We start from the raw sequence: 57,671 nt of genomic DNA on the forward strand, positions 1-57,671 counted from the left end.
GATTAAGCAGAGTGCGGTGGTCGGTCGTCAATGGACATTGTGTAAAGCTTTCGCCGGCAAATGTAACTAGACCGATATTATCGTTTGGGCGCGAATTGATAAATTCGGCAGCTACACGTTTAGCAGCTGTCAGACGATCTGGCTTAAAGTCTTCTACTGTCATCGAACCCGAAACATCAAGGGCAAGTACAATGTCAATACCTTCCGATTTGGATTTGTCGGTCGAGTGTGTGTCCTGCGGGCGGGCCAATACGATAATCATCAGAGCGATGGCTCCCAATCGAAGGATGAAAGGGATGTGACGCAGATAAACTCGTGGCGAAGGAGACATGCCTCGGAATGCTGACGTAGTAGACAGCATAAAGTTAGCTTGTACGTTCTTCAGTTTCAGTATATACCACACAATAAGTGGTATAAGCAGTAACAGCAGAAATAAATATTTCGGATTTGCGTATTCCATTCTATTCTATATCTTTTTTCTCAGTATCAGCGTTATTCTTATTTTCTGTAGAAGCTTTGTCTGCTTCTTCTTTCAGCTTTTTAGCTTGCTCGTCAAGCGGGGTAGGCTCTTCTACCTTTGTCTGATTGACAAACAAGTAAGCATTGACCATACTCAAATCGTCTTCGCTGGTGAGAGGTACATATTTTGCAAACTTAACAAAATCGGCAAGTTTCAATATCTGAGTTAACCCTTCTATTGGAGAGCGTGTATCGACCCTTCGGCGAAGAGCTTCCAGAATTTCGTCTGATGTCATTTCCGGAGCATCTACGTTGTAACGACGGTCGATATATTCACGTAGAATATCAGTCAAACGGGTGTAATATTCTTTGGTGAGACCTTGCTGCCATATTTTGCTGTCCTTCAGTTTATCGAGCTCGCTGATTGCAACAACGTGCGGTGGCAGTATAATTTCGGGCTTGAAGTAGTAGCCTTTTTTCTTCTTGCGAGTGAGTAAGGCTATGGCGACTCCGATAATAACTGCAAGTAAAACGGCAATCAACACATACGGAAGAAATGCTGAGATGAAATCGTAGATCGAATCGAAAATTGTCCAGCGCACTTCTTGTATGTCTTTTATATCAGTTACTCCCAGTTTGTCGTATTCTATAGGCAACACTCCTTGCTTTACAGCTTCGAGATACACTAACGCACTATCCGATAATGGCGGAGATGTAACATTGAGGCCAACACTGTTTGTAAACAAAGTGTCGTTGTCGACAAATACAGCCATCGAAGGAATATTGTACAATGTTGAGTCGAAAGATGTGACGATATAACCTTGTTTGATTGTCATCACTTCGGTCATTATGGTATCGGGCTTGATCATGCCCAAGACTTCAACTCCTTTTACAATCGAATCGGGATAGACTGCAAAACCGACATTAGCATCTTTCGGAGCTATAACTTCGACCTCTATCAGCGATTGTTCGCCGATAAGTATCGATGCCGGTTCTATCGTAGCTCGCACGCTGGCTTTTTTGTCTTGCCCATAAGCCGAATGACCTATGAAAACGGACAATGCCAGTATGAGTGCATATTTGATTTTTATATTTATTGATTTACTCATCGTTTCTCTAAATTCTAGCTTCGCATTTTGAACAAGGCTAATAGGGCTTTCACATAATCCTGATCGGTAGCTACCGAAACACTGTCGACACGGCTGCGGCTGAATGTATTCTTCATTTGCATTTGTCGGGCATTCCACCAGCGGACGTAAGCTTCGCGTACTTTTTTAGATGAAGTATCAATCCATTGTTCAGCTCCCGTCTCCGAATCTACAACTTTTATCAGACCTACTTGTGGTAGTCGGGTTTCCAGAGTATCATAAACCTGCAAAGCTACTAAATCGTGTTTGCGATTGGCAATGGTTAATGCATTTTTATACTCTTCGGCATCAATAAAATCGGATATCATAAACGTTGTACAACGTTTTTTGATGACATTCGTCAAGAATTGCAATGACATTCCCAAGTCTGTTTTCCGACTTTCTCCTTTGAAACTCAATAGCTCACGGATGATATATAGGATATGTTTCTTTCCTTTCTTTGGTGGAATAAACTTCTCGATACGATCTGAGAAGAAAATCACACCGATTTTGTCGTTATTCTGTATCGCCGAGAATGCTATGGTTGCAGCCATTTCGGTCACCATCTCACGCTTGATGGAATGGTGTGTACCGAAGTCGAGGCTGGCAGACACGTCGATTAGCAACATAACGGTCAACTCGCGTTCTTCTTCGAAAACCTTGATGTAAGGTTTGTTGTAGCGAGCCGTTACGTTCCAATCAATATCGCGAATGTCGTCTCCATACTGATATTCGCGTACTTCGGAGAATGCCATTCCACGACCTTTGAAGGCCGAGTGGTATTGTCCGGCGAAAATATTGAGCGACAAACCGCGAGTTTTAATCTCGATCTGGCGTACTTTTTTTAATAATTCGGTTGTATCCATTAATTTCAGTTTTCAGTAAGAGTTATCACAAATAATAATCTGTTGACTGCCGACTGATTAAGGAACTTCTACTTTGTTTAGTATTTCGCTAATTATTTCGTCAGTTGTTGTATTTGTAGCTTCGGCTTCGTAAGTCAATCCGATACGGTGACGCAATACGTCGTGACATACGGCGCGTACGTCTTCCGGAATAACATATCCGCGGCGTTTCAGGAATGCGTATGCACGAGAAGCTAGGGCTAAGCTTATTGACGCACGTGGCGATGCACCGAATCCGATAAGATCTTTCAGATTAGGTAATCCGTTTTCTTCAGGGAAACGAGTCGCAAAAACGATGTCTACAATATATTTTTCGATTTTTTCGTCCAGATAAACTTCACGTACAACCTCGCGGGCTTCAAGTATCTCGCTAGCTTTCATTACCGGGCTAACTGTACCGAAATCTCCTTTCAGATTTGAACGAAGGATCAATTTTTCTTCTTCTTTCTTAGGGTAATTGATTACTACTTTCAGCATGAAACGGTCTACCTGAGCTTCTGGTAGCGGGTATGTACCTTCTTGCTCGATAGGGTTTTGCGTAGCCATTACAAGGAATGGTTTTGGCAATTTATATGTTTGTTCGCCGATAGTAACCTGACGCTCTTGCATAGCTTCTAGCAATGCACTCTGAACTTTAGCCGGAGCACGGTTAATCTCATCGGCCAATACGAAGTTGGCAAAGATTGGTCCGCGTTTCACCATGAACTCTTCGTTCTTTTGGCTATAGATCATTGTACCAAGCACGTCGGCAGGAAGTAAGTCCGGTGTAAACTGAATACGGCTATAATCGGCTTCGATAAGTGTTGCAAGTGTTTTGATAGCTAGCGTTTTTGCTAGTCCCGGAACCCCTTCCAATAGGATGTGCCCGTCGGCAAGCAACCCGATCAATAATGACTCGACTAAGTGTTTCTGACCTACGATCACACGATCCATTCCCATTGTAAGAGCTTCAACGAAAGCACTTTTACTTTGTATTTTTTCGGTCAATTCGCGAATATCTACCTGACTCATAATTATATTTATTTCGTTTATTATTTCTTTTGTTTCTATTTTTTATCAGAGCATGACAAAAATAGAAATGTTAAATCGTAAAAGCTATAATTACGAGTTAAAAAAAATTAAGTGTTAAAGGTCTTTATTTCATTGGTTTGAAATTAGATTTTAAGAATTGAAAAATAGTTAAAATGATAGGAGTATTCGGTCGAAAAAATGTCGGTTTAGTATGAAGTTTTTTTGTTTTATCTGCATAAGAGTATTTAATCTATCGTATATGAGTATTATTCAAAAATAATATAGGCGGAATGTTTTGAATGAGAGGAATATATTCGTTATTTTATTTACTGGAAGATTTCGACTCAATCATTAATGAAAAGAAAACATAAAAAAAATCTGGATATATTTTTACTGGTTCTAGTTTCTTTATTGATACTGGGACTGGGGATTAACTGGTATCTGACTTATCGCTTGGAGAATAAGCTGAAAGAAGTTATTGCCAGACGTATTTCTGATGCGACTAATGGATTTTATGATTTTTCGTGCGAAAAATTGAGTGTCGGCTTCTTCTCAGGAGAATTGGAGTTGGATGGTGTCGTATTTGTACCAAACAGAGTGACGTATGATAAGTTATTGTCTGAGCATAATTTGCCAGATGTGTATTTCGATGTGACGGTTGGCCGTTTGTATCTGAAAGGCATTAACCTGACATGGCGCTTTAACTACAAAGAACTTGATTTTAAATTGCTGGATATAGCCGATCCGGTAGTGCATATATATTCGGCTGAAAATGCCAAAATCCGAAGATCTAAAAAGACTGTCTCGGCTGAAGGACTACATGCCGGCAAGTATTATCAGATGATTGCACCGTATGTGAATGAGCTGAATATTGAAAATGTTAAGCTTGAAAATGCTATCGTCTCATATTTTCTGAATACTGAAGATAGTAATGCAACATACGAGTTGCGGGAGATTAATTTTTATAGCTCTAAATTCAGATTGAACAAAGAGTCAGCTGAAGCGGGAAAGTTACTTTTTTGCGACGATTTTCGATTCTTTACTAATAAACAGCAAAAGCTTTTGGATGATGATAACTTCTTGCTGACGGTTGATGAAATATATCTTAATACACAAGATTCTGTTATTAAGATTAGTGGGGTTGATTTGATGCCTAAAATTGAAGATTTCAGTATTAATGAAACTACGGATAATACGTTGAAGACAAGTATTGACTCGCTGCGGTTTGATGGAGCTTTCTTCTGCCGTAAAGAAGGATTGAGTCATTTCGAAGCGGATGCATTCAAAATAATTTCCTCTAAAATTTTCTACTATAATCAGGGAAATCCCGATACTTTGGAACGAAAAGATACATTAAGCCGAAATAAAGAGTGGTCACTTTATAGCATCATTTCGCCAGTATTGAAAAGCGTTTCTATAAAAAAAATTGATATTGATCGAACTGAAATGGACTATTGGGTGCGCGGCAAAAACAATATCACAGATAAATATCATATGGGCAGTTTCGATTTCGGAGTTGTTGATTTTAGAGTAGATAATAAATCTGATGATGAAGCAAGGCTTTTGTATTCGGATATGGCTTTTATAAGCGCAGCGAGTATAGAGGGTGAGATTTTCAGTAAAAATCATAAAGTGCGTGTTGCGCGATTTGATTTTAATACACAAAAAGACCTAATAGCGATTGATAATCTGTCTATAGCTCCAATAGATACAAAGACCGGATCGGATTATATAAAAGGATATTTCCATCGATTGAATTTGCAAGAAATCGTATACGATGGTGATTTGAATGTGGATAGATTGACACTTCTTCAACCGAAATTGGAATATGTAAGAGTGCAGAATGCTGCGTCAGATAAGAATGTGTTACATCCAGTTAAGGCTAAGTCTCAGGGCTTGAATATTATTGAGTCCTTTATTGATTTTCTGAAAATCGATAAAATCAGGCTCGTAGATGGGGATGTAAGCCTACGTGATGAAAAGACTGACAATGTTTATGTGCTGAATAATTTCAATTTTGCAGTTCAGAAATTTGTTTTGAGTACCGAAGTTCAACAAAACGTATTGAAGGGTATAAAATTTGATAGAATAGGATTCGATTTCGAAGGTTTTGACAATCTGTTTGCGGATAAACATTATCGTTTGAAGATTGGAAAAGGATATTTGGATAATAACTATCTGGAGTTGTCGGAAGTAGAGCTTATTCCTCAGGATATAGCCTTTGAAAAAGCCTTGATCAATCCAATCAGATTAAACTCTCAGTTTATAGCAATGCGCGGAGATTTTGCCAAACTATTGAGCAGTGATTCGATAGATATGGAATCTTTGTATGTTAAAGATCCGGATATTGAGATAGCTAACATCTCTCATGAAAATGAAAGTTCATCTGCGGAAAAGAAAGATTCTAATCTGTTTGTAAATTATATCGGTTTGGCTAAACTGGATATTGATAATCCTAAATTTAGATACAATGATAGAATGACGGGCTCGATGGCTGATGTGTTGATGCTTGGTCTGTCTGTAGATAGCTTTACGTGGAATGTTGAGCGTGGATTGTCTGTGAAAGATATTTCTTTTGCCTCGCCAAGAGTGAAGTACGTCACTAATGGTAAGTTGAAAAATCAAAACATTGGCGATGGAATCGCTTTTCTGAGACAGCCGATTGCTATAGGACGCTTATCTGTTTCTGATCCGAATATTGAATTGTCAATTGATGAAAATAAATACATGGCTGAAATAGATGATCTAATGATGTCTGGCTTTAGTTCGAGACTGTATGGTGCCGACTCTTATTTAAAGGTAGATTCTGCTCGTATTAATCGCCCATTGATGAGTATTGATCGGGGAACTGTGGATGGTGTCAAAAAAGGCTCTAGTACTTTATCGAAGGAATCTGTATATAGTTATGTCGGGAAGTACGCTCAACGTTTGGATTTACGTAATGTATCAATAACTAGTGCTGATATTTATTATACAGATAAATCTTTAAAAGATCACGATCTGCTGAATGATCAGAAGTTGAATAACACTTCATTGTCTTTCGATCGATTTGTCTTAGATGCTGCAACTGAAAATTTCGAAGTATCGGGCATTGCTTTTCATACTGAAGATGTGAAAATTCCTATTGATAGTGGCTTTTATAGCTTGAGTGTAGGTGAGATTGATTTATCGGAAAAGGATAGCAGTCTTCGTATTGATAAAGTAGCACTAAAATCCCCGTTCTCGAAGCAAGAGTTTGCTCTTCGCCATCCATTGCATCAGGATTGGTTCGATGTAGAGGTGGGTAGCATAGCTGCTGATGGGTTGGATTTTCAAGTCGGATTGAAAGATAAAAGTCTGAATGCTGACATTCTTTCGATAGATAAAGTCCTTTTGCAGAATTTCAAGAATCAGCAAATCGAAGTCCCGCACAGGATTGTGCCATTTATATATGAAGGATTGCAGAATTTGCCTTTCGCTGTAAATATCGATAGTGTAGATATCAATGATTTTACGGTAGTGTATGAAGAGTTAGCTAAGAAAGGAGAAATACCTGGGAAGATATTCTTTTCGGGCATGAATGGACGTATATCCAATTTTACTAATCGAGAATGTAAAAAGAATGATTTTATTACTCTTCGCGCTGATGGTAGGTTTATGGCAGCGGCAGATTTTGATGCTATATGGAAAATTCCGGTTGCGCGATCGAATGATAATTTTTTGTTGGATGCGAAAGTTTACAATTACGACTTAACCGATCTCAATCAGCTGATCACGCCGCTATTTCCGATGGCTGCTGTAAATAACGGCTATATGGATAGTCTTAGCTTGTCGATCAGTGCATCAAGCATAGATGCGCGTGTAAGAATGAGTTTGCTGTATGGTGATCTGGGAGCAGATATACTGAAAGAAAAGAATGGAGTTTACAGCAAACATAAATTTTATTCGTGGCTGGCAAATGTAATTATCCGCAATAACAACCCGAGACGAGTAGGTAGACAGCCTTTGACTTCGGATCTGTATGTAGTGAGAGATCCTTATCATTCCATTTTCAATTATCTGTGGCAAATAATGCGTCCTGCATCTATCGAGGCTGTTGGTGTGTCCGAGAAACTTCAGAAGCTAAGTCAGGATAATATTTTTACGCGTATGAGAAATCGAAAGAAAAAGGATATTGTTGAGGAATAGTTTTCAGAATCTTTATCTATACTTAAAAGCGGTCATTGATAAAGTTTGGAAAATATACAAATCTAGAATTGTGTGAAATTCGTGCAGAAGTGTTACTTTTTTTAATATATAACTCCATGAGAATAGAAAAACTTTAGATGCTCTCGATAGATTACAAAGCAAAAAAAGTAATGCTCAGTCTATCTTGTTTTAATGATAATGAAAGAAGCTTAAAGAGTAAGTGTTAAAGGTTTATCTTTCGCTGGTCTGGTTTAATGATAATTCATATATTTAGACTAGTTGTAATTATCGTTTGCCTATAGTTGGAAAAGTCTTATTGCTATGAAGAAAAATTCTATTTACTTACTTATTGTATTATTGGCTTATGTCTCCTGTGTTTCTCGGTTTAAGACAGGTGTTTATACTTCGGTTGAGAAATCAGAACCTTATCAATTCGTTTTTTATGACGATTCGTTGTTTACTTACAAGAATAATTCTTATGAATATAGGCATTCATCTGGAGTATTCAAGATTGTAGGTAATAAAATTATTTTAAATAGTGAGAAAAAAGATGTGTATATGCCTTTATTGTATACGATGGTTTCACTTGATTCTGTCAATAATAAAAATTGTATAATAGTAAAGCTTAATATTTCAGAGTTTCGAAAATTTGATGATTATACATGCATCCCTATAATTAATTGTGATACGATGATTCAGTATATTGATAGTCTTAATCCTTATTTAGGTGTTATTATGCCGTATCGCGTGCCTTCTTTCGAAATAAAAGATAACGTTGTTACAATCTTTTATGAAAAGGAGTTGGATAGTATAAGGTTCGAGGTTGAGGTCTCTCCATTCGTTTTGCGAGGTAGACCAAGAGTCTATAGCAAGACAGTGCATTTCGATAAACTATTAGGAGGACAATCTTTGCTTTTTAATATTGAAATTGATGATGGCTTGTTTGGTTACGTAGTTTTTGATAATGCAGAGCTAGTATTTAAAAGGAATAAAGTTATATATAGGGATGAAAGATATCGATATCAGGAGCCATTATACCTAAGAACTAAAGAAGATGTAGACTTTTGGAAATGAAATATTATGGATTATACTTTATCTATACCTAAAAGTGATCATTGATAAAAATAGGAAAATATACAAATCTAGAATCGTGTGAAATCTGTGCACAAGTGTTACTTTTTAGCAATTGAACGAATGGTGGTTTAAATGAAAAATCGGTAGCAAGCTTACGCTTACCACCGATTCTCGATATATTTCAGATCAACCCTTGCGGGCTGGATTCTTACTCGTTGCTACCGCCTGAAAGTTTTTCTTTCAATGCTGCAAGTTCTTCAATGTCACCTAGAGTTGTTTTCTCTACGTTAGATTGAGAAATTACTTCGTCAGCTTTTTTGTTCGATTTACGAGGTTTTCTTTCCGATGCTTCTTTAGCTTCAGGTTTCTCGTCTTCGAATGTACGGCTGTGAGAAACAATGATTCTCTTAGAATCTTTGTTGAACTCGATAACTTTGAAGTCAGCTTTTTCTTCAGGTTGGATTTGCGATCCGTCTTCTTTTACTAAGTGTTTTGGAGTTGCAAAACCTTCTACACCGTAAGGAAGAGCGATAACAGCACCTTTGTCAACAGACTCGATCAAAGTTCCTTCGTGTACCGAACCTACTGTAAAGATAGTTTCGAATACATCCCAAGGATTTTCTTCTAGTTGTTTGTGACCTAGGCTTAGGCGACGGTTTTCTTTGTCGATTTCAAGAACTTGAACTTCGATATCAGCACCAATTGTAGTTACTTCGCTTGGGTGTTTGATTTTCTTAGTCCAAGAAAGGTCTGAAATGTGGATCAATCCGTCAACGCCTTCTTCGATTTCAGCAAATACACCGAAGTTAGTGAAGTTACGCACTTTTGCAGTGTGTTTGCTTCCAACTGGGTATTTTTCTTCGATGTTATCCCATGGATCTGGTTTCAATTGTTTGATACCAAGAGACATTTTGCGTTCGTCGCGATCTAGTGTAAGCACTACTGCTTCTACTTCGTCGCCAACTTTCATAAAGTCTTGTGCGCTGCGTAGGTGTTGTGCCCAGCTCATTTCTGAAACGTGGATCAAACCTTCTACGCCTGGAGCGATTTCGATGAATGCACCGTAGTCAGCCATAACAACAACTTTACCTTTCACTTTGTCGCCAACTTTAAGTTCTGCGCTAAGTGCATCCCATGGATGAGGAGTTAATTGTTTCAAGCCAAGAGCAATACGTTTTTTATCGTCGTCGAAGTCAAGGATAACAACGTTGATTTTTTCATCCAATTTAACCACTTCTTCTGGGTGTTGAACACGTCCCCAAGAAAGGTCAGTAATGTGGATAAGTCCGTCTACGCCACCAAGGTCGATAAATACACCATACGAAGTGATGTTTTTAACTGTACCTTCAAGCACTTGTCCTTTTTCCAACTTCGAAATAATTTCTTTCTTTTGTTGTTCAAGTTCAGCTTCGATAAGAGCTTTGTGCGATACAACAACGTTACGGAATTCGTGGTTGATTTTTACTACTTTGAATTCCATAGTTTTACCAACGAATACATCGTAGTCACGGATTGGTTTCACGTCGATTTGAGAACCTGGCAAGAATGCTTCGATTCCGAATACGTCAACGATCATACCACCCTTAGTGCGGCATTTGATGTAACCTTTGATGATTTCGTCTTTGTCTAGAGCTTCGTTAACACGATCCCAAGAACGTGTAGCACGTGCTTTCTTGTGAGACAAGATAAGTTGACCTTTCTTATCTTCTTGGCTTTCGATATAAACCTCTACATCGTCACCAATTTTTAGGTCTGGGTTGTAACGGAATTCGTTCATTGAAACCACTCCGTCAGATTTGTAACCGATGTTGATTACAACTTCACGTTTGTTCAATGAAGTAACTTTACCTATTACAACTTCTTTGTCGTTAACTTTGTTCAACGACTCGTCGTAAGTTTTTAGCAACTCTTCATGACTTTTGTCGCTGAAAGTTTCGCCTTTTTCGAATGCATCCCAGTCGAAATTGTCAAGTGGTTGCACGTTTTTTAGTTTGTCTGATTCAATCATTAATTAGACGATCTGGCGCCGGTCCTGATCAGTATCATTAAAAAGTTAAACATATGCTTTCATCGAAAGCGGTGCAAAGATATTCTTTTTCAGTCAATCGCACAACTATTTACGCTAAATATTGAGTCCGCTTTGAGAGAAAAAATACATATTTTGCTAAATATTTTGCTTTTTTATTTTGAGATATCAAAAATGGTTGTATCTTTGCACCGCAATCGAGCAATACGGGATGTAGCGCAGTCCGGTTAGCGCACCTGCTTTGGGAGCAGGGGGTCCCAGGTTCGAATCCTGGTATCCCGACAGAATAGAAAAGCAATCATTTGAATATCAAGTGGTTGCTTTTTCTTTGAACACCAAATAGAACACCTTTTAGAAAACACCCTATAGTATTTGCGATATATCTATTTGAGAAACCTATGTAGTTATATAAGCCTTAAACCTTATTTGCCCCTTCACTATAATCGTTCTATCTATTGTTGATCTTCTCCAGAAAAAGTATAATAGCGTCTCGCATTCTCCATAAATATGAATTAAAATCAAAATTAAAGTACGGATTCGAATTCGTATGAATATAAAATCTGGTAATAGCACAGATAGAGTTATCTTCAATTATGAACTTCGTAAATTCAGCTTTTAAATTAACTTCATTCACTCTATTATATACTTCTAATAACTCATTATCTTTTAATGTATAGACATCTAAAGCTATAAACTGTACTGTATCTGAATATATATCTATCGAATAGGTAAATCCTTCATATTTAAAATAGTAGAATTGATTATTATAATTATAGACATCTATATAGCTTTCTTCTAAAGCAGTAACATAGAATTTTAAAATATTCTTATTGAACATATTTTATATTTAAACGAAAAAAGGATATGATTTGCATACCCTTTCTTCTTATCTATACTCTATATATTGATATGTGTTATCCTTCCGAATTATAATAGAGCTTATATATACGAATAGCACCAGAACCATATTCAATCTTTATTTCAGTCACATATCCTTCATTATCCAATGTGTATGAATAGTTTGTCTTACCGATAGATTTTATAAGATTCTTGGAACGCTTCCCAAAATATCCAAATTGATATAGCGGAGAAGCGGGATCGAATGTGTCGGTATAGTAGCCTATTATATTAATTCCTAATCTATCAGGTGTATTGGTGTATTTTAAATTTAATGAACCTTCATCAACATTGAAGCTTCTGGTTAGATTGCCATTCGTATATTCAAATCTATCGTAAACTTTGTCAGAACTTCCGATCTGCGAAAGATAGCCATCTGAATATGTGTAATAATCAACATCTCCGAATCTAGTAGCTGTAATTATCCTATTTTCCTTTATTGCAAACTCAACAGTTCCCCCATCCCAATGTTCAGATGTGCTAGTGTATAGAATTTTATCATCAGTATAGCTTAGAGTAGTGTTATAAGTATAAATATAAGTTTCCTCATACTCTTCATATTTGCTTTTTATCCATTGTCCTTTATCGTTGTAATAAAGATAGATAGACTTAATCAAATGATCTTCTTCATTAAAGATATCTACTTGTTTGAGTGTTTTGGAAGGATAGCCAATGTTAGAGTTATCTTCATCATCACTGCAAGCTGTGAATAGCATTACTACTGTAAAAAGTGCCAATAAATATTTCATGATTTTTTATTTTAAAGTTGTTTGTATTCTCCTGTTTCAATATTCAATTCGTAAATTCTTTCAACTTTCGTTCCGTCATATAAAGTATAATTGAATATAAAAGTCCATAAGTTATTTTCCTTGCTTACTGTAGTAGAATCTTGTTTTGCGTTGCTCGGTATACTATCTAACGGAGATTTAACGCTCCAAATAATTTTATCTGTTTCAAGATTTTTTCGCGTTATTGTACTTTTCTCAAATAGTATATATTCATAGTAATTTATAGGGATTGCCGTTTCATGTGGAAAATTACGAGTAATATCAAATAATTTATTCCCCTTAGCATCATAGCATGCTCTTCTTCTATCTGGTGTGTTTTTATTGTCAGTAGCAGTAAGAATACTTCCGTTATACCAAGAATAAAAGGGGTCGCCAGTGTTTGAAAGCGTCTTGGCTAATCTTCCGTTATTTATGAAATAAATATCATATATATTATGGCTTTGAGAGAAGCGAACCAATTGAAAAACGAATGAATCATTAAACAAAGACCACCTCGAATCAATAATTCTATACTCGTCGATGCGTATAGTTTGAGTATTACCATATCCTAAATCAATATCTATTTCATCCTTTATCAATTCCGTATCATGCCATTGCATTAGTTGCTCTTTAGATTCTTTGTTGTAACAAGCAATCCAAAATTTATTGGCAAGTTCTCCATAAAAGATAATTTCTGCATCATTCTCAGACACATTTTTAATATCTAAGCCATTAGCTTTAACATTATACTTCTCAATCATTTCTCTTTTGTAGACTTCATGCCCTGTTGTTGTATCAACAAATTCATTGTTATCATCGCTATTGCAAGCTGTAAAGCCTAAGAACATTGCTGCTATCAAGAAAATAGCTGAAAAAAGTTTAATTTTCTTCATTGTGTAAATAAATTGTTTGTGCCTTTCAGTTCCCTATAAAGGCGATTATAAAAAAGAAGCGCAGGAACTATTGTGCCATATCCGAATTCAGAGGTTCTCGACTACCCTTCACACAAATACAGTCACAACAGAATCCCACGCCAATTTATTATTATGTACTATCACTAGTATATAAACAAACGACGTGGAAAGCCTGTTGCTAACTATCCCTGTGTGAAAAAAGAAATTGTCGAGATTTCTGAATTGGGGGATAATGCTTTTCGCTTTCCAATTAAAATGTACTTCCAATAATCAACGCTTTGACTTTCGGAATTAGCACAAATTTAACTGAAAAGCGTATAGCTTCAAAATATTATAATTGTAAGAATGTAAAGGACATTGATAATTCTTCTTTTAAATGTAGAATACAAATTGTCCTAGTAGTTTCGATTAAATACCGCTTTCGTATCATCATCGAAATAATAATCAGTCATAAATAATGTATTGGCGAACTTTTCATAATCAAAATAGCCTTCAACGAACTCTGGTAGTTCATAGCAATTATCAACATACTCGTAAGCGTAATCCTCTTCCGTATTGTATTTGCCTTGATAACAGTCATAAAACTTGCTTAATAAATAACCTAGTTCTTCATCTTCTAATGAATAGCTTGAAAAATCAAGGAATGCCATAAAAGCATCAAACTCTTTAATATCATCAGCCTGTTCAATCAGTTCAAATACGGATTCACTTATCCATGATTCGCCTATCAATCCTTTAGGAATATATTCCCAATCTTGAAACATCAGCTCTGGAGCGTCTTCATCGGAATGTAATTCATTGCAAGCTTCGTAAAACTCTTCTTTATCCGAATAGTCGCTTAAAGTCAACCATTTTCCGAATAACGAACCTTCATTGTACTTTCGGTAAGTTCCAACATAAACTTTGGCTTCTAGTAAATCATCTGCATCCATCTTATCACATATTTAGATAGTTCTTTAAAATAAGAAAACCTATCAGCAGTTATACTGACAGGCTTTCAATTAACCTTTTGTTGTTGGATAAATTATTCTTTAGAATTGAATACTATCTCACAGATTATCAATTCGGATATTGACTTGTAATTTGCTATAAGTATTTATAAATTGGATTATTTTTAATACCTCACAAATTAAAATTCCCATATGATTTCGGCTGTAGCATTGCGCCTAAAAAACAATTTTCCCAAAAATGACACAGGGGGCGTTGACTGTATAACCCCACCGTAGTGCGGATGATATTTAGTTTATAATTCTATCTGTTTATCTCTTATAAATTCATTGCACTTTTTAGCTATTGAGTTTATTAATTCTTTAGAAATGCCATTGCTAAATTGTCTAGTATGAATAACGATTCTATGACTTTCATTAATAGTATTATAGTGTACATTAAACCAATTTCCTCTTGAAATATGAATAGTTTCTCCCTGCCATTTCACTTTAAATGTATTTTCTATATCAAATTTATAATTCCTTTGATAATGTCCACAAGCAATTATAATAATCGAAAATTGATCAAAAAATGGTAGCGAAAATAGTTTCTCTCGCTCTTTAATACTTTGTATCCTTGAAACTTCTTCGTCTTTTGGTACTAAATGGCTCATTTTCGCATTTATCTGACTTAATTCTGATTGAAAGCAATATTCATGAAAATCAATATGATCCGTTTCATTTTTTAATGGTTTATTTAATAATTGGTCTACTAATAATTGATAGTAATACCACGTTGGAGCTGTTCCATGAAGTGCTTTTCCTTTATCTTTATTATGTTTTCCCAACCAAAAATTTTGTCCTTTCCATGGATATAAGGCATTATCTTCTAAAAATAGAATATCATTAATTTGTCTATTATTATCAATTATATTAGACCAGCTAGAAAGATTTTTGGTAGCCATCTGTTTTTTAGATAAATGATCTTCTGTCCCTTCTTTTCCTATAATAAGAATCTTCGAATTAGGGTTGCCTTCTCCAAAATACAACTCATTTTCTCTACAATAATCTAAAGCATTCTTTAATTCTGAATCAAAAATTATTTTTTTCATACACAACCTAATTATTTGTAATTGTTAATTTTAACATCTCCACCAATAGAACCAATATTCATCAAATAGATCATTGTAAGACAAACCATCAGTAATAGCCTTCTTTTTTATTTCACTTAATAAATAAGGTTTGAAATTATTTGCAGAACAAAGGTTTTCATCATCAGATTGATATTCATCTGCACACCTTAGAAAGATATATTTGACCAAATCATCCCTTTTATCAGAATAATATTGATCTGCAATCTATATTATTGCTTTTTCAAACATATATAATGTTCCTTTAGAGCTTAAAGCTCCAAGCATATTATCATTTCCTTGAATATTCATTATTCTAGGTTCTAAGCCATCATCATTATTTTGAAATTCATATTGCCATACAATTTCTTTTGTCGCTCTGTCCAAACTGGCCATTTTACTAGCAAAATGGCTAGCAAAGTGGATATACTTATCTGTCAAAACAAACCTCTGAACATCATTTCGAATTTCTTTATTTTTAAAATTATCTGTTAAATCAGAGAAAAATACTACTCCACTCTGGGGATCTATTTCCCAATAAAATTCCCACATAAAGCCAACTAATTTGTTATTCTGTTCATCTATTACAGTAGCTTCAGGTAAAGGAATAGCTTGAGGTAACCATTCACTACTAAAACCTGGGACATCATGTATGCGATGAATTAATTCGCCAGTAATAACATCAATAGATATAATGGTATGATGGTTTAGTGCTAACCATATTTTATTATCTGCAACACCAATTATTTTTTTTATTTTCCAGTCTGCATCTGTGTCATAATTATCATCATGGGGATTATCTCCAATTGTCGACAAATCGAATTCCCAAAGGATTTCACCAGACAAAAGGCTTCTTGAAGTTATTATATTTTGATATTCTCCAAAAATATATTTACCAAAAATATCTCTTCCAAGCCATTCATGAGTTTCAAATAAAACTTGATCTAATTCAACATTATATATTCCGTATGCCCTAGGAGATGTTTTTTTGTAAAACATTATATATGGAAATTTTATAGTACTAATACTAAAACTGTCATATAAAGACCTATCAATTTTTCCATCTTGTATAAAATATGGTTTATTAAGACTATCGAGTACCAAAATCATATTTTTAAATGATTGAACGCTTTGGGCATCTTCTATTTTAAAACAATCAAGAGGATTGTTAAGCGAAAAAACATTGTTACTTTGTATAGCATAATTAGAGATATAGTCAAAATTTTCAACATTTTCTATTTTTGATTTTAGCTTCATGTTTATTCCGTTTTAATAAAATTAAAGATAGTGTGATCCATACCTAATCTCTTATCATTAATAAAAATCTTAAAATCTTCCCAATCTTCAATATTAACACCATCTATATTTTTATATTGTTTAAATAATTCTGGATCAAATTTCATCTTCTAGTAGCATTGTATTATTTCTATAAACTTAATAATATTGTCCCTATCAACAATATTTTCAGTATTTATATTCTATCATTAGCAACATTTAGCATTCAAGAGAGTAGATAAAAATGCTATTATAATCGTATCAAAAATTTTCATAACCTTTTTGTGAAACTAAAAAATCCCCTAAGATTTATTCATCAAAGGGGATTCTACTGTAAAATTTAATTCTTTTAATCGCCTATTTTAATATTCTTTTTCAAAACGACTCTATCTGTAAACTTCCTAATCTCCTTAATCAGTTCCTCAATCTTTTTATCGTCAGGTTCTGGTAATTTGACTAAGCCTTTTGACTCCCTCCCTAAATTGACCTGTATCGGATGACATCTTCTAATGCACTCTACCATCTCCTCTAAATCAAAATCCATCAATGGCTCGGCTGTAACATAAGTTTCTATTCCTCTCATGGAAATTTCTTCCATCGCTGAAACTCTATCTTCCATTCTCGGACAATTCCGCATATACTCCGCATACCATCTATTCGTCTCTATTGTCGTACAAATAACAGAATATTCAAAAACGGGATGATCTATAAACTCTAAAAACCTTCGAGGATTTTTCGACTGAAAGAAATATTTATTACCCTCTCCAAATAGATTATTATTCGCTTCGTAACACTTATCTAGATTTCGTTTTATCCAATCAGATGAAATATTTTTAGCGAATAAATCGGTTCCACTACCAACGAATATAAATTTATCTTTAGTCAAATCCGTTTTTAACTCTTTCTTATCTAAATACGCTTCTTTTTGATTTTTATTTAAACTTTTCATATAACAATAGCTACAATCGTGGTAGCATTTTCCTTTAACTATATTCCAAGTATGAGTAACGAACTCATACATATTACCACTTGTCGGATTTAATCCCATATCCTGTATATTTCATAATTATTTAAAAATGATCTTGCTTCTGACTATCGTATAACAATCAGTTGTTTTTCCATTGATCTTTGGGGTTGTTTTATCTATCTCAAACCAATTATCTAAATCGGTTGCTTTCGCTTTCTTTATCTTATTATTGTAATCTACGATATCCAATGCATTGTAAACATCTTGTAATTTCAACTTTATATCCGAAGCAGATTTCGTCACACCAACCCTTATCCCTAGAACATCCAGAAACTTAATTATTTTTCTATCGGTTGATATATCAGCCTGTCGTTTATAAATCTCTCTTTTAATATTTGTATTATTATATTTCAACTTGCGGACTTCCTCTACTCCTAGTTTGTCATAAGCTTGTTTTATAAGAGGACGCTCTTCTTCTATAAGACTTCGTCTGTCATCTATATTGCCGAAATGAAATGGATTTAATTGCTCTTCTTTCAGTAAAACATATTCCTCAAATAAATCTTTGAATGAAATCTTTGCCTTCCTATTTTCTATTAATTTATCGCTAAGTATAGACTTCTTATAATTCTTCTCAACACCATCAAGTACATTGAAATTATGACGCTGATATTCATTTTTCAAAGTCACCCTTGCCTTATAGACCTGGTGCGTTATTTTATAATTTACAATGTCTATATTGATTAAATTCTCGTCAAACTCAAACCTATTATCCTTATCAGTGATATATAGCTCGTTTAAACCTTCTTTTTTCGATTTCAAGAAAGACTTTATCACAATATTTCTATTATCATCTGACACTCGATTCATTTCATCGACAAAATTCTTTGCCCTATCCCGAACCTTATAAGTATATTCTTTAAATTCCTCTAATGTAAGATGATTGCTATATCTGGTTTCCGAAAAGATATGATGAACATCGGTCATATATTCAGTATCTCGGATTCTACCACAAATCTGGACTATCAATGTCGATATATCTAACAGAGTATGCGACTTATTTTTATCACTCACGATATATATTCTACCTTCCTTATCGTATATATCGCATCCCTCAAATGCCATTGATGTATAAAAATTGATCTTCTTCACAGGGTCTAATGGTTGCTCTATTTTATAATCACCCAACTTAGATTGGTTGCTTTTCTTTCCTCGCCCTTGATTTTTATTTTCAGAACATACAACTTTCACATCTTCGGGGCATAAATTCAATCCTTTAATGGTAGACGCTATAAATTCAACACTATTCACGAAGAAGTGTAAATTCCCAAACATCTTGCCTTCAAGCCTATCCAATATTAATTGACAAACTCTCATTTGAGGATCATTGGTTATCTCTGGTGTTATATTAACAGGAACTGTATTATACCATTTAACCTCGACTACCTGTAAATCTTTCAATTCTTTCAACTGAAATTCTTCTTCAATTGGCGTTGCTGTCATAAAAGTAACCTCTCTGAACTTTCGGCTATATTCTAATACCTTCTTTATAGCTTCATTCCTAAAGCAATAACTGTTAAATAGAACATGGTATTCATCTACTAGCAGAAAGTAATCATCATAAACATCTACCCCTTGTTCTATTAAAAGCATTATCAATCGTTCCAGACTATCGTATGTAACTGCTATCTTTTTAATTTCGCGACTATTCACATAGTCTATTATCTCTTTCTTTCCGACACCTTCATATATACCGAATAAAACATCGGGATATTGCACTTCCTTATTTTTAATGAGATTAACGTAAGGCATTGCAATGATGGTATTTTTATTATTCTCTATGGCGATTGTAGTACCGCCACAACCTGTTCTACCCTTATCAAATAGACAATTAACAGGCAATTCGTCCATAAACTCGTTTAGATAAGTATATTTCTTATCCACATGGATGATCTCTTTCTCCATGATTATTAAATTGTTAGTAAAATAAATGATTTATCTCGATTCTTTTCAGACGGAAAAAATGTAGTTTATTCTTTATATAGGATTTTGGTGTTTCCCGATTAAAAAATCCGTCTATTTCATCTTGGGGTTAAGGCTATCTTATACGGTTTTTTATAACTTATCATTCTTTATAGAGGATTCAGCCATTTGCCGATTAAAAAATCCGTCCAAAAAGACAAAAAAGAAGAGCTGTCTCAGCTCTCAGTAGTTATTTATAATCTTAAATTTTCGGTGTATCTATATTTCTACTTTAAATTTTTTCAACTGATTATAACTTGGTAGGAAATATGGAGTAGAAATGTACTTTTAGCTGTAGTCTAGGGGATCAATATATTTCGATTTCCTTAATACAAATATACGGAGTATAGAAGAGTGAAAAAATAAAAACAGCAGAATCTTTAAAAATTGAGTAAAGGAGCACTTTTTTAAAGTATTTATAAATAAAAGCATTATATTAATGTAATAGTTATGCAATAATCGTGCAGATATGCTCCTTTTTTTAAGAAATAATTTTATAGCTTTCACTTTCAGAATAAAAAAAAGATTATAAAAATAAAAACTATACTTTTACAATACAATAACATACTTTAATGAATAAAGGCTCATGAAAATAAAAAAAATAAGGTTGAAGAATTTTAGGGGATATAAAGATTTTGAAATTGAATTTTCTTCTAGCCTAAATGTTATTATTGGCAAAAACGACATTGGTAAATCTACTATCTTGGAGGCTTTAGATATATTCTTCAACTCTGACAAAATAAAAATGGAGATTGATGATTTATGTGTGTATAGAAGCTCTGACAAGGTTGAAATAGCTGTTTCTTTCGAAGTTGATTTAGACAAAGAGTATACAATAGAAACAGTTCCAACATCACTAAAAAAAGAATTTCTATTAAATCGTAGCGGACTCCTAGAAGTAGTAAAACAATGGGACTTTTCTAGCGGTAAACTAACTGCATCAAGCCTAAAAACCTACCTTAATGCGAATTACCCTCAAGTCTATATGGAAGCACCTTTGATAAGTCTTAAAAATTCAGATCTAAAGAAGAAATTTGAAGATTTTGAAGAAAAAGTAAATCAACAAGGTATTGAAGCTAGAAAAACAGCAAATACTGAAATGAGATTAGCTATTTATGCAGTATCTCAAATTTCGGACTTCGAAGAAATTTATATTTCCATAGATAAAGAGGATGGTCGTAATATTGGAAACAACATAAGTAACGATTTTCCTTTGTATTTCCTATTTCAAGCAGATAGAGCAAATAAAGATACAGACAAAGAAGTGCAAGAGCCACTGAAGGCGATCACAAAAACGGCAATACAGGAAGTTGTAGATAAGTTAGAGGACGTAAAGAAATTAATAGAAGAAAAAGCACAAGAAATTGGTAAGGAGACAATTCATAAGTTAGCAGAAATGAATCCTGAGTTAGCTAGTGTATTGCGCCCTGATATGACCACTAAAGCTTGGGATAGTCTATTCTCTTTTTCGTTTTTAGGAGATGACAATATACCCATGAATAAAAGAGGTAGTGGCGTTAGACGCATGATTTTATTAAGCTATTTTAGAGCAGAAGCAGAAAGAAAAAACGCCCAAAATAAGAATGTAATTTATGCTATAGAAGAGCCCGAAACATCACAACATCCAAATCATCAGGAGCTTCTCATCTCTGCCTTAAAGGAAATAGCAACAAAAGAAACTCATACAGTAATTATGACAACTCACTCTCCTGAAGTTGCAAAAAAATGCAAAGAAGAGAATTTAGTATTAATTGATGCCAATGGGAAAAATAAATTTCTTGTAGAAGATAAATTTAAGCTAAAATCTATTGCTAAAACACTAGGAGTTAGTCCTTATTTGAGTAAGCTAGTTATTTGTGTAGAAGGTGTAAATGATCGAAACTTTTTATATAATATAAATCAAAATATCCCTGAATTGAAACAAATCATAGATATACGAGAAGAAAATATAAATATAATTCCAATGGAAGGACGTAATCTTGAGGATTGGATTAAGCGAGATTATTTAGAAGGTTCAAATGTACGTCAATTTCATTTATATGATAAAGACGGAGACGAAAAATATAAGAATTCAATCAATCAAGTCAATATTAAAAATAATGGTTCTTTCGGAATTTTAACTCAAATGTCAGCTATGGAAAATTATATTCATCCTGATCTATATGAAGACCAATTTGGTATAGCATTAACTCATCTTCTTAAAGATTGGAAGGAACGCAACATTCCTGATCTTATTATCGAAGAGCAAAATATTGATACTAAGAGTTGGGATATGAAACGGAGGAAAGCCGAGAGGAATGTTATAAAGACCATTGCGAATGGGAAGCTTTCAACGAAAATGACAAAAGCTTTGTTTGAGGATATGGGAATATATTCAGAAGTAGAGGGCTGGTTTCTTGAGATAAAAAGAATGTACGAAATTTAATATTTGAATTAAGATATTTTAACTATCACACAGAAGAGAATTTTCAAAATAGCAATCTCGTTTTGTTATCTATTGAAATATAGATATTTAAATATGAGTATCACTTCGCGAGAGTGCGATATTTCTAAAAAGCAAGGGGACAGATGAAAATATCGCGAAGAATATGAGTTTAGGCATTTTTTGTGTAATTCCCTATGAATCAACAAATCTCTATCTTCCGAGAAATTTCAAAAGGTCAGATTCCTTTATCCGATATAGCTTCCCTAGTCTTTCTGCATACAAATTTCCAACTTTTATATGCTTTCGTACGCCCTGTTGCGACATTTTCAATCTAAGAGCAACCTCTTTTACTGTCAAGTAAGCGTCATTCTTAGGTAAGATAGACTCTTCACGTACAATGTTTGAATGTGTATTTCCTTCTAAAACTTCCGAATTATCAGGTATTTGTGATAGGTCTTCGCCGTAAAACTCCTTCACTAAATCTTCTAGCCGTTCTTCTTTGCTTTTAGTCTCAAACTTTCGGATTATGCTTTCAACTCGTAAATCACTAATTCTGTCGTTAGCCTTTGCTAGAGGGGTAAAGTCCATTTCAAACATTTTTTCATCAAACTCCGAAACAGCTTTAAATGCCTTGTTTATATTCAGTTTTATTCTAGCCATTTGCCTTTTAATATTTTCAAAAGGCTCTCCTTTTTGTATTGATTTATTCACGCAATAGATGATAGCTTCTCGGATATACACATCATCAATGCGTATATCCTCGCTATCTTTTGTTGCATTAAAGAAATCCATTAACGCTTTTATGTTCCTATCTTCTTGTTGCTCTTCCATGTTAAAAATCAAGCACTTTCATAAACTTTATTTTCTCTGGGCTAAATTTATCAATATAAATCTGTAGGGTTTTAATTTGTGTATGCCCTGTCATACCCATGATTAACTGCAAAGGCATACCTTCTTCCACTAAGATAGAAATAAATGTTCGCCTACCTGTATGTGCACTAATCTTTTCGCGGCGTAAAATCACATTTTCCTCATGATGTCTTCTTCGTTGTTGCGAGACGGCTATTTTATCTCCAAACAGTTCGTATTTTTCGAGTAGGTCTTTTAATGACCGATTGAAAACTTGGTTTATCACGTTATCGAATTTATAATCATAGCTTTTGGCTATTTTAACAGCTCTAGCGACCAATGGGATTTCAGCTTTTTTTCGCGTTTTTTGTGTATTGACACGTAGGATGATCCCATTTCTAGTCTTGGTAAAATTTGTCTCTTTCAAGCTTATAAAGTCTGAAAAACGAAGTCCTGTAAGACATAGAAAGACGAAGTAATCACGGATCATTCTTTCGCTATCAGTTTCTAGCTCCATTTTAGCGAAATTTTCCAACTCTTCTCTGTTTATTCTAATGACATCAGTCGGCTCTAAAGAATAGCGATGGGAAAATATTAAGGAAGCTATCTTGTCGTTTTGGTAATACCCCCGAACAAACGCTGAAAAGCTTTCCAACCTTTTATTTAAAGTTTTATTGACCAAATTTCCTTCTGTCTTATACTTATACTGTGTTTCCTCGTCTATTTTAGGTCTTTCTTCGAATAAATAATCTATGAGGTCTTCAATAAAATATTCGTCAATATCATCTATCGTTAAAGTCCGTTTCTCATCGTATTCATAATCTTGCAGACAGTTTTTTAAGCTTTTGTAGTCTTTTAGTCCTGAAGGGAACTTATCTACCAATGAAGGATCATCTTTTTTCTTCTCATCCCATTTTTGATTAATAAAGTCCTCTAAGTCATTAACTAAATTGCTCTCTTTTAACTTTGTCCGCCCTAAATATTCGTTTATTGCACTTACCGATAGTTTGGCATTAGGGTTTAATGATAATATATTGACAATAGCATCATTTATAATTGCCATTGCTTGATCTATCTTTGCATTTTCAATTTCTGCATTATATTCTTGAGGTTTTTCCTTTAACCTCATATAGCGTCCTATATTCTTCTCATCTGTGCGAAATACAGGATAGCGAACAACAGAATTATTTTTTTTGAAATAAGCGACTAAAGCACCTTTGTAATATTTTCGAGTAATTAGCATGAGGTTATTTATTAGAACACCAAATAGAACACCTTTTATGGTTTCTCAAATATAATAATTAACTTTTATTTGCGAAACTAAAGGTGCTATAATTTAGTAATATATTGTTTATTAATTAATTATGTTTTTGTTTAAGAAACCTAAGTTTTGTAAATATACACATATTTAAATACTGGTATCCCGACGATTAAAAAGCACTTACAGAAATGTAGGTGCTTTTTTGTTATTAATAACTTTATGATTACGTAGTTATAATTTTATATATTTGGATAGGATTTTCTTTGATACATTTTCTATAATATATCAATAACTTTATCAATGATAAAAATGGAGTTTCTCTCTAAAAATCTATCCAATGAAAAGATTGCTTCTGTTAATTATTATTCCTCTAATATGTTCATCAGCTTTTGCTCATAAAGAAAGATGGGATGAAAATCGAGATTCTTGGTCACCTCTGATGGTTACAATCTATAATAATCAGATTACTGCTTATTTAGAATTGATAAAGCAGGGAGCAGATGTGAATTTTATCTCTGGAAATGAAAATACTGGATGGAAATTAACAGCTTTAGATATTGCTTTGAGAAAAAACAATGAAATTGCTGTAAAAGCATTGCTCAATACTAGCAAAGTTTTGACTCCTGAAAAATATATGATGACTGCTTCTTCTCAGAATAGCGCTCTAAATGTTGAGTTATTGATTAAATATGGTGCAAATCCGAACGAAACCTTAGATAATGGTTATTCAGTCTTGATGAATGCTGCAAGTTTTGGCTCTAGAGAAGTCCTTGAGGTATTATTGAAACATGGTGCAAAGACAAATCAAAAAAGGAATGTCGATGGCATAACTGCTTTGATGTTGGCTGCATTTAAGGGAGAGCCTCAAAAAGTAAAGCTTTTGTTGAAGTATGGTGCCAATAAATACGCAAAAGATGTTAATGGAAAAACTGCATTAGATTATGTCGAGCGGATAAATGTAGGTTCTGATGGCAACGACTCAGTAAAGAAAGAGTTGGGACTATTGCTAAAATGAAAAAGCACTTACATTGCTGCAAGTGCTTAAGAGGTATGTAGGTTGATTTGTCTTATTGAGCAGGATTGAATTCTGCATCTACTATGATGTTCACATTGTCGCCAACAAAATTGTCAGCAAATCCCATGCCCATACCAAAGTCTTTACGGTTGATTACACCTGTTACTTTAAATCCTGCAACTTGTTGGTTGTTCATCGGATTTGTTACTGTTCCGTTGTATGTAATCTGTAACTCAACAGCTTTGGTAACTCCAAGTAATGTCAGGTTGCCGAATAATTTAGCATTGTTATCGTCTATTTTTTCAACTTTAGTACTTGTGAAAGTCATTTCCGGAAATTTCTCAGCATCGAAAAAATCTGCTGTTTTCAAGTGGTTGTCGCGCATCTCAATTCCAGTATTGATGCTGGCAATTTTAGCTGTAACCTGAACATTCATATCCGAATAATCGGCTTTAGAATATGTAACTGTAGTTTCGAAGTCTGAGAAGAATCCTGCAACTTCCGAAACCGCAAGGTGTTTGATTGTAAATCCCATGCGAGAATGTGCAGGGTCGTTTTTCCAAGTTTGTACTTGTGCTGATAATAGTATAGGTAGTGCCATTGTAATAAGAATTAATAAATACTTTTTCATCGAGTCTTTTTGTTTTAGTTTGTAAAATTAAAATTACTGTTAATGTATAGTGTAAACAAATTCCAATGGAAATAAGTTCAATGGTTTTAGCTAAAGAAATATTGATTAAATTTATGCTTTTGTGTATTTGATTGTGATTTAGCTCAATAAACTTGTTGCGCTTAGTTTACTAACGATAGTTACCTAGAGGTTACTAATGGGGTTGGAAGTTAACATTTATTGAAAGTGTAGAACCATTCTGATGTGAGGTACATTGTCTTCGATGTATGGTTCTCCTATAGAAATGAAACCATAATCAGAATAAAATTTCTGTAGATATAACTGAGCTTCTATTTGAATCGTGTTCTCATTATACTCTTGATGAAGTATGGCTATTGAGCGGCTTACCAGTTCTCTGCCAATGCCTTGTTTCTGGAGTGATTGATCAACAAGTACCCGTCCGAAGGTTGCAGATCCTATTTTATCGCCCGATCGAAATAATCTGGCATACGCAATAATTTTATTGCCGCTGAGCGCACACAGATGCATCGCTTTCTGATCGTAGTTGTCCGGGTCTATATAAATGGATTGCTGGTCAACAACAAAGATTCGACTACGAAGATGTAATATTTCATATACTTCGTAATTTGTCAGTTCGTCGAAAGATTTCAGTTGCCAGTCAATTGTCATATGTCGATTTTGGTATAAAGTTAAATAATTCTTGCCGATAGCTTCGCTTTGTGATTTGTAAAAAGAATATTTTAAGACATAAATGCTATCTTTGCAGTCCGAAACAAGAAGTAATAACTAAAAGAATCAATAAAATATGATTACTACAGACCAACTCAAAGAAGTGTTGGAACGCGAGCAAGCGTTGAGGGGGTATCTTTGACATCGATGCCAAGAAAATTCAATTAGAAGAAGAAGAATTACGCACACAAGCTCCAGGCTTTTGGGATGATAATAAGGCTGCTGAGGCTCAAATGAAGATTATCCGTGAGCTTAAAGGCTGGATCGAAAGATATAACACTGTAAATGCTGCTGTTGAAGAACTACAGTTGGCTTTTGATTATCTGAAAGAGGAAATTCTGACAGAAGAAGAATTGGACGAAGCTTATAAAAATGCATTGGTTGTACTAGAGGATCTTGAGCTACGCAATATGCTCCGTCGTGAAGAAGATTCGCTAGGAGCCGTACTTAAGATAAACAGTGGAGCAGGAGGCACCGAAGGTCAGGATTGGGCCTCGATGCTATTCCGTATGTATCAGCGTTGGTGCGAAGATAAAGGATATAAAACAACCATTACCAACTTTCAGGAAGGTGATGAGGCCGGAATCAAAACAGCTACACTTCAGGTAGAGGGTGAATATGCTTATGGCTATTTGAAGTCCGAAAATGGAGTTCATCGTTTGGTACGTGTATCGCCTTATAACGCTCAAGGTAAACGAATGACATCTTTTGCATCAGTCTTTGTTGTGCCATTGGTTGATGACTCTATTGAGATCGAAGTAAACCAAGGAGATTTAACATGGGATACTTTCCGTTCGAGTGGAGCTGGAGGTCAGAACGTAAATAAAGTAGAGACCGGAGTACGTTTGCACTATAAATACAAAGACCCTGATACCGGTGAAGAAAAAGAAATAGTTATCGAGAACACTGAGAGCCGTTCACAGTTTGGCAATAAGGACAATGCTATCCGTTTGCTGAAATCTCAATTGTACGAGATGGAGTTGGAACGTCGTCGTCGTTCGACTGCAGCTATCGAGGCCGGAAAGAAAAAGATAGAATGGGGATCTCAAATCCGCAGTTATGTCTTTGACGACCGTCGAGTGAAGGATCACCGCACAAACTATCAGACATCTAACGTAAATGCCGTAATGGATGGCGATATCGATGACTTTATCAAAGCATATTTGATGGAGTACGGAGATGAAGCTTAATCTATAAATAGGATATAAACTAAAGAGAGGAATTGATAATTATCAATTCCTCTCTTTAGTTTATCAAAATAAATAATTGGACTTCCCCTTTCATCTTAGAAAATCTGTGCCAAAACTTGAGCTGGAATTACCAACTAAATGTCTCGGCACAGAAGGAAGTAAGCCTATTACTCCTTAGAAAATGAATATGGTAAATCGTCGTTCTCAAAACCTCGTTCTTTATTAGGTGTTGAGGACATTTTATAGTCAATCTTCATTCCTTTTATCATATCCGAATGATTAAAGAAAGTCTTCGTATAATCTTTACCATTGACATTCAATGACGAAATATATCTGTTCTTCGATGAGTTGTCAGAAGCTGAAAGCTCGATCTTATTTCCGTTCTCAAGAGTGATAATTGCTCTTTTGAATAGCGGAGAACCTATTACGTACTCGTCAGTACCAGGGCAAACAGGATAGAAACCCAACGAAGAGAAAACATACCAAGCCGAAGTTTGCCCATTGTCCTCATCTCCGCAATATCCATCTGGTAGCGGCGTATAGAGCTTGTCCATTACTTCGCGTACCCAATATTGGCTTTTCCATGGTTGTTCAGCCCAGTTATACAAATAAATCATGTGTTGAATAGGCTGATTACCATGAGCGTAATTTCCCATATTCATAATAACCATTTCGGTTATCTCGTGGATTTCGAACCCATAATAACTATCGTCGAATATAGGTGGTACTACAAATACAGAATCAAGCATTTGAGTAAAGCTTTCTTTACCTCCCATCAAAGCCATCAAGCCATGTACATCGTGGAAAACACTCCACGTGTAATGCCAGCTATTTCCTTCGGTGAAAGCATCTCCCCATTTGTATGGATTGAACGGAGATTGGAATTCTCCATCCTTGTTTCGTCCGCGCATTAGTTTTGTTTCAGGATCGAATACATTACGATAATTCATCGCTCTTGCACTCCATTTGCTGATCTCTTCCTCAGGACGATTCAGCTTTTTAGCAATCTGCAATATACACCAGTCGTTGTATGCATATTCTAATGTACGAGCTGTATTTTCTTTGATGTCTACATCGTAAGGAACATAGCCTAAGGTATTATAATATTCATGTCCAAGTCTTCCCGTTGAATTTACACCAGGATAAACATTTTCAGTACCATGTACCAATGCTTTGTATAATGTCTCAAGATCTTTTTCTGATATACCTTTCATTACAGCATCTGCTACAACAGAGGCCGAGTTATTACCTATCATACAATCACGATGTCCTGGACTTGCCCATTCAGGCAAGAATCCGCTTTCCAGTGCAGCATTAACCAGCCCTTGCTGAATTTCTTCGTTTACCGAAGGGTAAACTAGGTTGAGTAATGGGAATAAACTGCGGAATGTATCCCACAAACCAGTGTCGGTATACATATATCCCGGAAGTACTTTCCCGTTGTAAGGACTATAATGCATAACATTTCCACTCTCATCTATTTCATAGAACTTGCGAGGGAATAGGACGCTTCTGTAAAGACATGAATAAAATGTACGGTATTGATCTGTAGTACCGCCTTCTACTTGAATACGTCCTAAGATGTCATCCCAGTGTGATTGTGCTTTGTCTTTGATTGTATCGAAGTTGTCACTTCCAAGTTCCTTTAGATTTGTATAGGCCTGATCCAGGCTGATGAAAGATGAAGCTACACGAGCGTTAACTTGCTGCCCTCTTTTTGTGTCGAAACCGACAATCGCTCCGGCATGATCTCCTTTGTACTCTGTGGCTCCTACTGCAATCTTGCTACCGTCTTTCCATACTTCGGCGCTGGCAAATGGTGTGTCAAATTCGATCACAAACCAATTACAGAAATTTTCGGGTACACCACCACTATTGCGAGTTGTATATCCTACAACTGTATTCTTTTCAGGAATAATCTTGATGTACGAGCCTTTATCGAAAGCGTCTACTATAACTGCATTTTCGTTGCTTTCGGAGAATGTAAATCGCATGATTGCTGCACGATCGGTTGGTGCAAGTTCTGCAATTACATCGTGGTCGCCCAGATATACACTGTAGTAGTATGGTTTAGCAATTTCCGATTTGTGCGAGAATGAACTGCTACGCGCATCCTGATCAATTTTATCGCGTCCTTTTACTGGCATGATCGAAAATTGACCGTAATCGTTTATCCAAGGACTTGGCTGATGCGTTTGTTTGATGCCGCGTATCTTGTGATCGGCATAGTTATATGTCCAGCCATCGCCCATCTTTCCCGTCTGTGGAGTCCAGAAATTCATACCCCATGGCACAGCTGTTGCCGGATATGTATTACCGGTTGATAGAGCGAAAGTAGAAAGCGAACCGACCAATGTGCTAACATGATCGGAAGGGCGAACCACCTCGTCTTGTATTTCGGTGCTGGTCTTTTTGCAAGAAGTAGCCATCGAGAAGATAATGGCTATTGCTGTAAAAGAGAGAAGCAATTTTTTCATATATAATATAAATCTTAATTGATTGAGTTTAATACGTCTAATTTACCATCGTTAATCAATTTGATGATCAATTCCCCAAACAATGTATTTTGCCATGCAAACCATTCGCGGGTAAATTCTTTAGGATCGTCTTTATGAAACGATTCGTGCATAAAGCCGGTATCGGCATCTGTTGCAAGAAGCTGTTCTATGCAAGCTTTGATTTCGGCATCATCTTGCGATGTAAAAGCTTTCATCATAATGCTCATTGGCCATATCATGTCGTGACGACCTATATGTGGACTGCCGATTCCTTCTCCGGCTTTACCTTTGAAGAAATAAGGATTATCCTCACTCCATACAAAACGGCGTGTGTTTTGATAAATAGGATCATTTACATCTACATCTCCGAGGTATGGCATTGCCAACAAACTAGGGACATTTGGATCGTCCATCAGATAATAATTACCAAAGCCATCAACCTCGTAAGCATAGATCGTTCCATATTTCGGGTGGTTGTAAGTCGCATATTTTTTCAAAGCAGTTTCTACTTCGTCAGCCAAAGCTGTACATTCAGAGGCCAATTTCTCGTTTTTGTTGATAGTCAGAAGTATCTCGGACGCTTTACGAAGAGAAGTTACTGCCATGAAGTTTGCAGGTACAAGAAATTCGTAAGATGTAGCATCGTCCGAAGGACGGAATGCTGAAGCGATCAATCCAACCGGTTTTACTGGATTACCCCATCCACGGTTATTCTTTGTGTCCAGTTGACGATCGGTAACACGCAGGAAGAAATATTCTCCTGGACCATCTTTGCGTTGTTGTTCCTTCATTGTTTTCAGAACATTCTCGATAGCTTTGATCCATGTGTCGCCAAACACTTGTGTATCTCCCGTTACTTTCCAGTATTCGTATGCTAAACGAATAGGGTAGCATTGTGAGTCAATCTCCCATTTACGCTCGTAAACGTAAGGGTTTGTAGGCTCGTTGCTGACGTCAGTTGACCAACGGCTGTTTTCTTTAGCTCCGTCATTGAACGCATTTGCGTAAGGATCAATCGTCAAGCAGATAAACTGACGATTGATAACGCCTGCCAGCATATCTTTCAACTTTGGGTCTTGATTCGCATACTGAACATAAGGCCATACTTGTGCTCCCGAGTCGCGTAACCACATTGCATGGATATCACCCGTATACACAAAAGTGTCGTGCATACCGTTTGTCTGTCGATAATGAACAGTAGTCTCCAATGTGTTTGGATAGCAGTTCTCGAACATCCAAGCCAATTTTGGATTCTTCAACAATGCTTTGATTCGAGTAATCTCACTCTCCACAATCTGCGAAGTAAACAGTCTTTCTTTGACTGGCTTACGCTGAGAAGTATATTTAGATTTTACTTGACTGCTGAGGGATAAAGTTCCTATCCCTCCACAAATCAAGAATGATATAAAAAAGTGCTTTAATTTCATATTACGCTATTTTATACTTAATTAGTTGCTCCAAGCCACCTGTTCTGTGCCCATTACAAATTCTAGCTTACCTCCTTTTTGGATGTCTTCGAATGCAATGTATGGAAGTGTATATGGCTTGTCATTCAGTTTGACGCTTTGTATATATTTGTTTTCTTTCGAGTTGTTCGAAGCAACAATCGTAAACTCTTTACCTTTTCCTACATTCAAAACGGCTTCGTCTACGATTGGTGATCCGAAGTAGTAATGACCGCCGGCAGGTTCAACCTGATAAAGTCCCATTGATGATAGGATATACCAAGCTGACATTTGGCCTACGTCCTCGTTTCCTGATAATCCGTCCGGTTGATCGTGATACAGTTCAGAAAGTACTCTTCTGATCAAATCAGCGCCTTTCCATGGTTGGCCAACCATAGTATAGAAATATAGTATATGATGGCTTGGCTCATTTCCGTGTGCATATTGTCCGATCAGACCTGAGATGTCAGGAGAAGTTATGTCTCCTTCTATTTTAGAATCAACAATAAACAGTGAATCCAGTTTCTGTACGAATGCTTCTTTCGAACCAAAACATTCGATCAATCCATCTAAATCATGTGGAACAAGGAATGTATATTGCCATGCATTTCCTTCGCAATAGTCATCCTCGCGGTGGCTAGATGCATATGGACTGAATGGCGTGCGGTATTCGCCTTTGACTCCTTTACCTCTCATAAATCCAGTTTCGGGATCGAAGAAGTTTTTATATGATTTGCTACGTTTTTCGAAGAAATCATAATCTTCATTCTTACCAAGTTTCTTAGCTGCCTGAGCCAAAGACCAATCTGCCAATGCATATTCCATGTCGTATGCAACAGATTCAAGCATTTTGTCGTAAGGAATATAGCCGAACTCTTTACGGAAATTCATACCTCTATCATCTAGCATAGCCGAAGCTTTCATCGCTTCAAACGCTAATTCGTGATCAAATCCGTCAAATTCTTTCAAAATAGCATCTGCAACTACCGGAATACCTGGGTTACCCACCATACAATCAGTTTCGCAACCCATTAAGTGCCATACCGGCAACTTGCCTTGTTGTTTGTAGATGTGTAGCATTGTATTCATTATATCCGATACCTTTTCTGGATGAATGATAGTCATCAGAGGGTGTGCCGCACGATATGTATCCCACAACGAGAATGTTGTGTAGTTTGTGAAGCTACTGCCGATGTGATGATTTCCGTCAGCTCCGCGGTAATCGCCATTTACATCGCCAAATACTGATGGAGCTACCATTGTGTGGTATAGTCCTGTGTAGAATATGCGTTTAACTGATTCGTCAGCAGTTTTAATCTTAATCTTTGCAAGTTCTGTATTCCAAGCATCATAAGCTTGAGATTTTACTTTGTCGAAATCCCATCCCGAAAGTTCAGCTTTCATGTTTATTTCAGCATTTTGTGTGCTGACTGGCGATAGGGCAACTTTAACATAGATTGGCTCTGTTCCTATTTCTCCGTAAATAGCTTCTCCATATACTTGTTTTGAGACTAGTTCTGTTCCTTCTTTGGTCGTATTTTTATCATATAATTGGAATTTACTGAATGGACGAGAGAATTCGGCTACGAAATATACACGTTGATCATTAGCCCATCCTTTCGAGTAACGATAGCCTGCAATAGTGCTGTCATTTAAGATTATTAGTTTATTTTCAACAGATTCATCCCAAGCTTGGCCATTCTCCAGATCGATAACAATACGAGCATCTGTTGTTCCCTCAGCAAAAGTGTATTTGTGAAGTCCTACACGCTGTGTGGCTGTTAATTCTACATCAACGTTGTAGCGGTCTAGTTTTGTTGCATAATATCCTGGCGCACATTTTTCGTTTGCACGGCTGAAATACGACCACATACCAGTGTCGTAACTATCATGTGTGCCGCGGTTGTGATTTACGTCGCCTACAACTGGCATCAAAACTATATCACTTAGGTCTCCAATACCAGTTCCGTTGAGATGTAGGTGGCTAAATCCGATTACAGTAGTATCAGTAATATGGTATCCTGAAGTCCAATCCCAAGTTTGAGGAATACTGGTTGGACCTAATTGCACAAATCCGAATGGAACGTTTGCTCCCATAAATACGTGCCCGTGTCCACCGGTTCCTATATATTGATCTACGTATTTGGCAAGATCGGTTTCTGCAACTTCTTCCTTTGTCGTGTTGCAGGCCGCAGTGAATAGTGCCGCTCCTACAAGCATGTAACTGAATATTTTATTCTTCAGTAGGGAATAATTCTTTTTCATTATATCTTTTCTATATTAGTTTCTTATTTTCTGGAATTGAGTTCGAAAGTCAGTTTACCTCCATCAAGAAGCTCTTTGTGTGAGATACGATAGTTTTTAAGAGCTTTTCCTCCTAAAGTCATTTTATCGATATAAATATCTTCTGCTTTGTCGCGTTTTGCTTCTATAACGAGTTCTTCTTTATTCCAATATTTTTTATCAAGTTTGATCACTATACGATCAAAAACCGGACTTGTCAGAGTATAATATGGTTCTCCCGGACAATCAGGGTAAAATCCGATCATATTGAAAACAGCCCAAGCTGACATTGTTCCCGTATCGTCGTTGCCTGGTATGCCATCAGGTTTTGTTGTATAATGTTTTTCTAATAGACGGCGAACATGATGTTGAGTACGCCATTCTTCACCCTTGAAATAGCTAAATAAATGAGGGTAGGCTATGTCAGGTTCATTTGCCGGATCGTAATATCCTTTATCGAAGACCATTTCAAGCTTGTCTATAAATTTCTTTTTACCGCCCATAAGTTTAGCTAGTCCTTGTACATCGTGAGGAACATAAAATGTATAGTTCCATGCGCTACCTTCGTGGAAACCTGGGTTTTCTTCAAAGTCCATTCCTTGTTGAGGATTGAATGGCGACAAGAATTCTCCATTCGGAAGTATTGGTCGGAAAGTTCCGTATTCAGGCGAATAATAATGTTTGTATCCTAACGAACGTTTCGCAAAAAGTGCAGCATCTTCTTTCTTTCCTAGTGCTTCGGCTAGTTTTGAGAGAGAATGATCGGCAATGTAATATTCCAAAGCATGCGATACTGAGTTATCGAACTGACTGCGAAGTGGAACGTATCCCAGTTTCATGTAGTCGTTGTTATCTGGACGCATACGATTAAAGTCACCCTTAAGTGATGCGTAGTATGAATCGGGTAGGGCACCACCTTTGCTGATTGTATCAGTTGCATAAGTAATTCCCGGTGTTGTTGCTGATTTGATAAAAGCTTCGTAGGCAGTTTCTATATCGAAATCGCGCAAGCCTTTCAACCAAGTATCGGTTATGACTGGAATCGAAGGGTCACCTTCCATAGTCCATGTCTCACGTCCGTAAAGTTCCCATTTAGGCATCCAGCCCCATTCGCGATACATATCAATCATAGATCGAACCATGTCTGTTTGACGATCAGGCCAAACGAGAGTCATCAATTGATGAAGATTGCGGTATGTATCCCATAACGAGAATACGGTATAGCGTGTATTGTTTGCTTTCAGAATCTTATCACTTTCCATTGCCGGATATTCACCATTCACATCGTTCAGAACGTTCGGGTGTATCAGTGCATGGTACAGTGCTGTATAGAATACAGTTTTTTGGTCGTTAGTACCACCTTCGACTAGAATACGTGATAAATCATCATTCCATGCCTTGCGTGCATCAGCACTGGCTGTATCAAATGTTTTATTTTTCAGTTCGGTATCTAAGTTGAGACGAGCATTTTCTGTACTAACGAATGATACACCAATGTGTACTTCTACTTGCTCTCCTTCTTTTGTGTCGAAGCAAAACCAAGCTCCAACATCGTCTCCGGCTATATCTTTATGATAGCCTTCGTATATTTTATATTTTCCTTGATCGGGATCCCATGCGGCTTTTACACCATCCATTGGGCGTTGTTTTTTCCAGAAACCGCTCTTGGTCTCTTTGGCTATGATGCGCATAACGAAATAGATAGGAAATACTGCTTGTGTGTTGTAACAAAAAGTTCCAAGCATTTTCATCCCTTCTACTTCATTTTTACTATTGAATCGCAATGATGCGCCTGATTCGTTGGTTAATCCTTGCCCTAGGTTCAGCAGGATGTTTGATTTTCCTTCGGGGAAAGTGTATCGGTGTGCACCCGCCCTCATGGTAGATGTGACTTCGGTTAATATATTATACTTGGTCAGTCGGTTTGTGTAATAGCCTGGAGAGGCTTTTTCATCACTGTATCGGCTGCCATAATTTTTGTAATCAACATCCAATTCTCCAGTTGTAGGCATAATAAGTAGCGATCCCAGATCGGGACAACCTACACCACTGAGATTGACATGCGAGTAGCCGGTAAAGAATACATTGTGGTATTCGTACGGAGTCGACCACCAGCGTGCATCCTTGTCATAGACATTGTCTTTGCTCCCCATCACATTGAAAGGTACTACAGACATCATCCCGTTGGGCATGACAGCCCCGGGATTTGTGGTCCCGAAGTTTGTCGTGCCTATAAATGAATTTACCCAATCAACGGGTTGCTTATCTTGAGCCGAAGATGATACTGTAACAAAGATTAATGTAATTACAAAAAGTAAATTTTTCTTCATTATTTAAACTATGCTTGTACGTTTTGTGAACTCAACGATTTCGTCTATATATCCGAATGCTACTCCCGTAACGGTGTCAGCACATCCATAATAAACAGCTATACGTCCAGTCTCAGGGTCGTGAAGTGATGCGCATGGGAATGTTACATTCGGAACGTCTCCTGCTAGTTCATATATTTCACGAGGAGCAATTAGATATGGTCCGCTACGTGCTAAAACTTTCCAAGGCTCATTGATATCAAGCAGGGCCGAACCGAAGCTATATACATAGCCATTAGCCGAACGTAATACTCCGTGATAGATCATCAACCATCCTTCAGATGTTTCGATCGGAATAGGTCCTGCTCCGATTTTCATACATTGCCAAGCACTGTCTTCGAATGCAGCCGGTGCCATAACGTGACGATGACGTCCCCAGAATTCCATATCGGGCGATTCGCTGTAGAAAATATCTCCGAATGGAGTGTGTCCATTATCACTTGGACGGCTAAGCATTGCAAAGCGACCATTGATTTTGCGAGGGAACATAACTCCGTTACGGTTGAATGGAAGGAATGCATTTTCAAGTTGATGGAATACTTTGAAGTCTTTAGTCCAAGCGCAACCAATTGTAGGTCCATGATAGCCATTACACCAGGTTACGTAGAAACGATCTTCGATCCATGTAACGCGAGGGTCGTAGCCGTATACCCATTTGCCCACTTCTTCATCGCCTCCAGTCAGTTGGATATCTTCTTCTTCGATATCCCAGTTGATACCATCCTTACTGAATCCTACATGAAGACGCATACGACGGTTTGTATCATCGCAACGGAATACTCCTGCAAATCCATCTCCGAAAGGAACTACTGCACTGTTGAAAATACTATTCGATGTACTCAAAGCATCACGTCCGATGATTGGGTTTGCCGAGTAGCGCCACATAGTTTCTTTACTTCCAGCCGGGCGATCTTCCCAAGGCATATTTGGTAAAGCTTGTCCTTCAATTTTGAGTTTTGTTGCCATAGTTATTCGTCTATTAATTAATGTTTTATTCTTGTTGTTTTTATTATTGATTTGTTCTTAAGTCTTATTTATGCTTTTGCTTCTTCCTCGCTATTATCTGGATATTGGAATGGTATAATACGTGAAACCACAAGGGCTGGTATCATGGCTATAGCTACGATGATAAAGAATTGTTTATATCCCAGCCAATCACTCAACATACCGCTTATCATTCCGGCAAACATATATCCTAGATTCATGAGCCCCGAAGCAAAGGCATAATGAGCCATTTTATGTGCTCCTGGTGCTACTTGTTGCATCATAAATAGTGTAAGGCCAACAAATCCGAACCCATAACCGAAGTATTCACAGGTAACTGCCGATCCTATAAGGAAAATATTTGAAGGTTGGAAGATTGCAAGTAGCAGATAAATAAGGAAAGGTAGATTTATGGCGCAACAAAGTATAAACAATGTTTTCTTTAATCCTCTGGATGAAATATAATATCCTGCCAGAATAGAGCCTATGATAAAAGCAATAGCTCCGAATGTTCCGTTTATTATTCCAATATGGCTTACTTCCAAGCCCAATCCTCCTTTTTCGATAGGAGCTTTCAGGAATAGAGGTAATATCTTGATTGCCAGTCCCTCGGCAAGGCGGTATAATATGATAAATAAAATGTAGAATGCAATGTTTTTCTTCTGAAAGAATGTGATAAATACATTTGTAAATGTTTGCCAACCTTCCTTAGCTGTTTTTACAGCAGCACTGCTGCCTCCCGATGGAAGTACACGGCTGTGCCAAAGACTTAGAAGTATCATAATAGCGGCTACTACGCCCATGATTAGCATCCATGCATGAGTTACTCCCATGCTGTTTTTAAGTGATCCGGCTAGGAATACCAATCCTCCATTTGCGACAACCTTTGCAATATTGAAGAATGCACCTTGCCAGCCAATATATTTTGCTTGGGTCTGATTATCAAGTTCAGTCATGTAGATACCATCAGTCGCAATATCATGGGTCGCTCCACTGAAAGCGATTAGTCCCATAAGGGCTATGGAGTAGGTGAAGAAATCGGGCAATGGTAGGCAAAGAGCAACCAACGCAAAGCTTAGCCCTGTAATCATTTGAGTTCCTACTACAAAGTATTTTTTTGTTTTGAACATCTCTAAGAAAGGACTCCATAGAGGTTTCAAGCTCCAAGGCAGAATTATTAGAGAGGTCCAGAAGGCTACGGTAGCATCAGATATTCCCATTTCAGAGAACATGATTACTGAAACGAGTTGCACCATCACAAATGGTAATCCCATCCCAAAGTAGACGGTAGGTACCCATTTTAGAGGTGAGGAGGCTTTTGTCGTCATGAAACTTAGATTTTAAAAGGTATTAGTGAGTTTTCTTGTTGTCTATTTCCTGTGATTTTTGCAGTTATTAGCCTGTTTTTTATAATATTTTTTGAGATTTCTGTTTTCCATATTTTTAGCAACAAACTATATTTTCTCTCTATTATAATGACGATCTAAAGCCGTCTAATCCTAGTGTAAATTGCGTTAAATAAGGTTAAACATGGCAGTTGTAGTATATTTAGACTTCCGGATTAATTAAAGGAGATCGGCTTATTTACTTTAATGAAAAAAAGAGTCAAGCGATTGGACTTGACTCTTTTTTCTTGATTAAGTATAATTTACTCTTTACTCTGTTATTTGTAAATATATATTTCAGAAGGTACTATTAAGGTTCCATAGCTACCTGTCATCTCTATTTTTACGTAACGTGCATTAACGTCGGATAAAAATTTGAAATAATTATTTAAGCTTGCAGGAGTATTCAGTTCACCCTGAGATGTCCAATTAACTTTGTCTGTAGATGTTGATATCTTCACTGATTTTGCAGAATATACTGTCCCTCCATAGTAATCTATGCTTAAGCCTTTAAGAGCTTGCTCTGAAGTGATATCAATTGTGAAAAAGAGATAACTTGAACTATAAGCATAAGTTCCATATACGCCACCTTGACCGTCTATTAGTCTACTGATATTACCGGTAACAGAAGAATTCGCTTCTATACCCCAACCAGTTTTATTTAGTAAAGACCAATCAGAAGATATGCCAGAAAGATAAGCTATATTTCTCAATGATTTTATAATATTGAGCGTTACAAATCCTTTTTCAGGATCAGCTGGGGTAGATGTGTCTTCTGATGTAGCTGCTAGCTTGATTGAATGAGTTTCTTCTTCAGCAGTTTCCATCAAGAAGTCATCTTTGATAGACCAAGTAATTACTTCTGACGATTTCTCACCAGCAGGTATAGTTACTTCTGTACTACTCCAAGTTACAGTATTTAAGAATTTATCGTTTAAACCTTCCATTGAAAGTTTTAGCTTAAGTTCATTTAATACAGGTTTATCAACTACTACTTTGAATGAATATGATATAGAGTCTTCATTCAGGATCTGGCCGTTATTATATGCGCGTTCGAAAGTTGTAGTACTGCCTTTTTCTCCCACCAAAGAATACAATGTAGAGTATGCTTCTTTCTTGATACTTAGTTTAGCTACTGTTGTGTCAGTTGGGATCTTGTATCCTGTAGCAGTAGCTTTAACACCTAACTCATAAATTTCTTCATTGTAATTAGTCTGAGCAAAACTGAAGTCATCATCTTTCAATATTACTTCTACAGAAGATTCGCTATAACCAGCAGGTATAGTATCCACCAATTTACTAATACTAACAATTTCGGCCGGAATATTCTTACTCAGTAGATCATATGAAACAATAATGTCTCCGGGCGAAGGTTTGAATGTAAATGTATAAGTTCTGGTTACTTGTCCATCTACAACTAGTATGCCGTCTTCGTTGTATGTTGCATTCAGAGTTAATTCAGATTCTCCTTCGGAGTCCGAAATAATAACTGATGTTTCATTATCAGGGTAGGTCTGTAAATTCAGATTCTCATCATCTTCGCAGCTAGTTAGAGAAAGTAAGCAGCCTACTATCAGTGCAAAATATATTTTATAATATTTCATATCTTATTTCTTTATAGTTTAGTTTGTAACAGAACCATCATTTTTGTACTCATATGGCTTCGGATCACGATTTTTGTAATATGTCGTAATATCTTTAAGTTTAGATCCATAAAGAGTTTCTAAGCCTGTTAAACGAGTTGCTGAACGTGCGAAATTTGTAGGTTTAAGGTCAAAACCCATATGCCATCCATATCCGTTAGAGATCAGTGATTGAGCATTTTTAGGTGTCAAGCTACTTCCAATATTAAGATTAAATTCCGCAGCAAGTCCTGCGCACTCTTTATTTGTTAACTGTCCAATTGGATATGCACGACTTCCATAGTTAGGAACTACAATGTCTATCCATTCTTTAGCATCTACTCCGTCAACTGAAGACTCTCCATACATATACCCATAAGCAAATACAGTAACAAGTTTATCAGGCATCATCTGTTTTGTCTCATAACATAGACGTGCTGCTGCTTTTTTACTGATATTTGTTAATGCCGGATTACTTGGATCAGGGGATTTAGAATATTCATCATCAAAGTTTACTCCATCAAGATTGTAGGCTTTGCAGTATTGAGCTAACTCTCTGGCAAAGTCTTTAGCTCCTTGGTCAGATAGTTGAGCTAACCCTGCCATATCATGATTTCCGAGTAATCCTAATAAAACTTTTACTCCTCGCTTACGTAATGGCTGAAGATAAGTTTCATTATTATCAAGAAGGAACTGTACATTTGGATTATTCTGTACGCGAGGTCTTCCAGCTTCTGCGTCATAGTTGATATTTGCAGCAAATAAAACGACAACATCCCATATCAACTTTCCATTTTCCAATTCAAACGATAATGCATTTAGTGGATTTACATTGTTTACTTCGAAGAATAAGAAGCCTTTTACTGCATCATCCCCTTTGTATACATTTGCAAGATGTCTCATGTCTTTTACAAAGTAGATACAGTGCTTAGCTTTCTCATCTTTTGTAGAAATATCGCTGCTGTTTTCAATGATAGTTAATGGAATAGCGTATGTTTTATCTTTATCCAATGTGTCGTTTCCCTTTATAGAAAGACCAACTTCTGCAGTTTTGATACTACCATTGATTGTAAAAGTTCCATTGTTGTCGAGTGAAATTGCATCAACTGGATACAATTCAAAGTCTGTTTCATGCTCAAGGTTGTATGCCGCTAAATATTCAGCATCAACTTTCACTTTTGCAGAAGTAGTAGACGTGGGAGTTTTTGTTAACCCTAATTTTACCGAAGTAGTATATTCGTCTTGATAAAGTTCAACGATATTCGAAACTAAGTTTGTCTTTCCGTCTCTCAGATATGCATTGTTCGTATAAATATCTTCGTATTCTGATTCATCGATATTCTTACCAATGTTAATATCATCGCTACACGAAGCAAAAGATACAAAGCAACCTATTGCTAAGGCTAGTAATAATTTGGATGTAATATATTTTATTTTCATAATAAATTCTTTAAGTAAGATTAGGCGATTCATTATTTTATTTTCGGAATCTCAACATTCACCCAAGAAGGATCTCCGTTAGCAGCAGTGATATCATTGCCATTTCCTGTATGATCAGTAATAACTTTACCTGCACCTTCGTTAAATTTCCAATAAGCAACCAATCCAGGAGTAGTTGGGTTTACTTCGTATGGGTTGTTTGCAATTTCTTCAGCTGTGCGCTGAATGTTCCAAATACGTAATTCTGAAATTTCACCAGGTAACCAGCGACTGTCATCCCAAGCCTTACCAATATAACATGAGCTTGTTAAATTAAGACTGCTAGAGGCTGCATTGTCGCTATATACTTTGACTCCATCTTTGTAATATATACGCTCCTTGGTTGTTGCGTCATATACAATTGCAATGTGTACCCATTCGTTAACAGCTAAACCTGATACTACGCTTGGACCAGGGAAGTTTCCTCCTGGAGCTACAACTTGAAGTTGATCGCGTGGGCGGTCTGCATCTCCAATACGTACTAGGAATTTTCCTTCAATCCCGAAGACTGTACTAAGAGCATTGTCGCGTCCAGCAACCCAGTCCTTACTTCTTACTAACGCCTCTACTGTGATGGTAGATATATTATTAACACTGCTCTTCCAATTGATAGGGAAATAAAGCTTAGTAATATCTGCCACAACATTAATAAGAGCGGCACCTTTAAAGATAAAGTAAACAGTACGCTTTTCTTCGGCAATATTAACATTCGTAGCATCAAGTATAGTTACAGGAAGAACATAGCGTTGAGATTTGTCTAGTTTATCAGTACCAGTAAAATTGATAGCAATATCATCACTTGTTATATCTCCAGTTTTGATAGTGTCAGTTTTAACCGGAATATTATAGTATTCAGATCCTAAAGCTATAGCGTTATCTCCATAAATAAGATTGTAAGCTGCAGTCAAATGAGGTGCTGCGTCAAAGTTGATAACAATATCTTTATTAGCAGGTTTAGCGATGCGATAGCTTATTTCGCGCGAGCTCTCAGGTAGGCTTGGTTTGATAAGCAAGTCATCGTTAACCGGTTTCGAAGTGACATATAAAGTATTGCTGAAATGATGTTCGTTAACAATATCAGCCTCTTTACACCCGGTTACAAATATTAATGAGAATATTAATAATGCAAAAATATATTTATAGTGTTTCATGATCTTCTTATTTGTTTGGATTCATTATACGAATAACATTACGTATGTATTCATAAGTATTATTGTAATAATCATTATGAATATTCATTACAAATAACCCTTTACGGCTAAAATCCGGAGAATATTGAACAACCCATTGCGAAGCTCCTAGCGCAGCAACAATTTTATCAGTATCGCTTGCTTGTGGATTCCAATAACCTATGATTTTATCTTTGTCATCAGCTTGTGGAAGTTGTACACATGCCATAAAACGATCAGTCGGAACAGGATTTATTCCACCCTCTTCAGGTAATCCATCTTTGCCGGCTTGAATTGCTAAGTAGATTTTTAGTGATAAATCATCAGCATTAGTCGATGCAGCAGATTTAATCATGATGTAGTCGCACTTATTAAGCATATTCATATTTTCTGGCACAAGATATTGTACGTTTCCGTAGAATACTAACTTTTTGGTTGCGTTAGCTTCCTTCCATGCCTGAATACGATTGAGTAGGTTTTGTTGACGTGCATTATATTTATCTAATTCAGCAGGAACAAGGCTTACTAAAGAGCGACCAGTGTAATCAACAACGATACCATCATAATTATATTTGTCGCTCAGCTTTAGTAATAAGTCTATTTGTTCTCCCATATACTCAAGACCTTCCTCTTCTGTCAGAGCAGGGTTTTCTTTGACTTTGTCTTGCCATTCTGTTTCGATTTTGTCATAGTTTATGCTATAAACAATACCAGTACCCTTATCTTCACGGATTTTGTCCATCTCGGCAAGGAGATCTGCATGTAAGTTATCAGGATTATTCAAGCTTATAAAATCAATGCTGTCAGGCACTGCCGTTAAGTGTTCTGCTTGTTTTGAAGGAGATCCTTCAACATTCTCGAAAGAAACAAATAGGACATTATGGGCTCCTGCTTTATAAGCTCTCAAGTTTTCCAAGTAATCTTTGTATAACTGTGGATTTTGCTCTTCAAAAGAAGGATTATCTAAATCAATACTTTCAGTATCTGTCCAATCATCACATGAGCTAGTGCTGAAAGCAAATGCTATTGCCATCAACATTACTAGTGTGTGTGTAAAACTTTTTTTCATATATATTATCATTAAAGTCGTTATTATTTCTTAGCATCCCACCATAAGTTTGTAGCCATATTGTCTGGTCCTTGCAGATATTTACTTACAGCTTCTTTTATGTTTTGAGCATTGCTATTGTATTCGTCAAGAGGGTATGGCATTCTTCGTGCTCCTTTATTTGAATCTACAATTCCACCACTCTTGTTTCCTGCTGCAGTTGCAGGGATCAATTTAGGATAACCTGTACGTCGGATATCAGCCCAAGCTTCATTTCCTAGTTGCCAGTTAGCGATCCATTTTTGAACAATGATGCGTTCTTGTTTTTGTTCTTTAGTTGCATTTTCGTCCCATTTGATTGTTATAGAAGATAATGAGCTTGAGTAGGAATTATCTCCATGTGGGTCAATATATGTCGCAGGTACACTAGTCTCATCTTGGATATATGCTTCTGCACCATCAGCTTCCCATTGTTTGAAAGATAGACGAATACCTTCGTTGTAGAATTCTTCAGCGCTACCGCCCATATTGAATCCGAAGATTGCAGTGCCTTCTGCTCTTAGAAATGCGACTTCCGCAGCATTCATCCAATAGATCGGAGATGTAGGCAATACATTAACACCCGAATACATACGGCCTTTACTAGTCAAATCAGGAATGATAATTCCACGACGCAACCCAACATAAGTATATTCAGGTTTTGTTTTTGTCCATTCAGAAACTACAAAATATTTTGCACGACGGCTATCTTTATATCCGTTCATGTAGCAGATGATATCGGCAGCAGCATGAGTATCACCTCCTGTATCGCTTCCCGGAACCTGATTGTAACGTGTTGCTACATAGATAGGATTTTGAATGCTTTTAAAATAATTCCAAGCGGCATTATCTTCATTGCTTTCAATAACTCCACCGTTTGCAGGATTTACAGCATCTTCAGCCATTTGTTTAGCTTTTGTCGGATTTGCATAAGCAATACGTATGGCTAAACGAAGTTTTAATGAATTTCCAAACTTGATCCATTGTCTGATATTACCATTGTAGATATAGTCAGCTGATGGTACAAGTTCTGCGTTAGGGTGTTCGTTCAAAACCTGAATAGAGTTGCTTAACTCATCGAAAAATGCGTTATATACATCTTCTTGTGAGTCATAAGGGATTGAAAGATCGCTTCCTTCTCCTAATTTAGTATAAGGAATTGGTCCAAATGTATCTGTGACTCTGTGCATAACTGCTACTCTAATGATCTGAGCAATAGCTAGAGGTACTGGATTATTTGTATTTCTGGAAACCAGTTCCACTGCTGTCATATTCGAATTCAGTATAGGAATGATTTTATCGCTTTTAAGAAAAACTCGAGTCCAGTCATCCTTAGCATTATAGTTCGAAATGGTATTTGCCCATCCTGCATTGGCATCGGCATAGTATCCACCCATAGGGCCGCCAAGCAGACAGTCTGTAAATTGCGCTGTATTCACGTCTGGCGAAATTACACATCCGGCCAAATTGTTCATCGCTGATCCTAATGCGTAATCATCTGGTTCTAGTGTATCAGGCTCATAAGGATGGCTATTTATATTGTCATAGTTTGCTGTACAAGACATTAGTGCAGCAACTGAAACTATAGTCAGTTTATTTATTATTTTTTTCATACTTGTTTTAGAATTTAAAGCTTAGATTAAAACCAAAAGTACGTAAAGATGGAAGCATAAAGTAGTCGATACCTTGATAGAAGCTATTGGTTGTAGCTACAGATTCAGGATCGAATGGTGCTTTGTTGTAAATCATAAAGAGATTGCGACCAACTAGAGAAACTTTTATATCGCATACATTTCCTAACCATTTTTTAGGGATATTATATCCTATTGATGCTTCTTGTAGGCGAACATTGGTAGCTGAGTAAGTATAATATTGAGGCACAGCAGTTCCACCAGCAACTACACTATACCACCCTTCAGGGTTTACACGATCGTTCCCATTTACAGAAATATAGCCTAAGTCGCGAGCTGCAGCAGATGCTTCAGATACACCATATTCGTCAAGGATTGCTTGAGTACGAGAGAATGTAACACCACCCAAACGAGCTGTAAGCATAAATCCAAGACTTAAATTCTTCCAAGAGAAGTTATTTCTCCAAGCTAAATTACCTTTTGGTGAAACGCTACCAAGTTTGATATAGTCGTTAATGTCTTGTATCGGACTTGTATTTACCGCATTGTTTTCGTCAATATATATTGCTCCATTAGCATCTCTTCTAAGATCCATGATAGAGTACAAATCACCCATGTCTCCACCTTCCTTCAGAATAAATCTAGTACTACCTAGACCACCTATATTCATGTGTTCTACGTTGAATACATTACCGGTTACTGGGTCTATTTCGTTTTTAGCTAAACGTAGAATCTTATTTCTGTTCATAGAATAAGTTAATCCAGTATGCCAAGTAAATTGATCCCATGTGTTACTATAGTTCAATGCAATCTCTAAACCTTGGTTTCTAACGGCTCCTGATTGTATTCGTATTTTATCATATAAAATACCTCCATCCATTTCAAAAACTTGATCTTTGGTTTTGGCATTGTAATACGTAACGTCTAGTTCAAAGTTTCTTAAGAAACGTAAATTTAAACCAACCTCATATGATTCTGTACGTTCTGGCTTGTAATTAAGTGCTCTGTCGGTTATTACGCTCCATGTGCCAGTACTTGAAGACCAAGGGAAACGAGGATTTGCAAGATATCTGTTAAATGCATTACCTACTGATGCATATGATAGACGTAGCTTTGCATATGATAGATAATCTTTGTTCAGGTTAGGTATTAATTCTGTCAAAACTGTCGATAATCCTACTGATGGGTAGAAGAATGATTTGTGTTTTGATAGAGGACCTGCTAATTGAGATGGCCAGTCGTTACGTCCAGTAAGTGTCAAATAATATGTACTTCTGTATCCAAGTTCTGCTGAACCGTAAAATGATTGAACTTGCTCGTGCCAACCATCTTGCATAAATTCTGTTTTTGTTTTACTTAAGTTCTGAACAACAAAATGATTGGTCAATCCAACTTGTTCTCCTCCAAATGTATCAGATCCATCCGCAATAGGACCACGTACGCTAAGAGCATCATATTTTGAGTCGTTGAAAGATCCTCCTAGGTTAGCTTGCAAGCTCCAATCCTCACCAAAGTATTTATTAATGCTAACAAGGAAATCACCATACAATTGTTTATCTTGAGTTTTTTGAATTCCATATAGTCCGCGATCTGATAATTCTGTTAGTTGAGTATTAGTTGTTGCAAAGAATTTCTCTGTATAGTCGTTATTAGAGTTATCTAGTCGTATACGACCTGATACATTTAACCAGTCTAATATTTGATAGCTTAGACTAGCTCCTAACATATAGCGGTCTTTTTTGTTCTCTCTGAGGTTACGATAGTTGATCCAATAAGGATTTTGCATTGTCATCCCTGCATCTCCAGAAGCCCAACGTTGAGTGTATATTTTGCGTGATGAACTGTATTCTTCGTATACTTTAGCATCTTGCCAACTGTTTCCTCTAGGGTATAAGTATGCACCAACTAATGGATTGTTATATGTCCCCTGATTAGTCGTATTTCTATCTTCCTGTCTGATATAATTTGCATTTACATCAAGCGTCATCTTATCGTTCAGAAAAGATGTAGTATTACGTACTGTAAAGTTGTAACGATCGTACTTATTATTTGGTATTATGCCTTTTGAATTGATCGCAGCTGCTGAAGCGTATGTTTGATTTTTATCTGATCCAGTAGACATTGAAACGCTTTCAGTTGTAATAACTCCGGTTTTAAAATAGTCATCTCTAGGGTCGTATCCAAAATATTGTGCTTCTGTTAGTCTTGAGCCCCAGCTGTGGTCTGGACTTGTATTGAGAACACCATTTATTCCAGTCCCATAACGTGTTTGGAATTTTGGCATAATGAAAGGATTGCTAAATTCCACATTACTATTCACGGTAAGTGTAACTCGTCCTTCTTTCCCTTTTTTAGTATTAATGATGATAGCACCGTTTGCTGCGTCAGAACCATATAGTGCAGCAGCAGCAGCTCCCGTCAATACAGACATCGATTCAATGTCTTCAGGGTTTATATCAGCTACGGGATCGGTAGATCCTTGAGAATCGAATTCAGTTCCTCCTCCATTGTTTCTCACGTGTGTAAACATTGGAACTCCGTCTATAACGTATAGTGCATCAGAAGACTGCATGATTGACTTAGTACCACGCATTGTAACTTTAGATACACCACCTATACCTGATGATGAAGCGTTGATGTTAAGACCAGCAACTTTACCATTCAAAGCATTAACAAAGTTTGCATCTTTGTTTGTTGTTATGTCATCAGAATTGATCTGTTGAACATTATAACTCAATGCTTTTTCTGAGCGTTTAATGCCTAGTGCTGTAACAACAACAGCTTCTAGTTCTTTTTCATTCTCTTTCAGAGTGAAATCGTAACTGTTCTTTGTTGTAATAGTTGCTGACTGAGTTACATATCCCATGTATGTAACTTCTATTGTACTACCTACTGGTGCCGACATTGAATAACTACCATCAATGTCGGTCATAGTTCCTGATTTAGAACCTTTGATACTAACAGATGCTCCGATAAGGCCTTCTCCGTTAATATCTTTTACCACACCCGAAATTTGTTTTTTTACTTCTTGTGGTTTCTGTTGTGATTTTTGAAGTACAATGTTGTTACCTTCTTGATAGAATGATAATTGTTGGTCTTTCAGAATATTAGTCAATACATCTTTTACCGATGTATCGGTCATATCAACATTTATTTTTTTGTCTAAGTTTATTTCAGATGGATTGTAGACAAAAAGATAAGATGTTTGTTTCTCAATACGTTGTAAAATGTCTTTTATTGAGATGTTCTGTTGCGAAATGCTAACTTTGGAAGTTTGGGCATTTACAGTCGAAAAGCCGATTAATAAAACAGCTGATAGCAAAAATATTCTAAATCCTTGCAATTTTCTGCTAATTTGAGGCTTTAGTAGTACTTGATTTTTTTTGGTTAATCTAATTTTCATACATTTGTTATGTAAATAGAGTTAATAAAATTAACGATATAATACATTATCGTTTGATTAATTCTGATGCCGGAAAGAATGGCGGTTCTTTCCGGTTTTCTTTTTTTGATTATATCATAGGCAAATATGGTTTTTTATGTGGTTTATATTAGTGTAAGATTAATCTATATTGTGTGATATTAGTGTAGTGAGTTTCTCAATTTAGGCTGTGTCGTGTAATTGTGTAATCCATGATGAGCCTGCTCTAATTTATTGTTATGTGATTTAAGTCATCTTTTGTATATGAAAATTTATTATACATCTGCAATACTCTTAGAACTTGATCGACACCATCTTTTATCCAGAACTTACCCGTGTATTTTTGCTCAAGTACATCTTTGTTTTTTATAGTAAACTCTACATCGTAGTATAGTGATAGCTTATCAAGTATTTCTTTGAAACTCATATCTTTGAAACTTAATAGACCATCTTTCCATGCTAATAAATCGTAGTCTTCGATATTTGCTTTGGCTAAAGCTCCTTTTTCTGAATATATGATGTCTCCAGGAACCATGGTTAATTCGTCAACATCATAAGCCGAAGAGATCTGAACCGATCCCTCGATTAGAGAAGTTTCGAAAATTCCGATTTGAGGGTAGCTTCTTACATTAAATTTTGTTCCAAGAACCTTGATCTTATAGTCTTGTGCTTCAACAATAAATTGTTTTTCTTTGTTATGTGCAACATCGAAATATGCTTCACCAATAAGTTTGACACTTCTAACATCTCCCGAGAATTTATCGGGAAAGATTAAAGTTGATTTTGCATTCAACCATACCTTTGTGCCATCCGATAGAGTAAGTTCTGCCCGTTGACCTTCTGGAGTGAATATTGTTTGATTGATAGGACTTTCTTCAGGATTGATCCATTTGGAATAGATGATGTGATATGAGCCTAAAATAATGGCCAGCATTGCTGCCACTTTCATAACTTCTTTGAAAAGATGGAAGATTTTTGTCTTCCTGGATTCCTTTTCCTCAATCTGTTCTTGAGGATTCTGACTGTTCCAAAGTGCAACATCGAATGCTTTGCGGTATAGCAAATATTCTTGCATGTTTTTTTCATCAGAATCAATCCATTGTACAACTATTGCTATTTCTTCTTGCGTAGCTGTACCGTCAATATATTTTAGTAGTAATTCGTTTTCCATTTCAGATTTTAAAAAGACATAATATCTCCTTTCATCAATAAGACGATTCTTAGATGAAGGTTGATAGTAATTAAGTTGTTAATTAAAGTTAATGATTTAAGTAGTCTTTCAACTTGTCTTTTAAAGAACTCAAAGCTTTGTATAGATGATAATCGACTCCTTTGATGGTAATATCATATTTCTTTGCAATCTCGGATTTTGTCATATTCTCAAATCGGCTATTCTCAAAAATTTTTCGAGTCTGTTCAGGTAATGTGGATAAAGTTTTAGAAACAATCTGTTCAATGTCTTTCTCGAATATAGAGTCTGGGTCTGTAGCTTCGAGAGTCGAAATACGTATGTCTAGATCGCGCTGAGTTATATTTGAAATATTATCGAGAGCATTTTGTTTTATCTTCTGATGTTTTAGCTCGTCCAAAGATTTGTTACGAAGAATTGTAAAGAGAATAGCTTTTGGATTAATTATTTCTTCAGTGAGTGAAAGTTGCCAAAGTTTGATGAGAGATTCGGACACAATATCCTCAGCTACCAATTCGTCTCGTACGTATGATTTCACATATTGGCAGCTTTGTTTATAAAATTCGTTGTAGAATACTTTGAACTTTTCTAGATCAAAATCACTCATAAAAATGCTATACAAAAAAGTAGAATATTGTCTTTGTATCTAGCGAGCAAAATTACATAATAAATGTGATTAAATTGAACTGATGAAAAAAAAACTAATAAAGCAATGCTATTGATTGATATTCAGTTGTATAATGTTTTCTTAAAAGTGGCGATAGATAGTATATCAAAGTGTTTCGAGAAGTAAGGCGTGAAATATTTCTGATGTTTTTTGTAAAGGAAGAAATCTCGACTAATCTGTCAGTTGAAATATTTTTGTTTCGAAACTACATCTCTTTTAGAAATGAATAGTAAAATAAATTCGTCATATATTGATATTTTCTCGAGCAGAACTTCGAGCAAATAATCAAGATCAGTGCTTAAAGTTATCAAAACTTTAATATAATATTAATAGTGGTATTTTTACACTTAAAAATATTTATCTATCTTTCGAAGTATTATTATTTATTTTTTATAAGTCATCTTAAGTGTATATAGATTACAATTTAATGAGTGTTTCGAATATGCATCGTTTTGTTATATAACAACTAATAATAGCGTTGAATAATAAACTGTCCAGAGGGTTTATTTAAAAGGAATATTGTAGTGACTTTATTGTTATCGTGTCGAATTTTTTTATTAATATATTTATAAATAATACGTTTTAATTACCATGAAGAAATTTTTTTTAGCATGTTTTTCATTTATAGTCTCGATGTCAGCTTTTTCGCAGCAGAAGGCGCAAGTTGCAGTTCGAGCTGAAGAAGGAAAGTATAAAATAGATAAACATATCTATGGTCACTTTTCAGAACATCTAGGTCGTTGTATCTATGATGGACTTTGGGTAGGCGAAGATTCCAAAATCCCGAATGTAAATGGAGTACGTAAAGATATTATTGATGCCTTAAAGCACATACAGATTCCAAACCTACGTTGGCCTGGAGGCTGTTTTGCTGACGAATATCACTGGATGGATGGAATTGGCCCTCGTTCAGAGCGTCCAAGAATGATAAATACACATTGGGGTGGAGTACTGGAAGACAATAGTTTTGGAACTCACGAATTCCTGAATCTTTGTGAAGCATTAGAAACAGAGCCGTATATCTGTGGAAATATGGGTAGCGGTACAGTTGAAGAAATGTCAAAATGGGTTGAATACATCACTTTCGATGGCGAAAGTCCTATGGCTAATCTAAGACGAAAAAATGGTCGTGAAAAACCTTGGAAAGTTTCACTATGGGGAGTAGGTAACGAAAACTGGGGTTGTGGAGGTAATATGACAGCAGAAGGTTATGCCGAAAATTATCGTCGTTATGCAACATACTGCCGTAATTACGGAGATAATAAACTATATAAAGTTGCTGGCGGACCAAATGTAGATGATTATCATTGGATGGAAGTTATGATGAAAAATATTCCTCATCACATGATGCGTGGTGTTTCGGTTCATAACTATACATTCACATACAGCTGGGAAAATAAAGGAAATGCTTTGGGTTTTAACGAAGATGAGTATTTTTCATTGTTAGAACATGGTCTGAGAATGGATGAAATTGTAACTAAGCATGCGGCTATTATGGATAAGTATGATCCGGAGAAAAGAATAGCTATGATCGTGGACGAATGGGGTGCATGGTATAATGTTGAACCGGGAACAAACCCAGGATTTCTATATCAACAAAATACGTTGAGAGATGCACTTTTGGCTGGAACAATTTTCAATATATTTCACAAACATGCCGATCGTGTAAGGATTGCAAATATTGCTCAGTTAGTAAATGTATTGCAGTCTCTATTCTTGACCGAGAAAGATAAAATGTTGCTGACTCCTACTTATCATGTATTCGATATGTACAAAGTACACCAAGATGCAACAATGCTTCCGGTAGATATTGTTAGTCACGATTATAGTCGTATAGGAAAAAGTATCAAAGCAGTATCAGCTTCTGCTTCTCAAAATGCAGACGGTAAAACTCATGTGTCTTTCGTAAATGTGGATCCAAACCAATCGGTAGAGGTTAGTTGTGATATTAAAACAGCGAAAGCTTTAAAATTTGTGTCAGGCAATATAATTACTGCGCCTACTACAGATTCGCATAACACGTTTGAAAAACCAAATCAGGTTGTATTGAAAGACTTTAAAGATGCAAGTATCAAAAATGGGGTGTTGACGGTGAAATTGCCTGCCAAATCGTTGGTAACAGTAGCTCTTAATTAATCTTCAAAACTCTCTTTGGAGCAATTATCTAACAAAAGAAAGAGGCCTATTGGGGCCTCTTTCTTAGCTTGATGCATCACTGCATTAATAAAGTAGTGTTTGTATGATGGCACAACATTATCAAGGAGTGCGCCGGAGTCTCCTTTCCTGTATTTTAATTGTTAGGAATGAATTCGTCATATCCGTAACCTAGACTTTTCGGAGAAATAAAGTACTGTATGCAAATAAAGCAATAATAATCTCCGTACATACCGCTTTCATAACCATGGTCAGTTACATAAGCATCGTTTCCTTGCCAGTAACCAATATCGCGTGCGTTTACTGGATATTGAGTGTCATTGTTTGTCGAAAAGAAAGGAGTATCTACTAGTGGAACTCGGAAATATGTATATTCTCCGTCAGCATCTTTGCCTTTGATGTCTATAAGATTGATCTTCATATGATAACCAGTCCCAAATACATCTTTGAATCGGAACAATTTATCGTCAGTAGTACATACTTGCAATGTTGTCGGTTGAGTAGCCATGCCAGTCACAGATGGCTTGGAAAATTTGTAAGTACCACTAACAACGTCCGTCCATTCTAGGCCGGTAAATTGAACAGTTGATACATGTTTAGCTCCGGAACCTATTCCGACGAAGGTAATAGTATATTTGCCATACATGTCAGTTACTGGAATATCGGCATTAGATGCTCCGGAAATACCTTCAACTTTCGTGCCATTTTCTACTACATAGTCAGCATATGCATCTTCGCCGATTGAGGCAACCTGGTTGTCTCTGTCTGCAGTTTTTTCAACAAGATAATATACCTCCTCTGTTTTACTGTTGGCTGCAATTCTGATGCTCAAATCATTATCGGGATTCATAGGCCTGCTTGCCTTGTATTGGTAAACCGTAATTACGGGCTTTGGATCGTGTCCTGGCTCTTTCCCTTCTTCCTCGGTACACGCAGCGAAAACAGAGGTTACGAAAAGTGCTATAAATAATTTATAAATATTTTTTTTCATACTTAGTGTCTTTTTTGAATTAACCAAATTACCATTTGTGTTCTTCTGAATCTGAAGATGGTTTGATAGGTGTTGGGTTGTTTGTACAAGCAAAGTTGTAGTTGGTTTCTGTTTGTACAATACACCAGTCCATCCATTGTGGAGGGGTTGCTGTGTTCCAACGGAAGCTTTCCAGGTGGTTTGTATTTTCGTAGCTACGGATAATACCCTTATTCAGACGTTTGATATCGAATGTTGAGAAACCTTCGCCCCAAAGCTCAACACGACGTTGCCACCATACTTCATTTTGGAAAGTAGAAGTTTGTTGATTGCCGTAAGTTTCGGTGTGAGTCCCATAAACGTATGAAGCGTCACGTGTTTTTGCAAATTCTGTCAACAACTGAATTCCTCTAGCTTCAGATTGCATGCCGGCTGCTTCAGCTTCTATAAGGTGCATTTCTTCAACACGCATCATAGGCACAGCTACAACAAACCCAACATATTGGTTGTCGCGTCCTTCTTTTCCTCCAGCAGCACGGAATTTAAGTGAAAGACCACCAACTGCTCCATAGTTACCATCATAACCAGATTTATAAACCCATTCAGGATAATCAGAATATTCTTTCAGACCTTCAATTATTTCACTTTTTGGTTTCTCATCAAGTGCAAAATCAACAAAGACTTTTTTACGGAAATCAGTAGCCGGTATTGTTTCGTATAGATGTCTGTCAATTAAAATCTGATGTCCGTAGTTTGATGCATATCCACAACCTGATACATCAGGATTGATTTCAAGACACATCATAGATCCCCACGATGAGTCACCATCATTCTCAAGAATATTCGGGTCAGTAGGTTTATACGTCAAGCCGAACATCCAAGATGAATTAGGAGTATTGAAGCCTTCGTCTCGGCTTGTATATTGATCTTCGGTCATAATGCTATAACCAACTTTAGCCAATTTTGCATATTTCTCAGCATTTGCCCAATCTTCCATTACTAGATAAGCACGAGCTTTAAGACCATATACAACCGATAGATCGGGGGTATAGACATTGGAGCGCTCATATCCGTCGATATATTCTTCAGCTTTATCCAAATCAGACAGAATGAAGTTCCACATCACTTCGTTTGTAGCACGAGGATTGTTTGTCAGATCAGACAAAGAAGTCGTTTCTGTAACGATAGGAACGGTCTCTGAATTTTTGTCTAGCGCATATGTCTTTTGGGCATACATTCTTGCTAAGTCCATGTAGAACATAGCACGCATTGCAAGCGCTATACCTGCTCCGTGAATCTTGTCTTCATCAGGATTGCTTCCAGCAAGAGAAAGTACCGTATTACAGTTTTTTATCCAACCATAATAGTAAGTCCAAGGATATTGAGAAACTGCATATTGAGGCCCTAGTCCTGTACCGCAGGTGTACCATGTCTGATACCAAGAACCAGAATATCCTAAAGCCATATCTTGTCCTTGAACATCGCGTTTCAAGAAAAATGATGGGTAACCATAGTCGTATGGTGTATGGCTGTCGCCACTATATGTAAATTTACCTGTTAGGGTTGATGTAATTGCTGTCACAAAGTTGTTATATGCACCAGGAGCATTTCCTGCCTGATCGCCAGTGACTTTGTTATCTTGTGGATCAACTTCTTCTATACAGCTTGTTGTTAGTGCTATTGCAACTACAGCAGTCAATGCTGATCGTAATATTTTTTTCATATCTCTCTTTCCTTTTTAGTTAAAATGTTAATTGTACACCACCAGAAATGTTGCGTACTGGCGAGTATGTGTTAACCATTGTATTGCCTGTATATGCATAACGAGGATCTAGGCCTTTACGTGCTGACCAGAAGAGTAGGTTTTCTCCGGCAGCATATATACGTAGATTAGATACGTCAATTATGCTAAGAAGTTTTTTAGGCAAGGTGTAACCAACTGTAAATGACTGAAAGTTAAGATAACTTGCACTAGTCAAGAAACGGTCTGAAGCTGCAGCCGAATATTGGTCTCCATATTGCCAACGCGGAATGTTACTTGTTGTATTGTTTGGTGTCCAAGCTTTTGCATAATCTTTGTGGAACGTAGAACCAGCATCAGACGCAGTTTCGCCAGGTGCCATTAATGATTGATAACGAGTATCGTACACTTTACCTCCTAATTGATAGTCGAATGTTACTGATGCATCGAAATTTTTAACTCTAGCGTTAAGGCTAAATCCACCGAATATCTTTGGAAGAAGCGAGCCAAGAGCATATTTAGATGCTTGGTTAACATTGGTTGTTGTACGCGAGTATTCTTTGCCCGGTTTGTTTGTAGCTCCATTCAAATTGTCATCAATCCAGTATGTCGCTAGACCTTCTTCGTTGACACCAGCATATTTTGCACGAAATGCATTGTATAGTGGTTGCCCAACTTGGTACCAAAGATTGTTTTCAACGAAACCTCCGTTTTGATTAGTTTTAGATTCAGGTAATTTCAGAATCTTAGTTACGTTATGAGATAGATTTGTTGAAAGGCTTAGGTCTATATCTTTTGTGCGAACAATAGTTCCGGTCAAAGTTAATTCTATACCCGAGTTGCGGATGTCACCAACGTTTCCATAATACCCGCGGGTACCAGCTGATTCAGGTACTGATAACCAGAATAGTAGATCCGTAGTTTTCTTTGAGTAAAGATCTACATTACCACTCAATCTGTTGTTTAATACAGCAAATTCAACACCTATGTTAGCATTCGTTGTAGTTTCCCATGTAATATTAGGGTTACCTATGCGATTGAATGACGGAGACATCGAAGTCTCAGATGCTTTAGACAAAGAGTATAAATCTGTGTATGCAAAGCTACCAATGTTGTCATTTCCTTGTTGACCGATAGATGCTTTGATTTTCAGCATATCTATCCACTTATAATCTTGCATGAAGTTTTCTTCAGAGATAAGCCAAGCACCTCCGATTGACCAGAAATCACCCCACCTGTTCTCTTTTGCGAAGTATGACGAAGCGTCGCGACGATAAGATGCCGAACCAAAATATTTGTCAGCATAGCTGTACTGAGCACTTCCGAAATAACCTTCTACATTGTAATTTGTTGTATATGATTTCGAGTCAGTAGGATTTGCAAAAGCATTAAGTTCTTTGATGTCAGGAGAGAATCCGCCTTGAGCAATTGCTTCAAGATATCGAGTTTCAGTTTTATAGTACTCGTGACCAGCCATAATACTGATTGTATGTTCTCCTAAATCTTTCAAGTAAGTCAATGTCTGTATATTGTTGGCTTTCATGGATGTTTCAACCGTTTTGGTTAGTTGTCCGTTTACACCAACTTTAGGACCATAGAATGGATTCTCATATAGAGACCCTTCTGTTTCTCCCCATATAACAGTACTTGTTACATTAGCCTTCAAATTCTCGGTGATATTAATATCAATAGTGAAAGTTCCGTTCAATTGGTTACCAGCTCTTTTTGTTTGATTGTATCGGTTAGAACCTAGTGGGTTACCAGTTTGAAGGAAAGCACGGCCTACACCATAGTTGGTTGATGCAACACC

At 36.4% G+C, this 57,671-nt stretch carries 41 protein-coding genes and 1 tRNA gene (2 of these 42 cut by a window edge); 7 read left to right on the forward strand and 35 right to left on the reverse strand.

Features of this window, described 5'->3' with window-relative positions; genetic code table 11:
- The 4 genes in view from C1A06_RS06335 to C1A06_RS06350 are tightly spaced (at most 57 nt apart) and all read right to left on the reverse strand, a layout consistent with a single transcriptional unit that may run on beyond the window.
- Positions 1-460, reverse strand: the 5' portion of a protein-coding gene (locus tag C1A06_RS06335; RefSeq protein ID WP_101689408.1) for a vWA domain-containing protein. 518 nt of this gene lie to the left of the window's left edge; 460 of the gene's 978 nt are visible here — the first part of the coding sequence; the start codon lies at positions 458-460; its stop codon lies off the left edge, out of view.
- Between the two features lies 1 nt (position 461).
- Positions 462-1,568, reverse strand: coding sequence for a hypothetical protein (locus C1A06_RS06340; RefSeq protein WP_101689409.1), 1,107 nt, complete (start codon positions 1,566-1,568; stop codon positions 462-464).
- A gap of 14 nt (positions 1,569-1,582) precedes the next feature.
- On the reverse strand, positions 1,583-2,452 hold the full coding sequence (locus C1A06_RS06345) for a DUF58 domain-containing protein (RefSeq protein WP_101689410.1): 870 nt from the start codon (positions 2,450-2,452) through the stop codon (positions 1,583-1,585).
- A gap of 57 nt (positions 2,453-2,509) precedes the next feature.
- Entirely contained in the window at positions 2,510-3,502 is a 993-nt protein-coding gene (locus C1A06_RS06350; protein WP_370738362.1) for an AAA family ATPase, read from the reverse strand.
- 354 nt (positions 3,503-3,856) lie between these two features.
- Here C1A06_RS06350 and C1A06_RS06355 point away from each other — a divergent pair, with 354 nt between their 5' ends.
- Together C1A06_RS06355 and C1A06_RS06360 are read left to right on the forward strand one after the other, a co-directional pair.
- A complete protein-coding gene (locus tag C1A06_RS06355) occupies positions 3,857-7,669 on the forward strand; it encodes a hypothetical protein (RefSeq protein WP_101689412.1) in 3,813 nt (1,270 codons plus the stop codon).
- Between the two features lie 321 nt (positions 7,670-7,990).
- Positions 7,991-8,743 carry a hypothetical protein gene (locus C1A06_RS06360; RefSeq protein ID WP_101689413.1) on the forward strand — a complete coding sequence of 251 codons (753 nt, stop codon included), beginning with the start codon at positions 7,991-7,993 and terminating at the stop codon, positions 8,741-8,743.
- 208 nt (positions 8,744-8,951) lie between these two features.
- Here the strand turns inward: C1A06_RS06360 and rpsA are convergent, their stop codons facing one another.
- A complete protein-coding gene (gene rpsA / locus C1A06_RS06365; protein WP_101689414.1) occupies positions 8,952-10,751 on the reverse strand; it encodes a 30S ribosomal protein S1 in 1,800 nt (599 codons plus the stop codon).
- Positions 10,752-10,976: 225 nt separating this feature from the next.
- On the opposite strand from rpsA, the gene C1A06_RS06370 reads away from it, so the two are divergent.
- Positions 10,977-11,051, forward strand: a tRNA-Pro gene (locus C1A06_RS06370).
- A 166-nt stretch (positions 11,052-11,217) separates the two neighbouring features.
- On the opposite strand, the gene C1A06_RS06375 is transcribed toward C1A06_RS06370, so the two are convergent.
- The 9 genes from C1A06_RS06375 to C1A06_RS06410 all read right to left on the reverse strand — a co-directional run bounded on the left by C1A06_RS06375 (position 11,218) and on the right by C1A06_RS06410 (position 19,610).
- Complete coding sequence (locus tag C1A06_RS06375; protein WP_101689415.1) at positions 11,218-11,607, reverse strand: hypothetical protein; 390 nt, start codon at positions 11,605-11,607, stop codon at positions 11,218-11,220.
- 76 nt (positions 11,608-11,683) lie between these two features.
- Positions 11,684-12,415 (reverse strand): DUF4595 domain-containing protein, encoded by a 732-nt coding sequence (locus C1A06_RS06380; protein ID WP_101689416.1) that lies wholly within the window; start codon positions 12,413-12,415, stop codon positions 11,684-11,686.
- Positions 12,416-12,426: 11 nt separating this feature from the next.
- Positions 12,427-13,326: a hypothetical protein gene (locus C1A06_RS06385; RefSeq protein WP_101689417.1), complete on the reverse strand. Its 900-nt coding sequence runs from the start codon at positions 13,324-13,326 to the stop codon at positions 12,427-12,429.
- A gap of 416 nt (positions 13,327-13,742) precedes the next feature.
- Positions 13,743-14,279 (reverse strand): antirestriction protein ArdA, encoded by a 537-nt coding sequence (locus C1A06_RS06390; RefSeq protein ID WP_101689418.1) that lies wholly within the window; start codon positions 14,277-14,279, stop codon positions 13,743-13,745.
- Positions 14,280-14,590: 311 nt separating this feature from the next.
- A complete protein-coding gene (locus C1A06_RS06395) occupies positions 14,591-15,385 on the reverse strand; it encodes a hypothetical protein (RefSeq protein WP_101689419.1) in 795 nt (264 codons plus the stop codon).
- A 246-nt stretch (positions 15,386-15,631) separates the two neighbouring features.
- The gene (locus C1A06_RS15185; protein ID WP_221405678.1) at positions 15,632-16,660 is read right to left on the reverse strand and encodes a hypothetical protein; all 1,029 of its coding nucleotides are present in this window, start codon (positions 16,658-16,660) and stop codon (positions 15,632-15,634) included.
- A 2-nt stretch (positions 16,661-16,662) separates the two neighbouring features.
- On the reverse strand, positions 16,663-16,806 hold the full coding sequence (locus C1A06_RS15045; protein WP_159461386.1) for a hypothetical protein: 144 nt from the start codon (positions 16,804-16,806) through the stop codon (positions 16,663-16,665).
- 221 nt (positions 16,807-17,027) lie between these two features.
- A complete protein-coding gene (locus C1A06_RS06405; RefSeq protein ID WP_101689420.1) occupies positions 17,028-17,726 on the reverse strand; it encodes a hypothetical protein in 699 nt (232 codons plus the stop codon).
- 18 nt (positions 17,727-17,744) lie between these two features.
- Entirely contained in the window at positions 17,745-19,610 is a 1,866-nt protein-coding gene (locus C1A06_RS06410) for a DEAD/DEAH box helicase family protein (protein ID WP_101689421.1), read from the reverse strand.
- A 643-nt stretch (positions 19,611-20,253) separates the two neighbouring features.
- Here C1A06_RS06410 and C1A06_RS06415 point away from each other — a divergent pair.
- The gene (locus tag C1A06_RS06415; RefSeq protein WP_101689422.1) at positions 20,254-22,092 is read left to right on the forward strand and encodes an ATP-binding protein; all 1,839 of its coding nucleotides are present in this window, start codon (positions 20,254-20,256) and stop codon (positions 22,090-22,092) included.
- A gap of 210 nt (positions 22,093-22,302) precedes the next feature.
- Here C1A06_RS06415 and C1A06_RS06420 read toward each other — a convergent pair whose 3' ends face one another.
- Positions 22,303-22,923, reverse strand: coding sequence for a helix-turn-helix domain-containing protein (locus C1A06_RS06420; protein WP_101689423.1), 621 nt, complete (start codon positions 22,921-22,923; stop codon positions 22,303-22,305).
- Position 22,924: 1 nt separating this feature from the next.
- On the reverse strand, positions 22,925-24,184 hold the full coding sequence (locus C1A06_RS06425; RefSeq protein ID WP_101689424.1) for a tyrosine-type recombinase/integrase: 1,260 nt from the start codon (positions 24,182-24,184) through the stop codon (positions 22,925-22,927).
- Positions 24,185-24,539: 355 nt separating this feature from the next.
- Between C1A06_RS06425 and C1A06_RS06430 the strand changes: the two genes are divergently transcribed.
- On the forward strand, positions 24,540-25,217 hold the full coding sequence (locus C1A06_RS06430) for an ankyrin repeat domain-containing protein (protein ID WP_101689425.1): 678 nt from the start codon (positions 24,540-24,542) through the stop codon (positions 25,215-25,217).
- A 52-nt stretch (positions 25,218-25,269) separates the two neighbouring features.
- Here C1A06_RS06430 and C1A06_RS06435 read toward each other — a convergent pair whose 3' ends face one another.
- Positions 25,270-25,848 (reverse strand): YceI family protein, encoded by a 579-nt coding sequence (locus tag C1A06_RS06435; RefSeq protein ID WP_101689426.1) that lies wholly within the window; start codon positions 25,846-25,848, stop codon positions 25,270-25,272.
- A 216-nt stretch (positions 25,849-26,064) separates the two neighbouring features.
- Positions 26,065-26,517: a GNAT family N-acetyltransferase gene (locus C1A06_RS06440; protein WP_101689427.1), complete on the reverse strand. Its 453-nt coding sequence runs from the start codon at positions 26,515-26,517 to the stop codon at positions 26,065-26,067.
- Positions 26,518-26,653: 136 nt separating this feature from the next.
- Here C1A06_RS06440 and prfB point away from each other — a divergent pair.
- Positions 26,654-27,767, forward strand: a protein-coding gene (prfB, locus tag C1A06_RS06445) for a peptide chain release factor 2 (RefSeq protein WP_101689428.1) whose coding sequence is annotated in 2 segments (ribosomal slippage) — positions 26,654-26,716 and positions 26,718-27,767 — 1,113 coding nt in all. Because the reading frame shifts where the segments join, the coding sequence is not laid out codon by codon here.
- 167 nt (positions 27,768-27,934) lie between these two features.
- Here the strand turns inward: prfB and C1A06_RS06450 are convergent.
- From C1A06_RS06450 to C1A06_RS06515, 14 genes are all read right to left on the reverse strand, one after another.
- A complete protein-coding gene (locus C1A06_RS06450) occupies positions 27,935-30,244 on the reverse strand; it encodes a GH92 family glycosyl hydrolase (RefSeq protein WP_101689429.1) in 2,310 nt (769 codons plus the stop codon).
- Positions 30,245-30,258: 14 nt separating this feature from the next.
- Complete coding sequence (locus tag C1A06_RS06455) at positions 30,259-31,692, reverse strand: glycoside hydrolase family 125 protein (RefSeq protein ID WP_101689430.1); 1,434 nt, start codon at positions 31,690-31,692, stop codon at positions 30,259-30,261.
- 21 nt (positions 31,693-31,713) lie between these two features.
- Complete coding sequence (locus C1A06_RS06460; RefSeq protein ID WP_101689431.1) at positions 31,714-33,975, reverse strand: GH92 family glycosyl hydrolase; 2,262 nt, start codon at positions 33,973-33,975, stop codon at positions 31,714-31,716.
- Between the two features lie 23 nt (positions 33,976-33,998).
- Positions 33,999-36,323: a GH92 family glycosyl hydrolase gene (locus C1A06_RS06465; RefSeq protein WP_101689432.1), complete on the reverse strand. Its 2,325-nt coding sequence runs from the start codon at positions 36,321-36,323 to the stop codon at positions 33,999-34,001.
- A 3-nt stretch (positions 36,324-36,326) separates the two neighbouring features.
- Complete coding sequence (locus C1A06_RS06470; protein ID WP_101689433.1) at positions 36,327-37,328, reverse strand: glycoside hydrolase family 130 protein; 1,002 nt, start codon at positions 37,326-37,328, stop codon at positions 36,327-36,329.
- Positions 37,329-37,396: 68 nt separating this feature from the next.
- The gene (locus C1A06_RS06475; protein ID WP_101689434.1) at positions 37,397-38,674 is read right to left on the reverse strand and encodes an MFS transporter; all 1,278 of its coding nucleotides are present in this window, start codon (positions 38,672-38,674) and stop codon (positions 37,397-37,399) included.
- A 335-nt stretch (positions 38,675-39,009) separates the two neighbouring features.
- Entirely contained in the window at positions 39,010-40,335 is a 1,326-nt protein-coding gene (locus C1A06_RS06480) for a DUF4989 domain-containing protein (RefSeq protein ID WP_101689435.1), read from the reverse strand.
- 18 nt (positions 40,336-40,353) lie between these two features.
- Positions 40,354-41,793: a BT_3987 domain-containing protein gene (locus tag C1A06_RS06485; protein ID WP_101689525.1), complete on the reverse strand. Its 1,440-nt coding sequence runs from the start codon at positions 41,791-41,793 to the stop codon at positions 40,354-40,356.
- A 32-nt stretch (positions 41,794-41,825) separates the two neighbouring features.
- Entirely contained in the window at positions 41,826-42,983 is a 1,158-nt protein-coding gene (locus C1A06_RS06490; RefSeq protein WP_101689436.1) for a DUF1735 and LamG domain-containing protein, read from the reverse strand.
- A gap of 7 nt (positions 42,984-42,990) precedes the next feature.
- Positions 42,991-44,070, reverse strand: a complete 1,080-nt coding sequence (locus C1A06_RS06495; protein WP_101689437.1) for a glycoside hydrolase family 18 — start codon at positions 44,068-44,070, stop codon at positions 42,991-42,993.
- A gap of 23 nt (positions 44,071-44,093) precedes the next feature.
- Complete coding sequence (locus tag C1A06_RS06500) at positions 44,094-45,701, reverse strand: SusD/RagB family nutrient-binding outer membrane lipoprotein (protein ID WP_101689438.1); 1,608 nt, start codon at positions 45,699-45,701, stop codon at positions 44,094-44,096.
- Positions 45,702-45,708: 7 nt separating this feature from the next.
- The gene (locus C1A06_RS06505) at positions 45,709-49,122 is read right to left on the reverse strand and encodes a TonB-dependent receptor (protein WP_101689439.1); all 3,414 of its coding nucleotides are present in this window, start codon (positions 49,120-49,122) and stop codon (positions 45,709-45,711) included.
- Positions 49,123-49,366: 244 nt separating this feature from the next.
- A complete protein-coding gene (locus C1A06_RS06510; RefSeq protein ID WP_101689440.1) occupies positions 49,367-50,311 on the reverse strand; it encodes a FecR family protein in 945 nt (314 codons plus the stop codon).
- Between the two features lie 88 nt (positions 50,312-50,399).
- Positions 50,400-50,936 carry an RNA polymerase sigma-70 factor gene (locus C1A06_RS06515; RefSeq protein WP_101689441.1) on the reverse strand — a complete coding sequence of 179 codons (537 nt, stop codon included), beginning with the start codon at positions 50,934-50,936 and terminating at the stop codon, positions 50,400-50,402.
- Between the two features lie 651 nt (positions 50,937-51,587).
- Here C1A06_RS06515 and C1A06_RS06520 point away from each other — a divergent pair.
- A complete protein-coding gene (locus tag C1A06_RS06520; protein WP_101689442.1) occupies positions 51,588-53,132 on the forward strand; it encodes an alpha-N-arabinofuranosidase in 1,545 nt (514 codons plus the stop codon).
- A gap of 154 nt (positions 53,133-53,286) precedes the next feature.
- Here the strand turns inward: C1A06_RS06520 and C1A06_RS06525 are convergent, their stop codons facing one another.
- The 3 genes in view from C1A06_RS06525 to C1A06_RS06535 are tightly spaced (at most 28 nt apart) and all read right to left on the reverse strand, a layout consistent with a single transcriptional unit that may run on beyond the window.
- The gene (locus C1A06_RS06525; RefSeq protein WP_101689443.1) at positions 53,287-54,141 is read right to left on the reverse strand and encodes a hypothetical protein; all 855 of its coding nucleotides are present in this window, start codon (positions 54,139-54,141) and stop codon (positions 53,287-53,289) included.
- A gap of 28 nt (positions 54,142-54,169) precedes the next feature.
- A complete protein-coding gene (locus C1A06_RS06530) occupies positions 54,170-55,843 on the reverse strand; it encodes a RagB/SusD family nutrient uptake outer membrane protein (protein ID WP_101689444.1) in 1,674 nt (557 codons plus the stop codon).
- Positions 55,844-55,862: 19 nt separating this feature from the next.
- A protein-coding gene (locus C1A06_RS06535; protein ID WP_101689445.1) for a SusC/RagA family TonB-linked outer membrane protein crosses the window boundary here: on the reverse strand, positions 55,863-57,671 show its 3' portion. 1,401 nt of this gene lie beyond the right edge of the window; only the last 1,809 of its 3,210 coding nucleotides appear in the window; the start codon falls outside the window, past its right edge; it ends in the stop codon at positions 55,863-55,865.

This window comes from Dysgonomonas massiliensis, assembly GCF_900240225.1.
Classification (GTDB): Bacteria; Bacteroidota; Bacteroidia; order Bacteroidales; family Dysgonomonadaceae; genus Dysgonomonas; species Dysgonomonas massiliensis.

Excerpts from the sequence above, each read along its gene's own strand:
- C1A06_RS06355 (WP_101689412.1), top strand. The coding sequence starts at position 3,857 with ATGAAAAGAAAACATAAAAAAAATCTGGATATATTTTTACTGGTTCTA.
- C1A06_RS15045 (WP_159461386.1), bottom strand. The coding sequence starts at position 16,806 with ATGAAATTTGATCCAGAATTATTTAAACAATATAAAAATATAGATGGT.
- C1A06_RS06405 (WP_101689420.1), bottom strand. The coding sequence starts at position 17,726 with ATGGGATTAAATCCGACAAGTGGTAATATGTATGAGTTCGTTACTCAT.
- C1A06_RS06385 (WP_101689417.1), bottom strand. The coding sequence starts at position 13,326 with ATGAAGAAAATTAAACTTTTTTCAGCTATTTTCTTGATAGCAGCAATG.
- C1A06_RS06340 (WP_101689409.1), bottom strand. The coding sequence starts at position 1,568 with ATGAGTAAATCAATAAATATAAAAATCAAATATGCACTCATACTGGCA.
- C1A06_RS06500 (WP_101689438.1), bottom strand. The coding sequence starts at position 45,701 with ATGAAAAAAATAATAAATAAACTGACTATAGTTTCAGTTGCTGCACTA.
- rpsA (WP_101689414.1), bottom strand. The coding sequence starts at position 10,751 with ATGATTGAATCAGACAAACTAAAAAACGTGCAACCACTTGACAATTTC.
- C1A06_RS06510 (WP_101689440.1), bottom strand. The coding sequence starts at position 50,311 with ATGGAAAACGAATTACTACTAAAATATATTGACGGTACAGCTACGCAA.
- C1A06_RS06485 (WP_101689525.1), bottom strand. The coding sequence starts at position 41,793 with ATGAAAATAAAATATATTACATCCAAATTATTACTAGCCTTAGCAATA.
- C1A06_RS06420 (WP_101689423.1), bottom strand. The coding sequence starts at position 22,923 with ATGGAAGAGCAACAAGAAGATAGGAACATAAAAGCGTTAATGGATTTC.
- C1A06_RS06425 (WP_101689424.1), bottom strand. The coding sequence starts at position 24,184 with ATGCTAATTACTCGAAAATATTACAAAGGTGCTTTAGTCGCTTATTTC.
- C1A06_RS06490 (WP_101689436.1), bottom strand. The coding sequence starts at position 42,983 with ATGAAACACTATAAATATATTTTTGCATTATTAATATTCTCATTAATA.
- C1A06_RS06475 (WP_101689434.1), bottom strand. The coding sequence starts at position 38,674 with ATGACGACAAAAGCCTCCTCACCTCTAAAATGGGTACCTACCGTCTAC.
- C1A06_RS06375 (WP_101689415.1), bottom strand. The coding sequence starts at position 11,607 with ATGTTCAATAAGAATATTTTAAAATTCTATGTTACTGCTTTAGAAGAA.
- C1A06_RS06360 (WP_101689413.1), top strand. The coding sequence starts at position 7,991 with ATGAAGAAAAATTCTATTTACTTACTTATTGTATTATTGGCTTATGTC.
- C1A06_RS06415 (WP_101689422.1), top strand. The coding sequence starts at position 20,254 with ATGAAAATAAAAAAAATAAGGTTGAAGAATTTTAGGGGATATAAAGAT.
- C1A06_RS06430 (WP_101689425.1), top strand. The coding sequence starts at position 24,540 with ATGAAAAGATTGCTTCTGTTAATTATTATTCCTCTAATATGTTCATCA.
- C1A06_RS15185 (WP_221405678.1), bottom strand. The coding sequence starts at position 16,660 with ATGAAGCTAAAATCAAAAATAGAAAATGTTGAAAATTTTGACTATATC.
- C1A06_RS06480 (WP_101689435.1), bottom strand. The coding sequence starts at position 40,335 with ATGAAATATTATAAAATATATTTTGCACTGATAGTAGGCTGCTTACTT.
- C1A06_RS06525 (WP_101689443.1), bottom strand. The coding sequence starts at position 54,141 with ATGAAAAAAAATATTTATAAATTATTTATAGCACTTTTCGTAACCTCT.
- C1A06_RS06435 (WP_101689426.1), bottom strand. The coding sequence starts at position 25,848 with ATGAAAAAGTATTTATTAATTCTTATTACAATGGCACTACCTATACTA.
- C1A06_RS06395 (WP_101689419.1), bottom strand. The coding sequence starts at position 15,385 with ATGAAAAAAATAATTTTTGATTCAGAATTAAAGAATGCTTTAGATTAT.
- C1A06_RS06390 (WP_101689418.1), bottom strand. The coding sequence starts at position 14,279 with ATGGATGCAGATGATTTACTAGAAGCCAAAGTTTATGTTGGAACTTAC.
- C1A06_RS06410 (WP_101689421.1), bottom strand. The coding sequence starts at position 19,610 with ATGGAGAAAGAGATCATCCATGTGGATAAGAAATATACTTATCTAAAC.
- C1A06_RS06440 (WP_101689427.1), bottom strand. The coding sequence starts at position 26,517 with ATGACAATTGACTGGCAACTGAAATCTTTCGACGAACTGACAAATTAC.
- C1A06_RS06465 (WP_101689432.1), bottom strand. The coding sequence starts at position 36,323 with ATGAAGAAAAATTTACTTTTTGTAATTACATTAATCTTTGTTACAGTA.
- C1A06_RS06350 (WP_370738362.1), bottom strand. The coding sequence starts at position 3,502 with ATGAGTCAGGTAGATATTCGCGAATTGACCGAAAAAATACAAAGTAAA.
- C1A06_RS06380 (WP_101689416.1), bottom strand. The coding sequence starts at position 12,415 with ATGAAATATTTATTGGCACTTTTTACAGTAGTAATGCTATTCACAGCT.
- C1A06_RS06530 (WP_101689444.1), bottom strand. The coding sequence starts at position 55,843 with ATGAAAAAAATATTACGATCAGCATTGACTGCTGTAGTTGCAATAGCA.
- C1A06_RS06520 (WP_101689442.1), top strand. The coding sequence starts at position 51,588 with ATGAAGAAATTTTTTTTAGCATGTTTTTCATTTATAGTCTCGATGTCA.
- C1A06_RS06455 (WP_101689430.1), bottom strand. The coding sequence starts at position 31,692 with ATGAAATTAAAGCACTTTTTTATATCATTCTTGATTTGTGGAGGGATA.
- C1A06_RS06515 (WP_101689441.1), bottom strand. The coding sequence starts at position 50,936 with ATGAGTGATTTTGATCTAGAAAAGTTCAAAGTATTCTACAACGAATTT.
- C1A06_RS06495 (WP_101689437.1), bottom strand. The coding sequence starts at position 44,070 with ATGAAAAAAAGTTTTACACACACACTAGTAATGTTGATGGCAATAGCA.
- C1A06_RS06460 (WP_101689431.1), bottom strand. The coding sequence starts at position 33,975 with ATGAAAAAGAATTATTCCCTACTGAAGAATAAAATATTCAGTTACATG.
- C1A06_RS06345 (WP_101689410.1), bottom strand. The coding sequence starts at position 2,452 with ATGGATACAACCGAATTATTAAAAAAAGTACGCCAGATCGAGATTAAA.
- C1A06_RS06505 (WP_101689439.1), bottom strand. The coding sequence starts at position 49,122 with ATGAAAATTAGATTAACCAAAAAAAATCAAGTACTACTAAAGCCTCAA.
- C1A06_RS06470 (WP_101689433.1), bottom strand. The coding sequence starts at position 37,328 with ATGGCAACAAAACTCAAAATTGAAGGACAAGCTTTACCAAATATGCCT.
- C1A06_RS06450 (WP_101689429.1), bottom strand. The coding sequence starts at position 30,244 with ATGAAAAAATTGCTTCTCTCTTTTACAGCAATAGCCATTATCTTCTCG.